This window comes from Dactylosporangium sp. NPDC049140 (assembly GCF_040648435.1).
Map to the genome: position 1 here is coordinate 266,088 of NZ_JBEZDS010000004.1, position 55,251 is coordinate 321,338.

The window sequence follows — 55,251 nt, forward strand, 5'->3', positions numbered from 1 at the left end:
GGGTCGTCACCCAAGCCGACGCCGACCTGCAGCCCATCGACCTGCTCTGGGCGCTGCGCCCGGCCGACGAGGCGGCGATGACCGACCTCGACGACCGGATCCTCGGTGTCGTGGCCCAGCAGGACCAGCCCCGCCCCGACACCGAGCTGACCATCCGGCACACCCAGCGCGTCGCCGGCAAGGTGACGTTCTTCGAGCTGTCCCCGCTCGTCGCCGCGGCCCGCACGCTGCTGACAACGGCCCGGCCGCTGCGCCCGACCGACCTGGTCCCGGCGGCCGGAGCCGACCCGGCCGACCGGACACTGGACACCGCGATCGGCGTGCCGCGGAACCGGCCGGCCGCGGTGCGCACCGCTCTGGCCCAGCTCCGCGACACGGCGACCGGCCTGATCAACGACCTGACGCCGCTGCTGCCGGCGCCGCCGGCCGCGCCGAAGACGGCGCAACTGGTGGCCGGCGTCGACGGGTTCCTGACCCGGCACGCCCAGATGGCCACCACGGCCGGCGGGTTCGGCATGCTGCGCAGCGGCTGGGGCGAGGCGTCCGCGTGGCGGCGGGACGTGTTCCGTGACGTGCTGGCCGAGGTCGCGGCGACCGCGGCCCGGCTGGGCCGATCCCTCGCCTCCGCCGACGCGCTCCTGGCCGCCTACAACCAACTGCCCGCCAACGCACCGGCCGACGACCGGTTCCGCCTGCTGCAGCAGGCCGAGCGGCTGCTCACCACCAAGCCAACGACGCCACGCCCGGCCCAACCGGCCCAGCTCCGCTCGACCGTGCTCGCCCGGCGGGCCGCGTTCAACAACCGCCTGCAGGCCCTGCAGGCCGTGGCCAGGACCGGTCGCAAGACCCTCAGCGGGCTGCTCGCCGACGTCTCCGCCCTGCTCCCGCTGAGCGACTTCGACGCCACCGGGCTCTCCCTCGACCCGGTGTACCAACGGGTCGTCCTGTACTGCGGGGGGCTCCTCACCCGCGCCACGGCGCTGCGGGTCGAGGTCCTGCGCCGCCTCGCCGCCGGCGACGCGGCGCTGGCCGACTACGACAAGGCCCTCACCGGCCCGGACCGGGTGCAAGCCGCGAGGACCGCGCTCACCGAGATGATCGGTCCCGACGTCCTCGTGGTCCCGGAGTTCACCCCGCCGGCCCAGCTCGACAGCGACTGGCGCAAGGCCCGCGGCGACAGCTCCAAGCTGCTGCGGCACCTCACCCAGAGCTTCAACCGCGACTATCCGGTCGACGACTGGCTGCACGGCATCGCCCGGGTCCGCGACAAGCCGCGCCTGTGGGAGCGGGCCGTGCTGCTCAGCGACGCCCTGCGCGACACCGGCGGCCTGCTCGGCGACATCCTGGGCGGTCAGGAGCCCGAGCTGCTGCCGATCCAGCTGCCGTTCCGGACCGACGACCACTGGCTCGGCATGGAGTTCGCCCCCGGCACCGCGATCACCGAGGACAAGGTGCTGTTCACCGCCCATTATGCGGCCGAGCCGCCACTTGTCGGCAACCCGGCGCGCTGCGGCCTACTGCTGGACGAGTGGACCGACGTCATCCCGGCCGCCGAGGAGACCACCTCGATCGCCGTGCACTTCGACCGCCCCGACTCCGAACCGCCGCAGGCGATGCTGCTCGTCGTCCCGCCGGTGAAGACCGGCACGTGGAACCCCGACGACCTGATCGCCGCCATCACCGACACGTTCGACCTGGCCCAGCTGCGCGCCGTGGAGCCGCACCACCTCGACAACACCGCCTACGCGCACCTGCTGCCGGCGACGCTCATCTCGGCCACCCGCCAGCCGGTGACGATCGGCACCGACCTGGCCCTGAACAACCTGAGGAGGGCCGATGACTGAGCCGACCCCCATCGACGACCTCGCCGGCGCGCTGGCCCGGCGCGAACGCCCCACCGTCGGCGTCTGGAACCGCGTCGAGGGCCGCCCGCGCGCCACCGACTTCACCCGCGCATTGCGCGCCGAGGTGCACGACCCGCTGTGGCTGCTGACCCGGCAGTGGCAGCTCGGCGAGTTCCGCGGCGCCGACGCCGGCTCCCCGGTCACCGCCACCTACTCCGTAGCGGCCACCCCGCCGACCCGCTTCCGCCCCGGCGGCGGCACCCCCGGCCCGCTACCGGCCGACCGCCCGCTGGAGGCGATGGCCGAGCGACGCGCCGTGCCGTTCACCCGCGGCACCGAAGCCATCGCCTACGACCTGCGCCTGGCCATCGGCCGCCGCTGGCTCAAGCTGCTGAGCCAGCAGCCGCTGCTGCGCGGCCTGCGCAAGGCCTACGTCGACCGGTACCCGATCGCACTGCCCGACCCGCAGTCCGATGTGGACACCCCGCGAGTCGCCCATCCCGAGGTCTGGTCGACGCTACAGGCCGTCGCCGGTCGCCGGATGGACGGCTATGCGTTGTACCGTCAGATCACCGGCGGCGGGCACGCGTGGGACGGCATCCCGGTGCTGTTTCTCGTGCGCGACCAGCTCGACGCCCTCGGCGCCCGGCTCGTGGCCTGGTTCGACGCCCTCATCGACCAGCCCGGCGCCGAAGCCGCCTGGGACGCCGTCCGGCTGGAGCACCGCTTCTCCGTCGCAGCGGGCCAGCGCACCCTGACCGCCCAGGAGTACCCCGGCGGCCGGCTCGACTGGCATGCGTTCTCCATCGACCTGTCCGGCCCGCTCGGCAGTACCCCCGCAGCACCACCGCCCATCAACCGCACCGTCTTCCCGGCGCCGGTCCGCTACTCCGGCATGCCACTGCCGCGCTGGTGGGCCATCGAGGACGGCCATACCAACTTCGCCGCCGTCCGCCCGGACAGCACCGACCTGGCCCGCCTCATCTTCCTGGAGTTCGCGCTCGTCTACAGCAACGACTGGTTCCACGTCCCGTGCGACCTGCCGACCGGCACCGTGGCCACGATCCGCGGCCTGACAATCACCGACGTCTTCGGCCAGCGCCTGTGGATCACCCCCGCCGGCGCCGGCGACGACGAGGACCGGCTGCGGTGGACCATGTTCACGCTGGACACCATCGGCAACGATCCGGTACCGGCGGACACGGCCCTGTTCCTGCCGCCGAGCGTGCCGAAGGTTGCCGAGGGCCCACCGCTGGAACAGGTCCTGCTGGCCCGCGACGAACTGGCCAACATGGTCTGGGGCGTCGAGCAGACCGTCCGCCTGCCAACCGGCGACAGCCGCCGCGGCGTCGAGGTAGCCGCCGAGATCACCGCCCACCGCCGCCGACTGTTCCCGGAGCCACCGGCCGACGACCCGCGCGCCCCGATTGCGTACCGCGCGATCACGTCGGTTCCGGAACACTGGATCCCGTTCATCCCGGTCCATGTCGGCGAGGACAACCGCGCGGTACGGCTACAGCGAGCGGCAATGCCGAGCGACATCGACGGCCGGCCGGTCCGCCCGCGCACCGCCCTGCTGCGGGAGGGCCTGGACGCGGGACACCGGTACTTCATCAACGAGGAGGAGGTCCCGCAGACCGGCACCCGCCTGACCGTCGCATACAACCGCACCCGCTGGCGCGACGGCCGGGTCTGGGTCTGGCTCGGCACCGAACGCACCACCGGCCGGGGCGAGACCACGGCCCCAATCGCCTTCGACCATCTGGTCACCCAGCCACCCCCAGCCTCCTGACCGACGCCCCCTGCCGAGCGCCATGGCGCGGCGATGACTCGGCGCCACCCGGGCCATCGAACTTGACGCATGCCCGTATGGTGGCCCTGCCGCACCGTGGTTCCGTCGACTCGCTCAGGAAAGTCGCCCGGCCTATGGAGACGCTGTGAACTTCGACGACGTGTTCTGGTACATCGTCATATTCTTGTTTCTCTTTGGCGGCAGTACCGCCGGGTTCGTCCAGCATCTCCAGTCCCGCCGCCACAAGTTCAAATTGGCGATGGCCAGGGAGAAGATCAAGTTGGAGGAGGCGAGGGCGAAGCTGGCTGAGGAGCAGAACCGGCAGACCGCGCTGGAGGTGCGAAAGGCCGAGCTGGAGATCGAACGCTATGACCGGCGGATCCCGGGCATGCTCTCGGTTCCGCTATCCGACAACGGCGCGGAAGAGGCGCCGTAGCCGAATCTCCGGTTCACGAGCGCGCGCTGACATTTGTCCAAGACCGTCGCGGCGCCGGGCGGTCATCCTCGGCGGCATGATGCATGTGGTCCAGGACGGTCCGCGCTCGGCGCCGCCGCTGCTGCTGATCCACGGGTCGGGGGCGTCGGGGTCCACCTGGGCCCCGGTGGTCCCGGCCCTGGCCGCGCGCCACCACGTGGTGCGCGTCGACCTGCCCGGCTGCGGCCGGTCCGGGCCCGCGCCGTCGTTCGACGTGCCCGCGCAGGCCGACCGGGTCGCCGCGGTCCTCGACGACCTCGGCCTGCGCGACGTGGCCGTGGCCGGGCACTCCAGCGGCGGGTACGCCGCCACCGCCCTCGCCGAGCGCCGCCCCGACCTCGTGCGGTCGCTGACCCTCGTCAGCACCGGCCCGGCCCTGGACGCGCTGCGACCCGAGCCGCTGATCCTGCGGCTGCTGCTCGCCCCGCCGTTCGGCCCGCTGCTCTGGCCGGTGCGCACCGACGCCATGCTGCGCCGCGGCATCGCCGCCACGATGGCGCGCCCGGCCGCCATCCCCGACGAGGCCGTCGCCGACGTGCGGGCCACCCGCTACCGCGCGTTCCGGGCGGTGCTGTCGAACAACCGGGCGTACCTTCAGGAGCGGGACGTCCCCGCGCGCCTGGCCGGGCTGGGCAAGCCGGTGCGGGTCCTCTTCGGCGCCGCGGACCCGCGCTGGGACCCGGCGTCGGCCCGGCGCTACGAGGCCGTGCCCGGCGCCCGGATCGAGCTGCTGCCGGGCGTCGGCCACGTCCCGATGCTGGAGGCGCCCGAGCTCACGGGCGAGCACCTGCTGGCCTGCACGGCCTAGACTCGTGTACGTGCCGCCCGACTGGTCCACGGTGGCCATCGCGGTTCCGCACCCCGCCCTCCGGCGGCCGGGCGTGGCGATGGCCGGCTTCCGGCAGCGCCGCCCGGCGACGTGGGACATCGCGATGGTCGCCCACCCGTCGGTCACCGTCCTGCTCAACCTGGCCGCCGACGACGACGGCCTGGTGTGCGGCGCGGGCACCAGCCGCCGCTGCGGCAGCGTCGTGGCCGGCCTGCTCCCCGGCGACCTGCGCGCGACCGGCCGGGTCGTGGACTGCCTGCAGATCCGCCTCGACCCGGTCGCGTCCGCCGCGGCCTTCGGCGGGCCGGACCTGACCGGGGTACTCGTGTCGCTGGACGAGCTCTGGGGCCGCGACGCGACCCGCCTCGAGGACCGCCTGCGCGCGGCCTCCGGCTGGGACGAGCGCTTCGCGATCGCCACCAGCTTCCTGGCCCGCCGCCTGGACGCGCCCCCGGTCGACCCGGAGGTCGCCCACACCTGGCGCCGCACCCACGCGGGCCGGGGCCGGGTGAGCGTCGAGGGCCTGGCCGAGGAGGTGGGCTGGAGCCGCAAGCGCCTGTGGTCGCGCTTCCGCGGCCAGCTGGGCATCTCCCCGAAGCGCGCGGCGCGCCTGGTGCGCTTCGACCACGCGGCCCACCTGCTGGCCGCGGGCCGTCCGGCGGCCGAGGTGGCGGCCGAGAGCGGCTACGTCGACCAGTCCCACCTGCACCGCGAGGTACGCGCCTTCGCGGGCCTGACCCCGTCGGCGGTCGCCGCGGCCCCGTGGCTGGCCATCGACGACACCGCCTGGCCGGCGTCGGTCAACCGAGGCGACCGACGTCCTCATACGCCGGCGACCAACGGCGGCAGCCCGTAGATGCCGGTCGTGGGCACGGCGGCATCGTCGATATTTCAGAGCCGCACGGCGGCCACTCCGAGCGGTACCGATATGGGGTTGCCGCCGGGGCTGTTCCTTGTGACGTTGTCAGCGTGACCCCGGAACCAGACACCGTCCCGGTGCCCGATCGCCGCCCGGTCGGCCCGGGCGTCGTGCGCCGGCTCATCGCCGAGCAGTTCCCGCGCTGGGCCCACCTGCCCGTCCGCCCCGTCGCGGTCAACGGCTGGGACAACCAGACCTTTCACCTCGGTGACCGCATGTCGGTACGGCTGCCCACCGCCCACGAGTACGCGCTCGCCGTCGACAAGGAGCACCGGTGGCCGCCGATGCTCGCGCAGCACGTGCCGGTGTGGCGGTCGGCGTCGACGCGTCGACCTGGCGCCGCGGGCGCGGGTGGGCGCTGTGGAAGGCGCTGATCGGCTACGGCGATCCGGGAGCGAAGCGCGTCGTCGACGAGGTGCTGAAAGATTCGCTCAACCGGGAAGGGGGTCGTGGCGTCGTAGGTTCGTGACGGGGGTGCGGCGAGAGGCGGGCCGGGCGGCGATGCGCGAAGACGTTCGGCGCGACTTCTTCGCGGCCAACTACGCGCGCCTCGCCGGGTGGGTGCGCCGCCAGGTCGACGACGACGAGACCGCGCACGACATCGCCGCCGAGGCGTTCGTGCGGCTGCTGTCGCGGTGGTCCGACTCGCACGACCCGCACGCGTACCTGTACAAGGTCGCCGTGAACCTGCTGCGCGACCACTGGCGGCGCTCGCTGCGGGAGCGTCGCGGGCTGCACCTGGCCGCGGCCGAACAGCGCGACGTCCCGGACGGGCGGCCCGAGCGGGGCGCCGACCTGCGCGCGATGCTCCAGCCGCTGCCGGAGCACCAGCGTACGGCGCTGCTGCTGCACTACCTGGCCGGCTTCTCGGTCCGGGAGGTCTCGGCGATCGTCGGGCGTCCGGAGGGCACGGTGAAGTCGGATCTGTTCCACGCCAGGGCGCGGATCCGAGCGGAACTGGATGGCACCGATGACTGACCCCGACGAGCAGTTCGAGGGCTGGCTGGACCGGCACCGGGTCGAGGCGCTGGGGCCCGTCCCCGGCGCGTACGAGCGGATCGCCCGCACGGTCCGCCGCCGGCGCGCGGCCCGGGTGACTGCCGTCGCCGCCGCGGTGGCGGCGGTGCTCACCGGCGCGACCGGCATCGCCTACCGCATCGCCACCGGCCCGGGGCCGGTGCTCCCGCCGGGTGCGTCGCCGTCGCCGTCCGTGCCGCCGTCGCCGTCTGTGTCGCCGCCCGTGTCGCCGTTCGCGTCGCAAGAGCCCGAACCGGCCGGGACGCAGGACACACCCGCGACGGCCACGTCGTCCCAGTCCGTCCGGTGCCACACGAACGAGCTGAAGGTGGCGGTGCAGACCGCGCCGGGCGGTGGCGCGCAGGGGAGCGAGTACGTGTGGCTGGTGTTCACCAACGTGTCCGGCCGGACGTGCTCGTTGTACGGCTATCCGGGAGTGTCCTGGGTGACGGGGGCATCCGGGTCGCAGGTCAACGACCCGGCGCGGCGGACGGGGGTGGCGCCGGCGCGGGTGGTGCTCGCGCCGGGTGCGGTGGCTCATGCGCAGGTGCGGTACGGGAAGCCGGAGATGTACGGGGAGGAGTGCCAGCTCGCAGCGGTGGCCGGGTTCCGGGTGTATCCGCCCGACGAGACGGCGGCCGTGTTCGTGCCGCTGGCGGGCCGGGCGTGCTCGGCCAAGGGGGTCGGCGTGGCCGAGGTGTGGCCGATCGTGGCCGGGCTCAGCGGGTAGCGCTAGTTCTGCCGCTCCCGCTGCTCGTCGCGCTCGCCCGCCTGCTCCGGTACCGCCGGGGTCCTGTCGTCGGCCAGCAGGGCGTGGCGGGCCGCCCGGGCGCGCAGCAGGTGCGAGATCTCCGCCTCCGGTACGCCCGCCCGGAGGCAGGCCCGGCGCAGCGGTTCGTCCAGTGCGGACGTTCCCGGCGGCAGCGGGGTCAGGCGGCGGCCCGCGAGGTTCAGCACGCCCGCCAGGACGTGCTCGCGGCGGACCGGGGCCGGGGTCTCGCCGGCGCCGGGCAGGGTCGTGTGCCAGCGGCGCAGGCGGTGGGCCAGGAGCAGGGCGGCCGCGGCCAGGCCGGTGAGCACCGCGGCCGTCGCCAGCGCGGGGGTCACGTGGTCGCCGCGCAGGCGGCCGGCGGTGAGCACCAGCAGCGCGGCGGCGATCGCGGCGGCCCCGGCGCCGGGCAGGGCCGAGAACGCGATCGGGGCGGGCGTGGCCGGCGGGTGTACCTGGGCCAGCGTGGTCAGCAGCGGGGCGGTGTGCGACGGCCAGGTCCAGGGGCGGGTCAGCACGTCGTCGAGGAGCCGGCCGTACGCGGTGCCCCGCGTCGTGCGGAACATCTGCCAGCGGCCCGCGGCGAAGGTCGTCGTGTCGTGGTCGCGGCCCGCGAGGAGGGCCGTGGCCACGCCGCGGTCGAGCTGGGCGCGGTGGACCAGGGCCGTCGCCCAGCCCGGGTACGTCTCCCCGCGGCCGAGCAGCATGCGCAGGACGGGCGGCTCGTCGGCCGCGCGGGCCACGGCCTCGAAGTCGTGGGCGTCGCCGGAGGCCTCGGCGGCGGCGACGGCCGCGGCCGGGTCGCGCCGGGCCAGCAGGGTCAGCGCGGCGGACCCGGGGCCACCGGTGGCCGCCATCCGGTGCAGCACCTCCGCCCCGGACGGCGCCGCCTCGCCGGAGGTGTCGCCGGGGTCGCCGGCGTCCAGCAGCGGCAGGAGGCACAGCAGCCGGGAGAGCCAGCGGGCGTCGCGGGCCGCGGGTGCGGTACCGGCCAGCGCCTCCACCTCGATGCGCGCGGCGCGGCGCACGCCGTCGTCGTCGCCCGCGCCGGCGGCCACGGCGGCGCGGAACAGCAGCCGGCGGTCGCTCAGCGCGGCGAGGTCGTCGATGATCCGCCAGCGCTGCTCCTCGCCGGCCGACGTCGCGGCGCCGACGGCCTCGCTCATCAGGCCGGCGGGCCAGGGCCGCCGGCTGCGCAGGCGATCGGCGAGGGTGTCCCAGCCACCCCTCCCGCCGGCTGCGGATTCACCGGCCACGGGAAGTACCACCGCCGGAATGTGGAAACCGGGGACGGGCTCGGCATGCGAGAGGGTGACCACGGTCGAGGTGGGGGCCGTGCGCGCCAGGGGGCCGATCAGCCCGGCGACCGCGGCGCGGACCGCACCGCCGGCGTCGTCGAGGCCGTCGAGCAGCACCAGGTACCCGTGCGCGGTCGCCTCGGTCGCTTCGGCCGCGGTGATCGTGGCGAGGACGACGTCGGCGGTGACCGGCCCGTCGGCGGCGATCCTGGCGAGGTCGACGTACACGGGGCGCTGGGCGGCGGCCGGGTCGGCGGCGGCCCGGCCCCAGGCCGCGCGCAGCAGCCAGGGCAGCGGGCGGGGCCCGGCCGGGCCGGGCGCGGTGAGCAGCCAGAGGCGCTCGCCGCGGCGGTCGAGCAGGGCGGCCGGGTCGGCGCGCTCCCCGCCGGGGCCGAGCAGCGCCGGCGCGTCGGCGCGGTCGCCGGGTCCGGCATCGAGGTGGTGGGCGGCTTGCCAGCGGAGCGCGCGCTGCGCTGCGTGCCGCTGCATCCGGTTCGCGGGCATCGACGTCGAGCTCCGAACGATAAGGGGCGATGGCCCCCTAATCGTGCGGCCGTCGATCACCGGGCGGAGCCGGAACGGCGCGGCATCCATCGAAAGGGGTAATCCGACCGCTCGGCCCCGCACAGCGTGTGCGACGCGCCGTACGCAGTGGGTTCATCGAACGGGGACTCGTCGCACCCCAGGTCGGACGGGGTGTACGACGGGGTCAGGCGAAGTCGGCGGCGATGCGGTTCGCGGCCGCCAGCATCTGCGACCCGACCGGCTCCACGCCGAGCTCGGCCAGCAGCAGCCCCGTCGAGACGCGCTCGGCGTTGCCCCACTCCCAGATCGCCCGCTCGTCGCGGCCGGTGCGCGCGGCGAGGCACCGGGAGCGGGCGCGGGGGTCGGCGGCGGCCAGGAGCTCCTCCGGGTCCTCGCGCATGAGGATTCCGAGGTCGTACTCCGCGTCCGCGCTCAGCCCGTCCGGGTCGACGAGCTTGAAGCGGCCGCCGGGCGCGCGCAGGGCGTTCCACTGGTGCACGTCGCCGTGTACGAGTACGGCCCGTTCGTCGTCGTGGGCGGCGGCGCGCCGTTCGCAGCAGGCGAGGGCGTGCTCGACGGTCCGCTCCGGGCACGGCCGGCCGGTGCGCTCCCAGGTGGCGGCGATGAAGTCGGCGAGCCAGCCGGCCTTCCACCGCCCGGTGGGCAGCCCCGAGCCGGGGGCCGGGCGCCACACCCGCGCGGCCGCGTCGGTCAGGATTTCCAGACGCTGCGGCAGCGGTACCGCCAGATCCGACAACGCCGGCCCCAGCCGCTCCAGCAGCAGGGCCCCGCGCCCCTCGTCGGCGCGCAGCAGCCGGGCGCACCCGTCCCCGCCGGCCAGCCGCAGCACCGTGGCCTCGTGCCGCGCGTGCTCGCCGGCCCGCGGGACCAGCAGTTTGAGCACGGCATCGGTACCGTCGTCGAGACGCGCCGCCACCACGAGGGCCTCGGTCGCGCCGTCGAACACCTTCCCGGCGCGCAGCCCCCAGTCGCGCTCGAGCTCGGCGACGAGCCCCGGCAGGCCGGCGAGCCAGTCGTGCGCCCCGGCCAGCACGGCCTTGCGCCGCACGATCTCGGGGATCACGCGCGCAGGTTCTCGCTGACGCGGTCCAGCAGCCCGATCAGCTGCCGGGACTCCTCGTCGCTGAACCCGCGCAGCGCCCGGGCCCCGATCGCGTCGAGGGCCTCGGGCACCCGCCCGCGCAGCGACTCCCCGAGCGGCGTGAGCACGATGCGCACGACCCGCCGGTCGGTCTCGTCCCGGGCGCGCGCGACCAGCCCGGCCGCCTCCATGCGCTGGGTCATCCGCGTGATCGTGGGCACCTCGACGTCGAGGCGGCGGGCCAGGTCGCCGGTGGTGAGGCCGTCCTCGCGCCAGAGCTGGTCGAGCAGGAAGTTCTGCCCGATGTGCACCCCGAGCTCGCGCAGCGCCTCGGCCGAGGCCGTCTTCATGCCCTTGGACGCGCGCTGGAGCGCGTCGCAGTACTCCCGGTCGACGGCCCTGCCCATGCCGGAACGATAGAGCACTTGACTTAACTTAGCCGACTAAGTAATTCTTTAGCCGACTAAGTTCTTTGTCCCGCGGGCTGATCGAAAAGTCGGGCGCTCCGCGCCGCGACTTTTCGGACTTTTCGCCCGACGGGGGATATGCCGCGATGCCAGGGAGGAAACTCATGGATCTGGGACTGCAGGGCCGCCGGGTGTTCGTGACCGGGGCCTCCGGGCGGATCGGCCGCGCGACCGCGATCGCGTTCGGCCGGGAAGGGGCGCGCGTCGCCGTCGGGTACCACCGCGACGAGGCCGGCGCCAAGGCCGTCGCCGCCGACGCCGAGCGGGCCGGTGGGCACGCCGTCCCCGTGCGGGTCGACCAGGCCGACGAGAATGCCGTGACGGAGGCGGTCGCGACCGTCGAGCGCGAGTTCGGCGGCGTCGACGTGCTGGTGAACAACGCGGTCGCGTGGCCGCCGTACCCGGAGCCCGGCGAGCGGTTCGAGACCGTCCCCGCGCGGCGCATGCGCGAGTCGGTCGAGGCCAACCTGCTCGGCCCGTACCTGCTGGCGCGCGCCGTCGCCGGCGGCATGCGGCAGCGCGGCTGGGGCCGGATCGTGCACGTCTCCACCGGGCTCGCGGTCGACGGCCGGCCCGGCAGCGCCCCGTACACGACCCCGAAGGCGGGCCTGCACGGCCTGGCCCGCACCATGTCCCGCGAGCTCGCCCCCGACGGCGTGCTCACCAACGTGGTCATGGCCGGCTTCGTACCCGGCGAACGGCAGCTGCCGCCCGAGGTGCTGCACAGCGCCGCGGAGGCGGCCGCCACCCGCCGGGTCAGCACCGCGGAGGAGATCGCCGCCGTGATCGTCTTCCTGTGCTCGGCCGCGAACGGCAACGTGACCGGCGAGCTGATCCGGGCCGACGGGCATTTTCTGACCCCGGCCTAGGAACTTTCCGGGGCCGCGCGCCGACTACCCGCGTCAGTGCCGTCGTGGAGGATGGGAGGATCGGTCGCGTGCAGATTCGCCGAGTTCTGGGGTCCGTGTCCGTAGTGCTGGTGGCGAGCGCGGCGGTCCTCGCGCTCACCGCCGCGCCGGCGTCCGCCCACGTGGAAGTCAAGGCCGACAAGGCGCAGGCCGGCGCGACCGACGTGACAATCACGTTCAGCGCCGAGGCCGAGAACTCCAAGGCCGGCATCGCCTCGGTCAAGGTCGCGCTCCCGGCCGGCATCGCGCCCGCCGACGTCAGCTGGGTCTCGGGCCCGACGGGCTGGGCGCTGACGGCCGACGCGGACGGGTACACCGTCGCCGGCCCGGCGCTGGCGACCAAGAAGGACGCCGAGTACGCGGTGAAGGTCGCCAAGCTCCCGGCCGACGCCACCGAGCTGGCGTTCAAGACCCTCGTCAACTACACCGACGGCAAGGTCGACCGCTGGATCGACGCCGCCGGCACCGACAACCCGGCGCCGGTACTGAAACTCGCGCCCGCCGCGACCCCGGCCGCCCCGTCGGTCGCGCCCACCTCTGCGCAGCCGGTCGCCACGACCAACGCCGCGCCGGCCACCACCGGGGCCGACGCCGCCAACGACGAGGCCGACAGCTCCGCGACGCCCTGGGTCGTGCTCGCCGTGGTGGTAGTGGTCGGCCTGGCCGCCGTGCTGTTCTTCCGGTACCGCCGGCGCAACCGGGAGTCATGACATCCGTCATGGGGTTGCGGGTGACGCGATGCAGCCGCATCGCGATCGATCCCCGGCCATGCTGAGGGCATGACGAACGAAGCAGTCCAGCTGGCCGGCCTGAGCAAGCGGTTCGGGCCGGTCACCGCCGTCGACGGGCTGGACCTCACGATCCGCCGCGGCGAGGTGGTCGCGCTGCTCGGCCCGAACGGCGCGGGCAAGTCCACCACGATCGACATGCTGCTCGGGCTGCTGCGGCCGGACGCCGGCGCGGTCCGCCTCTACGGCGAGCCCCCGGCGAAGGCCATCGCCCGCGGCGCGGTCGGCGCGCTCATGCAGTCCGGCGGCCTGCTGCCGGATCTGACGGCCGGGGAGACGGTACGCCTGGCCGCCGCCCTGCAGCGCAACCCGCGCGACGTCGGCGAGGTGCTCGAGCGGGCCGGCGTCGCCGAGTTCGCCAAGCAGCGCGTCGGCGGCCTCTCCGGCGGCCAGCAGCAGCGCATCCGCTTCGCGATGGCGCTGGTGAGCAACCCCGACCTGCTGGTGCTCGACGAGCCGACGACGGGCATGGACGTGGAGACCCGCCGCGCCTTCTGGGCCTCGATGCGCGAGGAGACCGCGCAGGGCCGCACGGTGCTGTTCGCCACCCACTACCTCGAGGAGGCCGACGACTACGCCGACCGGATCGTGCTGCTGCGCTCCGGACGGATCGTCGCCGACGGTACCTCCGCCCAGATCAAGGCGGCCGTGTCCGGGCGCACCATCCGCGCCACGGTCCCCGGCGCCGACCTCGCGGGCCTGGCCGGCCTGCCCGGCGTCGAGCGGGTCGAGACCCGCGGCGAGTCGGTGCTGCTGCACTGCGACGACTCCGACGCCGCCCTGCGGGCCCTGCTCAACGCCACCGCCGCGCACGACATCGAGGTCACCAGCCGCAACCTCGAAGACGCCTTCATCGCCCTTACCGTCGCCGGGAGCGCCAAGTGAACGCCACGTACCTCCGCCTCGAGGCGGTCCGCCTGATCCGCAACAAGCGCGCCGTGATCTTCTCCACCCTGATGCCGGCCCTGCTGGTGCTCATCATCGGCGGCGTGTCGGTCGGCGGGGACCCCGACGCCAAGAAGTACGTGATGGTGAGCATGGCCCTGTTCGGCGCCATGACCGCGGCCATGTTCAGCGGCGGCACCATCGCCGTGGAGCGCGGCCTCGGCTGGAACCGCACGCTGCGGCTCACCCCGCTCTCGCCGGCCGCCTACGTGCTCAACAAGGTGCTCCTGTCCCTGCTCGTCGCCATCCCGCCGGTGATCGTGACGTTCGCGATCGGCGCGAGCGCCCTGCACGTGCGGCTCACCGCGGCGGAGTGGGTGCTGTGCTTCGTCGGCGCGTGGATCTCGTCGCTGCCGTTCGCGGCGCTGGGGGTCGTCGTGGGGTACCTCGCGAAGCCCGACAGCGTGCAGCAGATCTCGGCGCTGCTGAACCTGACCCTCGCCGCCTTCGGTGGCCTGTGGGTCCCCGTAACCCTGATGCCGCACTTCCTGCAGGTCATCGCCAAGCTGACCCCGTCGTACTGGACCGGGCAGGTCGCCCGCAGCCCGCTCGACGGCGGCCACGTCGACGGCCAGGCGGTCGTGGTCCTGGTTGGCTGGACGGTGGCGCTGGGGATCATCGCTCTCCGCCGGTTCCGCGTGGACACCGCCCGCGCGTAGGTTTCGCTACCGTGTTCGACATGCCGAACGCCCGGCCCGCCCGCCGCTCCGCACCCAGGTTCTTCTGGCTGTGGGCGGCGGTCTGGCTGTTCTACATGATCGGCCCGATCCAGGAGGGCTGGCGGCAGCCCGAGCCCTGGGAGCGGATCGTCAGCCTGGCGGCCGCCGTCGGGTTCTGCGCCGTGTACCTCACCGGGTTCATGGCCATCCGCCGGCACTACCGGTCCACCGGCAAGCCCCCGTCCCGCGCCCAGTACGTGGCGCGCCTCGGGGCGATGGTCGTCTTCGCCGCGACCCTGACCGCGATCGTCGGCGAGTCCGGGCTCACGACGCTGGTGTACATCGGCGTCATGGGCATCTTCACGTTCCCCGGCCGCGCCGGATGGAGCGTGGTCTTCGCCTGCGCCATGGTCGCCGGCGTCCTGCCGCGGGTCGTGCCCGGCTGGGACGGCACCTACGACCTGCTCTTCTCGGTCATGGTCGCGGCCCTGGCCGTGTGGGGCGTGACCCGCGTGGTGCAGCGCAACGCCCAGCTCGCCGAGGCCCGCGAGGAGATCACCCGGCTCGCGATCGCGGCCGAGCGCAACCGCTTCGCGCGCGACATGCACGACCTGCTCGGCCACTCGCTCACCGTCGTGTCGGTCAAGAGCGAGCTCGCGGGGCGCCTGGTGCAGCTCGCGCCCGAGCGCGCCGAGGCCGAGCTGGCCGACATCCAGCGGCTCGTGCGCCAGGCGCTCGCCGACGTGCGGGCGGCCGTCGCCGGATACCGCGAGATGTCCCTGGCCACCGAGCTCGCCTCGGCCCGCAGCGCCCTGGACGCGGCCGGCATCGAGGCCGACGTGCCGGTCACCGGGGAGGCGGTCGACCCGGAGCGGCAGGAGCTGTTCGCGTGGGTGGTCCGCGAGGGCGTCACAAACGTCGTGCGGCACAGCGAGGCCAAGCACTGCTGGATCCGCCTCGACCGCAACGCGGTGGAGATCGGCGACGACGGCCGCGGCCCCCAGGGGGTCCCGGAGCAGCTCGCCGCGGACGACGCCGGCTCCGGCGGCCACGGCCTGGGCGGCCTGCGGGAGCGCCTCGACGCCGCCGGCTGCTCGCTGAGCATCGGCCGGCGCGACGGCGGCGGGTTCCTGCTGCGCGCCGCCGCGGCGTGACGGTGCGCGCTAAGGTCCATGGCGTGCCGCCGCGAGACGAACGAGACCGGGCCGGCTCCGCCGCCGCCCGCGATGCGCTGCGCGAGGCGATCCTCGCCGGGCGGTACCTGCCGGGCGAGCGCCTGGTCGAGGCCCAGCTCAGCGACCGCCTCGGCGCGAGCCGCTTCAACGTGCGCGTCGCCCTGCAGGACCTCGCGGCCGAGGGCCTGGTCGAGATCCAGCGCAACCGCGGCGCCCAGGTGCGCAAGGTGTCCATCGACGAGGCGATCGAGATCACCGAGGTACGCATGGTGATCGAGGGTCTCGTCGCCGCCCGCGCCGCCGAGCGCGTCGACGCCGACCAGGCCACCGAGCTCGACGAGATCGGCCTGCTCATGCGGCGGGCGGTGACGGCGGGGGAGTACCGCCGCTACAGCGACCTCAACCAGCGGCTGCACGCCCTGATCCGCACCATCGCGGGCCACCGCACCGCCGACGGCATCATCGAGACCCTGCGCGGGCAGCTGGTCCGCCACCAGTTCATGCTCTCGCTGCTGCCGGGCCGCCCGCAGGTGTCGCTGCCCCAGCACGAGGCCGTGATCGCCGCGATCCGCGGCCGCGACCCGAAGGCGGCCGAGGACGCGATGCGCGAGCACATCGCCAGCGTCGTGGAGGCCCTGCGCTCCATCGACACCCTCGGCAGTCCCGCGACCTAGCCTCTTCGCCCGGCACGCCGCGCCGGACGTTGGCGGAAGCACTGGTGCATCCGCCAACGTCCGGCGACAATGCGGGGCGACCGGCCCGGGCAAGCTGCGGCTTACTTCGACGGCTTGCCCGGAAGCTCCTCGGTGGTGACCCCGGGGCGTTCCACGGTCACCGGGCTGCCGTAGTCGGACAGCTCCAGCGTCTCGTCGACCACACCGGTTTCGGTAGCGGAACGCAGCGTGGCCTCGTAGACCACCTTCGCTACCCGATGATCGGATCCCACCGTCACATCGCCGACCACCTTGCCGTCGATGAGGCCCGTGCGCGGCGGGATGGTTACTTCGAAGTGGTACTTGTCCGGGCCGGTCTGACTGATCTTGGCGCCGGACTGGGCGAGGGCGTCGAGCAGTTGCTCCGGGTCGGCGGACACGGCGAGCACGCCGCCCTTGGGATCGTAGGGCAAGCTGGTGTACTTCTTGCCCGGGACACGACTCCAGTCCACCAGCTGGTCCGGGCTGGGGGCGGGTTTGAAATGATTGGGTGTGGGAGCGGGCCTGGGGTGTCCGAGGTCGGCGGTGTACAGGTCGCCGTCGACAAGCCGCTCCTCCCACCAGGGGGCCTCATCGCCGGCCGCGAAGCGTACGTAGCCGGTCGCCGTGGCCGGGTCGAACACCCCTGTGACGACCATCGACGGGCGGCCCGGTTGGCTCCGTGGGATGATCGTGTTCTTCACCCGGTAGCTGATGCCCCGGCTGGCGGAGATCGCGGCGGCCAGCCGCACCTGGGCTGGCTCGGCTCCGGCCGCCGGTGGCCGTTCGCGGGTGGCTGCCGGCCCAGTGCCCCCGGTGGTGAGCACGCCGGCGGTCAGCGCGCCGGCCAATCCGATCACGCCGACTGCGTATGTGGTCCGCGTCACCATCGTGCGGCGCCGCTGGGCACGCAGCGTCCGGCCGACGAGGTCGGTGGTGACGGCGATGCCGGCGACCTGCTCACGCATTCCCTCGGTCAGCTGTTCCTCGATGAAGTTCGTCATTTCCCAGCTCCGTTCCATGCCTGGACGTCCTCGGCGGCCCAGGCGGCGGTGAGCTCACGCAGGCGGGCAAGCGCGCGCGAGGCGGTGGACTTGACGGTGCCGACCGAACAGCCGAGTACCTCGGCGGCCTCGGCCTCGCTGAGCTGCTCCCAGTAGCGCAGCACCAGCACCGCGCGCTGTCGGGGCGGCAGGGTCGCCAGCGCTTGCACGAGCGCGTGCCGCAGGTGTACCGCGTCGGTGCCGTCCGGCTGCCCGGGCGGTTCCACCTCCGCCAGAACCTCCGGCCGGCGCCGCCGTGAACGCCACTGGTCCACCGCGAGGTGGTACAGGGTTCGGCGCAGGTACCCTTCCTTGTCGCCGCGCACCCGGCTCCAGTGACGCACAAGCCGCTCCAGAGCCGCCTGTAACAGATCCTCGCCGGCTGCCCGACTACCGGCCAGTAGCACCGCCGTGCCGAGCAACGCGCTGCCCCGCTCGGCAACGAGGGCATCCAACCCCTCATAGCTGTTCTTCCAGCGCACGCGGGTTCTCCTTCCGTCGCTGGCAAGGACGACAGCGCCACCCGAAAGGTTGACCGCTGACCATCAGCGGCGGCCCAAGATTGACGACGACCGCTCGCCCCGCCGGTGACCCTTGACCAGCCTGCGTGTTGTAGCAGATCAACCTGGCATGCGCTTATGCCGCCGGTCGCGCGCCGGTTCTCGAGCGTTGATCGTCACGGTTACTGATCGGTCTGGCTGGCCCGAGGCGCCCTGAAATGCTTGATATGCAGGTAACCCTCGTTCACCTTCAGCGTGTTGACGCTGGCAGGTCGGGCAGAGAGGTGCCTGCATGTCCTGTGGTCGTCCGGCGCGGGCGTGGTCGAAGTGCAGTAGGACGAGGGCTGCGGCGACGGTGCTGCCGGTCCGCCATGGGTTCACGCTGACGTTGGGGAGGGATTTGGCTCCGTCGGCACACTGTGCCGACGGAGCCCGCGGTCTTCGTGCATGTGCGTGCGCGGACCTCGCGCGCACGCGGAAACAGCCGGCTTGCCGACGGCTATCGCAGCAGGGTCAGGGCCTTCGCCACACCCGGGTCCCGCCCAGCGGATAGGTCCGCGCCGGTCATCGGCGCCATATGGTCAGGGGCGACGCCGATGGTGTTGACAATTTCTCGGTTCGCGCCGATCTCGCGGAGACTGGGCAGCGTCAGCTCGCTGTTGTCGTCGAGCATGTACGGCAGGGTCGGGCCCGATACGAGGCCCGCGGTGCGGGTACCGACCAGGGTGCCGAGGTGGAGATCCTTGACTGTGCTGGCGAACGAGTCGCAGCTCGAGGCGCAGTTGCGGTCGGTCAGCGCGACCAAGGGGAGGTTCAGCAGCGGTACCGTGTCGTCGGGGTGGTTGGTGGTGCAATGGTCGCGCACGTCGCACCAGTAACTTGTGGTCTTGCCGTGGACGAAGGCGCCCAGCAGCCTTTCTTTCTCCGCCCCGGAACCGCCGCCGTTGCCCCGCAGATCGAGAATGATCCCGCGCAGGGTTGTGTTCTTGCGCAGGTCGGCGATCGCATTGAGCGCCTGGTCGGCAACCCCGGGATAGAAGCCGGGGATCGTGACGTAGGCGATGTCACCGGGCAGCAGCTTCGTCTCGACCTTCGGTCCTTGTTGCGGAAACGTGACCGGTGTGACCGTCGTGGTGAAGGTCTTGCCGGTGACTGGCCGTCGCAGCGTGAACTGCAGCGGGTGCTCCGGCGACGCTGTCGTGAGCCACTCAACGACACCGTCCGACACGATCCCATTGAGAATCAGCGGTACCCCGTTGACCGCGACCACCTCGTCGCCCGGCTTGATCCCGGCGCTCTCCGCGCCGCTGCCCGGGGCGACCGCGGTGACGAAGATCGGCGCTGCGATGGCCGGATCGGTGCCATCGAGACGCAGGCCGGAGAACTTCAGGCCGAGCAGACTTCGCTGCTGTGGCAGGCGGCTCCAGTTGGCGTGGTTGTCGCCGAGAGCGGCCACCATGCCCTGCAACGTCGCCTCCGCGACAGCCTGCTGGAGTGCGGAGTCCTCCGGCAGTTTCGCGGCGATCTTCTGGTAAGCGCGGCTGAACGCGGCCCAGTCGGCGTCCTTTCTACCGGTCAAGGCTGGCGTCGTGGCCTGCGACTGATCCAGCCCGCGGCGTTGCAGCTCCTGGGCGAGCGCGGCGAAGGCCGGCACCAGCAGGGTGCGGTCGTCCAGTACCGACCCGCTGTAGTAATTGTCGAAGATGCAGTAGTACGCCTGCTCGATGGTGGTGATGGTGGTCGGCTGCACCGGGACGGACCCGCCGGACGGCGGCGTGGACGGCTGCCCGATCGGCCGGGCGGCGCAGGCCGGTGGGCGGCTGGACGTTTCAGCGGAACTGGCAGGGGCGTTCATGAACGTCGTGGCGTAGCCGATGAGCGCGGCCGACGCCACCATGCCGGCTGCGATCCATAGCTTGTTCTTCATGCCGCCCACCATCGTGGTCATGCCGTTGCAGGGGCGTGAACGCAACCGTTAACGGCAACGTAGCGGGGCCTCTGATATAGAGGCGGTATGCGAATCCTGGTAGCCGAGGACGAGCGGATGCTCGCCGATCTGGTGGCCGAGGGGCTGCGCAAGCAGGCCATGGCGGTGGACGTGGCCTACGACGGTACGTCAGCATCGCAGCGGCTCGCCGTCCACGACTACGACGTCCTCGTCCTCGATCGCGACCTTCCAGGCGTGCACGGCGACGTGATCTGCCGCGACCTGGCGCAGAGCGGCGCACGGACCCGGATCCTGATGCTGACCGCCGCCACCTCGGTGCCCGAGCGGGTCGCCGGGCTCGGCCTCGGTGCCGACGACTACCTTCCCAAACCGTTCGACTACAGCGAACTCGTGGCACGGGTACAGGCGCTGGGACGGCGCAGCCAGGCGCCCGTTCCGCCGATCCTGCAACGGGCCGGGATCGTGCTCGACACGCCCCGGCGACAGGCCACCCGCGACGGCCGCCACCTGCCGTTGTCGGTCAAGGAGTACGCCGTACTTGAGGTACTCATGCGGGCCAACGGCGCCCTGGTCAGTGCCGAAACACTGCTCGAGCTGGCCTGGGATGAGAATGTCGACCCGTTCACCACGGTGGTCCGGGTCATCATCAGCAGGCTCCGATCCAAGCTCGGGAACCCACCGTGCATTCACACCGTCCCGGGCGTCGGGTACCACCTGTGAAACGCCGCACCGTGCGGGTGCGGCTCACCGCCGTCTACAGTGGCCTGTTCCTGCTTACCTCGGCAGCCGTACTCGTCACCACCAACCTGCTACTGAAACGCAACCTGGACAAGCGGATCACCGACGTCCGGATCGACCTGCTCAACCCGGCGCTCGACCCGCCACCGGTGGCCCAGTCGCCACCCGGCAGCACGGACCTCAGACATCTGCCCGATGCCGTGCTCACTTACCAGTGGAGCATCGCGGGCATCACTGTCGCCGTACTGACGATCGTGTCGATCGTCATCGGATGGTGGCTGGCCGGCCGCCTGCTGCGCCCCGTGCACCAGATCACCGCAACCGCCAGGCGGCTTTCGCTGTCCAACCTGAACGAACGCATCGCGCTCGCCGGACCGCGCGACGAGCTCACCGAACTGGCCGACACCTTCGACAGCATGCTGGAACGCATTCAACGATCCGTGGACAGCCAGCGCCGGTTCATCGCCAACGCCTCGCACGAACTGCGAACCCCGCTGGCCATTCAACGGGCCGCGATCGAGATCGGCCTGGACGATCCGTCCCCGCAAAGGCTTGCCCGGGTGCGCGACGAACTGCTCGAGGTCAACCGGCGCAACGAGCGGTTGATCGACAGCCTGCTCATCCTCGCCCAAAGCGAGAACGGGTTGGAGTCCACAGAGCCGGTGGACCTCGATGTCCTGACACGCCAGGCGGTCAGCGAAACATCGGCCAGCGGCATCCTGATAAGACAGCAGACCGAACCGGCCACAGTCATCGGCGACCCGGTCCTGTTGCACAGGCTGGTAGCCAACCTGGTGCACAACGCGATCCGGTACAACCACCCCGGCGGCGTGGTGGACATACGGGTCACACCCACCGCCGGCCTGACCGTCCGCAATACCGGACCTGAGATACCCGAAAGCCGCATTGGCGAGCTCTTCGAACCATTCCGCAGGCTGCACACGGCGCGAACGGGGTCAGCCGACAGCGCCGGTCTGGGCCTGTCGATCGTCGCGGCAATCGCGCGCGCCCATGCCGCCGAGATCACCGCTCGCCCCAATCCCGGTGGCGGCCTGCAGTTGGCGGTGCAATTCCCCGCGCCAGCGAGCTGAGCCCAGACCGGCGTGCTGCGGAGCGGTTGCGGATTCGGGCATTGCAAACTCGCCGAGCCGGCTACGGGCCGGACGCGATCCAGCCGATGATGTCGGACTTGGGGGTCACACCGTCCGGGCCCATGCTGTGATCGTATCGAGCCGGGTCGCCAGCGCGGCCGCGCCGGCCAGGGCGGCCGCGGCCACGGTCTGCACGCGGTAGTCGAGCGTCGAGACGGCCAGGCCGCCGAGCAGCAGCGCGGGCCCCGTCGGCACGAACATCACCGAGTTCGCGGTCGCCGCGGCCCGGCCCAGCGCTTGCTGCGGGATCAGCCGCTGCACCGCCGTGATCGCCGCGATCAGCGGCGCCGGCAGGCCCAGCCCGATCAGCACGCATCCTACGAGCACTGACCAGGTCCACGGGGTCGCGCGCAGCAGGGCGCCGACGGCGAAGAGGGTCAGGCCCAGCGTCGCGTACCCGCGCTCGCCCCAGCGCCGCATCAGCGTCCCCGCGAGCAGTCCGCCCGCGACGGAGCCGAGCCCCTGTGCCGGGGTCAGCACGCCCGCGTACGCCGGGGGCCGGTGCAGCGCGTCGAGCAGGGCGAACGTGGCGCTGCTGGACAGGCTGGAGGCCACCATCGCGGCCGCGCCGGCCAGGATCAGGGCCCGCAGCTCACGGTTGCGCAGCACCGCCACGCGAGCGGGCGACGGCGCGGTGACCGAAGCGACCGGTGCGGGCTCGGGTGCCCGCACCCGCAGCAGGCCGAAGGCGAGCGCCGCGGCGACGAAGGTGGCGGCGTTGAGCAGGGCCACCGGCGGGCCGCCGAGCCAGGCGAACAGGGCCGCCCCGGCCGCCGGCGCGAACAGCTTCATCCCCTCCGTGACCGTGCGGGTCAGGCCGTTGAAGTCGCCGCGCAGGCCGGCCGGCAGCGCCGACGGCAGCAGCGCCGCCTCCGCCGCCTCGATCAGCACCGCGCCCACCCCGACCAGGGTCAGGCCGGCGAAGACGAGCCAGACGTGCCCGGCCGCGACCACCACCATCACCGCCCCCAGCGCCAGGTTCACCGCGACGAGCAGCCGCCGCCGGTTCACCCGGTCCGCCACCCCGCCCAGCACCGGGCCCAGCAGCAGGGCCAGCCACAGGCCCACGTTCACGACCCCGGCCAGGGCGTCCGAGCCGGTCGTGGTCTTCACCCAGACGCCCGCGGCCAGGGCCATCGCCGAGTCGCCGAAGCCGGCGACGAAGACGCCGCTGAGGTACAGCCGCGCGTTGCGGTCGCCGAGGACCCGAGCCGTCGCCCATGCCATACCCCCAAGCATATACTTGGGGGTATGGCCGACGATGTCCTGCGCGCGCTCGCCCACCCGCTGCGGCTGCGCATGCTCAACCTCATGTGGCCGGGGCCGATGTCGGCCGCCGAGCTGGCCCGGGAGCTGGCCGTCTCGCACGCCCTGGCCAGCCAGCACCTGCGGAAGCTCGCGAGCGCGGGGCTCGTCGAGCTGGCCGAGGAGCGCACCCGGCGGGGCGGGCACGAGCGGCGGTACCGCACCGTCGCCGGCTCCCCGCTGTCCGACCAGCGCGAGGGCACCGCGTTCCTGGCCGGGACCCTGGCGCATGGGCTGCGCGAACGGGCCGCCCGCCGCGACCCGGAGCACCCGGGCGTGACGACGGACGGCGAGCTCTGGGTGGCGCCGGAGGACTGGGAACGGTACCGCCGCGGAATCCAGGCCCTCGGAGACGCGCTGCACGCCCGGGCCCGCCCCGCGCACAGCCCCGGCACCGTCCCGGTCGCGGTGACCGTGCACGCGTTCAGGACACTGGATCAGGCCGGAGCGACACCACCGCCAGCCACGTGAAGATGATCACGACCCCGGCGATGAAGCCGATCGTGAAGCCCGGCGCGCTGTTGCCCGAGGCGATGCCGGCGAACGCCAGCAGGAACGCCGTGCCGGACACCCGCGAGTAGAGCGCCGGGCCCGGGGGCTGGTGGCGGGCCAGCACCCAGGCGGCCGCGACGACGCACAGGAAGCCGATCGCGCCGGCCACGAGGTGCCCGATGCCGTGCCAGCTGACGGTGCCGGGGCCGTCGGGGGTGCCGGCCGGGAAGCCCAGCGCCGGGTCCGCGCGCAGGCACCCGGCGGCGATCATGCTCAGGCCGAAGACGCCGACGAGCCGGCCCGCCCAGCGGCTCTGCGGCACGGACCGGGCGATGCCGGCGCCCGCGGCGAGCACGAGCAGGCCGGTGAGGACGAAGTTGGCGAACTGCAGCCAGCCGAGGGAGCCGTTGCTGAGCAGGCTCCAGGCGTGCCGGGTGACGTCGAAGCCCTCGCGGGTCAGGGCCTGGGCGAGGCTGACGCCGATGAACAGCGGCCCGGCGAGTACGCCGGCGATGCGGATGTCTCTCATACCCCCTCCTCGAACGGGAGGGGGCCGGTCCGACATCGCCCTACCAGAAATCTCCGGACCGGTAGTCGCAGGCCAGGACGCCGCCGGCCGGGGGACCGGCGATCGGCAGGACGTAGGTGCTGCCGTCCTCGTCCGGGGTCGCCACCAGCCCGCCGGGGGTCAGCACGGCGGTGGTACCCGGCCAGAGCATCCAGCCGCGGCGCACGTAGAGCCCGGCGGCGCGCTCCGAGGCCGAGAGGGCGCCGATGTCGTACCCCGCGCGCACGATCCGCTCCGCCTCGTCGAGCACGGCGGCGGCGTACCCGAGCCGCTGGTGGCCGGGGTGCACGGCGACCGCCTCGAGGTACCCGGCCCGCAGCGGCACCCCGTCGGCCAGCAGCGAGCGCTGCACGACCGAGGCGTGCGCGACGATCCGCCCGCCGGACTCGAACAGCACGTGCAGGCCGCCGAGCGCGTGCGCCCAGTCGGTGTCGGTGAACCGCTCGCCGAACGCGGCGTCGAGCATCACGCGCAGCTGAGCGCGCTCGCCGGCGGTCAGGTCGGCGGTGTGGACGGTCCTCATCGCATCCTCGCCTTGCCGCGGTTCTCCCGCACGATCCAGGCCACGTCGGGGTCGTCGCTGCCGGCCCGCCGCTCGAAAACGGGAAGGCCCGCGGCCTTGTCGGCGGCGACGGCCACGCTCCAGCAGTACCCCAGCGCCTTGCGCAGCGTGCGGACGTCCTCGTCGCGGCGCTGCGCCGCGGGCCGGGCGGCGAGGGCGGCGGTGACCGCGTCGCAGAGCGCGACCGCGCGCGCCGCGGCCGCCGGGGACCTCAGCAGCCGCGGCTCGCAGACGCCGGCGACCGCCGCCCGTTGCACGAGCGGGTGCGCGTCGCCGGCCCAGTCGTCGGCGAGGTCGAGCAGGCGGGGCAGGTCGGCGTCGCCGAGGCGCTGCAGGGCCATCGCGACGCCCTCCCGCACCCGCCACCGCCCGTCGGTCGCGTGGGCGCGCAGGCGGCCGGGGTCGGTGAGGGCGGCGACGCCGCACAGGACGAGGTACTCCTCGCCGGTGCCGATCAGCGCGTCGACCGTGTCCGGCCCGGCGACGTCCGCGACGGCCAGCACGAGCTCGAGGTTGGCCCGCGGGCCGGGCAGGCCGCCGTGCTCGCGGAGGTACCCGGGCCAGTCGCCGAGGGTCCGCAGCCGCGCCGCGTGCTCCTGACGACGGCCCATGCGCGAACCTTAGCCGTACATCTTCGGCTCGACCATCACCAGCCAGTTGCCGCTGTCGTCGCGGAAGACGGCCTCGACGCCGTACGGGCGGTCCTCCGGCTCCTGCACGAACTCGACGCCCTTGGCCTGCAGCTCGGCGGCGGTCTTGCGGCAGTCGTCGACGCGCAGCCCGAGCCCGCCCATGCCGCCCTTCTCCAGCTGGCGGCGCACGAACGCGGCCGCGTCGTCGTCCAGCGGCGGGCCGGGCGTCATCAGGGTGACCTCGGGCTCGGGGTGGTTCGGGTGCTTCACGGTGACCCAGCGGAACTCACCCATGGTGACGTCCATGCTCGCCTCGAAGCCGAGCACGTTCACGTAGAAGTCGCGGGCCCTGTCCTGGTCGAGGCAGTACACGGTGACCAGGGAGATGTTGGTAATCATGGCCGGGACGTTACCGGGGGTGATCCTGCGGGCCTTCTCGAAAATTGCGAATCACTCCGGCCATGAACAGCCAGCAGCCGGGCACGTGGGGCGCGCCCGCCTTCGCCCAGCGGTTCCGGTACGCCGCCGGGCTCTCCCCGACCAGCCGCGTGAACTTCGCCGAGAACGAGCCGAGGCTGGTGAACCCGACCGCCATGCAGATCTCGGTGACGGTCAGGTTGGCGTTGCGCAGCAGGTCCTGGGCGCGCTCGATGCGGCGGCGGGTGAGGTACCGCATCGGCGTCTCGCCGTAGGTCCGCTCGAAGCAGCGCACGAAGTGGTACTTCGAGACGCCGGCGACGGCCGCGACCCCGTCCAGGTCCAGCGGCTCCTGGTAGTGCCGGTCGACGTGGTCGCGCGCGCGGCGCAGATGGGGCAGCAGTCCGACCGGCACCGTCACCTCCGTCACGGTACGCGGGGGTGCGCAACCTGTCCGTCGTCCGCTAGCGTGGCCGGGTGCCCGGCAACCAGAAGTCTCGATACGTCCTCCCGGCCGCGGCCGCGGTGGTGCTGCTCGGAGTGCTGGTCGGCGCCGTTGCGTGCGGGCGGCACCAGCCCGCGAGCAGCGCCCAGCCGGGCCTCCCCGCGGGCAGCCACAGCAGCGTCGGCCCGGTGTTGTCGGCGGAGCCCCCGGTCGTACCGACGTCGGCTGCCCCGCCGCCCCCGTCGCCCACGACCGCGAAGCCGACCCCGAGCCGGACGCCGTCGAAGACCGCCGAGGGTGCCTTCACCGTGCGTGCGCCCGGCACCGGCCACGGCCCGGCCAGCTCGCTGTCGCGCACCGAGGGCACCGCGGTCGCGCTGACCTTCGACGACGGCCCCGACCCGACCAACACGCCGGCGATCCTGCAGGTCCTGCGCGAGAACGGCGTCAAGGCGACGTTCTGCCTGGTCGGCTTCCGCGTCCGCGACCATCCCGAGCTGGTCCGGCAGATCTACGCCGACGGCCACACGCTGTGCAACCACTCCTGGCAGCACCTCACCGACCTGGCCAAGCGCGACCCGTCGTACATCGACTGGGACCTGACCAAGACCAACGAGGCGATCCACGCCGCTGTGGGTGCGGACGCGCCGATCAAGTACTTCCGCGCGCCCGGCGGCAACTTCACCCCGGACCTGGTCGCGAAGGCCAAGTCCATGGGCATGTCCTCGATCTACTGGGACGTCGACCCGCAGGACTGGAACCACAAGCCGGACAAGAACGACCAGGCCCACATCGACCGCGTGATCGCGCAGATCAAGGGCAACGTGCGCCAGGGCTCGATCATCCTGTCGCACGACAACGCGCAGCCGGACACCATCGTGGCGTACCGCCAGCTGATCCCCTGGATGAAGCGCTACTTCACCCTGGAGCGCCTGCCGGTGTGATCCGGTGCAGCACCACCTGCCGCACCTCGCCGGCCTCCAGCGTCGCGGTCATGTAGGTGCGGTGCGGCTGCCGGCGGCGGTCGGTCGGCGAGCCGGGGTTGAGCAGCCGCAGGCCGCCGGGCGCGACGGTGTCCCACGGGATGTGGGAGTGGCCGAAGACGAGCAGGTCGCGGCCGGGGTACCGCTCGGCGCAGCGCCGCTCGCGGCCCGTCGCGGGGCCGGTCTCGTGCACGACCGCGACGCGCACGCCGGCCAGCTCGGCGTCGGCCACCTCGGGCAGCCGGGCGCGCAGGGCCGGGCCGTCGTTGTTGCCGTAGACGCCGATGAGCCGCGCGGCCCGGGCCTCCAGGGCGTCCAGCAGCGAGACGTCGACCCAGTCGCCGGCGTGGATCACGACGTCGGCGGCGTCGACGGCGGCCCAGAGCGCGGCGGGCAGGTCGCGGGCGCGCTGCGGCACGTGGGTGTCGGCGAGCAGCAGGATCTCCACGGTCACCCGGCGAATCCGCGCAGGAGCGCGGCCAGGCCGGCCTCGCCCCAGGCGTCGTAGTACGGGGCCGGGGTGTGGCGGTACAGCGACATCGCCGTCACCCCCAGGGCCGCCCCCATCCGGCGCATGGTCAGCGCCTCGAGCCCCTCCGCGTCGATCACCCCGACCGCGGCCACCGGGATGTCCTCGCGGTGCAGCTGGCGGGGGCGGCCGGGGCGGCGCGCGGCTTCGGTCACCGGCCTCACATTACGGTCGCCCGGACGGTTGTCGCGAGCATCGCCGCGGTCAGCGCGCCGAGCACCGGATGGGCCATTCTTTCCGGCGCGCAAGGGGGCCCGCTTTGGCCTAGAGTCGGTGCCATGGAATGGCTGCGGAGATGGCCGGTGTACCGGCAGCTCACCGGGCCCGATCCCACGGGCCGCGGCGAGGCCGTGCGCTCACCCCGGACCGACGCCATCACCGCCCGCACCACCCAGGCCGACTCGGTCGTGCGGTCCGTCTGCCCCTACTGCGCCGTCGGCTGCGGCCAGAAGGTGTTCGTCAAGGACGGCAAGGTCACCCAGATCGAGGGCGACCCCGACAGCCCGATCTCCCGCGGCCGGCTCTGCCCCAAGGGCTCGGCCAGCAAGAGCCTCGTCACCAGCCCGCTGCGGGCGACCAAGGTGAAGTACCGGCGGCCCTACGGCACCGGGTGGGAGGAGCTCGACCTCGACACGGCGCTGGAGATGATCGCCGACCGGGTCGTCGCCGCCCGCGCGGAGACCTGGCAGGACGAGGACGAGGAGGGCCGGCCGCTCAACCGCACGCTGGGCATCGCCAGCCTGGGCGGCGCGACGCTCGACAACGAAGAGAACTACCTCATCAAGAAGCTGTTCACCGCGATCGGCGCACTGCAGATCGAGAACCAGGCGCGGATTTGACACTCCGCCACCGTCCCCGGTCTGGGGACCAGCTTCGGTCGCGGCGGCGCCACGGGATTCCAGCAGGACCTGGCGAACGCTGACTGCATCGTGATCCAGGGCTCGAACATGGCCGAGGCCCACCCGGTCGGCTTCCAGTGGGTGATGGAGGCCAAGGCCCGCGGGGCGAAGGTCATCCACATCGACCCCCGGTTCACGCGCACCAGCGCCGTCGCCGATCAGTTCGTGCCGATCCGGGCCGGGTCGGACATCGCGTTCCTCGGGGGTGTCGTCAACTACATCCTGAGCAACGAGCTGGAATTCCGGGAGTACGTCGTCGCGTACACCAACGCGGCCACGATCGTGCGCGCGGAGTTCCGCGACACCGAGGACCTCGACGGGCTGTTCTCCGGCTTCGACGACAGGACGCAGGCCTACGACCCGTCGTCGTGGCAGTACGAGGGGCACCAGGACAGGGAGCACGGCCACGAGACGCCGGAGACCGCGGACGGGCTGCAGTACGAGTCCCACGGACCGCCGGTGCCGGCCGCGACGCAACGGGACGAGACGCTGCAGCATCCGCGGTGCGTCTACCAGATCCTGAAGCGGCACTTCGCGCGCTACACGCCCGAGGTCGTCGAGCAGGTGTGCGGCGTCGCGCCCGCGGACTTCGCGGCCGTCTGCGAGGCGTGGACGCGCAACTCCGGGCGGGAGCGCACGACCGCGCTGGTGTACTCGGTCGGCTGGACGCAGCACTCGGTGGGGGTGCAGTACATCCGCACCGGCGCGATCATCCAGCTGCTGCTGGGCAACATGGGCCGGCCCGGCGGCGGCATCATGGCGCTGCGCGGACACGCCAGCATCCAGGGCTCGACCGACATCCCGACGCTGTTCAACCTGCTGCCGGGCTACCTGCCGATGCCGACGGCGGGCAAGCACGACACGTTCGACGAGTGGGTCGACGCGATCCGCCACCCGGGGCAGAAGGGCTACTGGGGCAACGCACGCGCGTTCGCGGTCAGCCTGCTCAAGGCATACTACGGCGACGCCGCGACCGTGGAGAACGACTTCTGCTACGGGCACCTGCCGCGCCTGACCGGCGACCACGGCACCTACCAGCAGGTGCTGTCCATGCTCGACGGGAAGATCAAGGGGTACTTCCTGCTCGGCCAGAACCCAGCGGTCGGCTCCGCGCACGGGCGGGCCCAGCGGCTCGGCCTGGCCCAGCTCGACTGGCTGGTGGTCCGCGACCTGTACGAGATCGAGAGCGCCACGTTCTGGCGCGACGCCCCCGAGATCGAGTCCGGCGAGATCGTCACCGAGGAGTGCAAGACCGAGGTGTTCCTGCTGCCCGCCGCCTCCCACGTGGAGAAGGAGGGCACGTTCACCCAGACCCAGCGGCTGCTGCAGTGGCGCCACAAGGCCGTCGACCCGCCGGGCGACTGCCGCTCCGAGCTGTGGTTCTTCTACCACCTCGGCCGGCTGATCCGGGCCCGCCTGGCCGGCTCGACGCTGGACCGCGACCGGGCCGTGCACGACCTGACCTGGGACTACCCCACGCACGGGGTGCACGGCGAGCCCTCGGCGGAGGCGGTGCTGCGGGAGATCAACGGATACCGCGTCGCCGACCGCGAGGTGGTTTCGGGCTTCTTCGAGCTCAAGGACGACGGCTCGACGGCCTGCGGCTGCTGGATCTACTCCGGGGTCTTCGCGGGCGGGGTCAACGGCGCCGCGCGGCGCACGCCCGCGTCCGGGGACGACCCGATCGGCCTCGAGTGGGGCTGGGCGTGGCCGATGAACCGCCGGATGCTGTACAACCGTGCCTCCGCCGACCCCGAGGGCCGGCCCTGGAGCGCCCGGAAGTCCTATGTGTACTGGGACGCGGCGAAGGGCGAGTGGACCGGGCCGGACGTGCCCGACTTCGAGAAGACCAAGCCGCCGTCGTACCGTCCGGAGCCGGGCACGGCCGGGTCCGCCGGGATCGCCGGCGACGACCCGTTCGTCATGCAGGGCGACGGGAAGGGCTGGCTCTTCGTGCCCTCCGGCCTCGTCGACGGGCCGATGCCCACGCACTACGAGCCGGCCGAGTCGCCGGTGGAGAACCCGCTGTACAAGCAGCAGGCCAACCCGACGCGCAAGCGGTACCAGCGCTCCGAGAACCCGATGAACCCGGCCCGCAGCGACGTCTTCCCGTTCGTGTTCACCATCAGCCGGCTGACCGAGCACCACACCGCCGGCGGGATGAGCCGCACCCTCGACTACCTCTCCGAGCTGCAGCCGGCGATGTTCGTCGAGGTCTCGCCCGCCCTCGCGGCCGAGCGGGGGCTGACCCACCTGGGCTGGGCGCACGTCGTCACCAGCCGCTCGGCGATCGAGGCCCGGGTCATGGTGACCGCGCGCATGCGTCCGCTGCGCATCGACGGGCGGCCGGTGCACCAGATCTGGCTGCCGTACCACTGGGGCGGCTCCGGCCTCACGACCGGCGACTCCGCGAACGACCTCGTGGGCATCGTGCTCGACCCGAACGTGCTCATCCAGGAGAGCAAGGTCGGCACCTGCGACGTGCGGCCCGGGCGCCGCCCGCGCGGGTCCGCCCTGCGCGCCCTCGTCGACGACTACAACCGGAGGGCCGGGCTGTGACAACCGAGCAGACACCGCAGCGGATGGGCTTCTTCACCGACACCAGCGTCTGCATCGGCTGCAAGGCCTGCGAGGTCGCGTGCAAGGAGTGGAACGCGATCCCCGCCGACGGCCTCGACCTGCTCGGCATGTCGTTCGACAACACCGGGCAGCTCGACGCGAACTCCTGGCGGCACGTCGCCTTCATCGAGCAGCCTGTGCCTTCCCGGTCGGCCCACGACGACTCGGGGGACATGCGCTGGCTGATGATGTCCGACGTGTGCAAGCACTGCACGCACGCGGCCTGCCTCGACGTGTGCCCGACCGGGGCGCTCATGCAGACCGAGTTCGAGACCGTCATCGTGCAGGCCGACATCTGCAACGGGTGCGGGTACTGCGTGACCGCCTGCCCCTACGGCGTGATCGACCGCCGCGAGGGCGACGGGCGGGCCTGGAAGTGCACCCTGTGCTACGACCGCATCGGCGACGGGCTCATGCCGGCCTGCGCGACCGCGTGCCCGACGCAGTCGATCCAGTACGGGCCGCTCGACGAGCTGCGCGAGCGCGCCGCGGCCCGGCTCGAGGAGCTGGACCGGCCGGAGGCGCGGCTCTACGGGCACGACCCGGACGACGGCGTCGGCGGGCAGGGCGCGTTCTTCCTGCTGCTGGACGAGCCGGAGGTGTACGGGCTGCCGCCGGCCCCGGTCGTCACGACGCGTAACCTGCCTCGCATGTGGAAGCGGGCGGGACTGGCCGCACTCGCGATGGCGGCGGCGACGGCCGTGTCGTTCCTGGGACGGCGCCCGTGACCCAGCGCTCCGACTCCGACCCCGGCGCCAACGACGGCGCCTGGCGGTCGTCCGGCGAGCGGCGGCCTTCGAACGATCCGGTACCGAGGGGCGGCGCCGGACGTTCCCGCGCGCGCGACGCCGACGGCTCGGGTGTCCAGGGGCGCGACGGTGGCGGCTCGGGGGCCCGGTCGCGTGACGGCGGGGAGGCCGGGTCACGTTCCGGGGAGCGGCGGCCGCGGCGGGAGCACGGCGGCGAGGACGTGCAGGTGCCGCAGGCGGACTTCCGCTCGTACTACGGCCGGCCCATCGTCAAGACCCCGGTGTGGCGGCACGACGTTCCCGCCTACCTGTTCACCGGCGGGCTCGCGGCCGGCAGCGCCCTGCTCGCGGCCGGCGCCGACCTGACCGGGCGGCCGCGGACCCGCCGCGCGGCCCGGCTCGCGGCGCTCGGCGCCCTCGGGGCGAGCACGTACTTCCTCATCAACGACCTCGGCCGGCCCGAGCGCTTCCACCACATGCTGCGCGTGGCCAAGCCGACCTCGCCGATGTCGATGGGAACGTGGATCCTCAGCGCGTTCGGCGGCGCCGCGGGGCTCGCGGCCACCACCGAGGCGCGGCCGCGCGGGTTCATCGGCGGCGCCGGCCGGGCCGCGGGTCTAGGCGCGGCCGCCCTGGCCCCGGCGCTGGCCACCTACACGGGCGTACTCCTCGCCGACACCGCCGCCCCGTCGTGGCACGCCGCGCGCGACGACCTGCCGTTCGCGTTCGCGGGCAGCGCCCTGGCCAGCGGCGCGGCCGTCGGGCTCATCGCCGCCCCGACCGGCGAGGGCGGGCCGGCCCGCACGCTCGCGGTCGCCGGGGTCGCCCTGGAGCTGGCCGCGACGCACCGCATCGAGCACGGGCTGGGGCTGCTCAGCGAGCCGTACCGCACGGGCAAGGCCGGCCGCCTCCTGCGCGCCGCGCGGCAGCTCAACCTCGCCGGCGCCGCGGGCGCGCTGCTGGGCCGCCGCAGCCGGCTGCTGTCGGCGCTGTCGGGGGCGGCGCTGCTGGCCGGCTCCCTCGCCACCCGCTTCGGCGTCTTCGAGGCGGGCGTGGCCTCGACCAAGGACCCCAAGTACGTGGTGGAGCCGCAGCGCGCGACCCCCTGAAGGGCTGTTCAGGGGGTCGCGGCGAAGACCGCGAAATGCCGGGAAACCGGTCAGCGGACGCGGATCGTGGGGCCCTCCGACGGTACGAGCTCGCCGATCACCGGGAAGCCCGGGATCTCGCCGGCCACGAGCAGGCCGCCCGAGGTCTGGGCGTCGGCGAGCAGGAGCAGCTCGTCCTCGCTCGCCGCGCCCGCGTCGAGGTGCGGGCGCACCCAGTCGAGGTTGCGCCGCGTGCCGCCGCTGACGAACCCGTCGGCCAGGGCGCGGCGGGCGCCGTCGAGGTACGGTACCGCCGTCGCATCCACGAGCGCCGTCACGCCGCTGGCCCGGGCGAGCTTGTGCAGGTGGCCGAGGAGGCCGAACCCGGTCACGTCGGTGGCGCACTCGGCGCCCGCGGCCAGCGCGGCCTCGGACGCGTCGCGGTTGAGGGCGGTCATCGCCGCGACCGCGTGCGGGAACGGCTCGCCGGTGGCCTTGTGCCGGCTGTTGAGCACGCCGATGCCGAGCGGCTTGGTGAGCGTCAGGGGCAGGCCCGGGCGGCCGCGGTCGTTGCGCAGCAGGCGCTCGGGGTCGGCGAGGCCGGTGACCGCCATGCCGTACTTGGGCTCCGGGTCGTCGACGGAGTGCCCGCCCGCGACGTGGCACGCGGCCTCGCGGGCGACGTCGAGGCCGCCGCGCAGCACCTCGGCCGCCAGCTCCAGCGGCAGCACCTCGCGGGGCCAGGCGAGCAGGTTCACCGCCACGACCGGCCGGCCGCCCATCGCGTAGACGTCGGAGAGGGCGTTCGCGGCGGCGATGCGCCCCCAGTCGTACGCGTCGTCGACCACCGGCGTGAAGAAGTCCGCGGTCGCCACGACGGCCAGGCCGTTCGCGATCGACACGACCGCGGCGTCGTCGCCGTCGTCGAGGCCCACGAGCAGTTCGCCCGGGCCGGCCGGGGCGCGGCCGCCGACGAGCCCGGCGACCACGGCCTCGAGCTCGCCGGGCGGGATCTTGCAGGCACAGCCGCCGCCGTGGGCGTAGCCGGTGAGCCGGATCATCTGCTGCGTCACGCCGCCACTTTATGCGCATCGCCGCCGACTTGGATTGTCAACGATCCGGCTCCGACCATCAGCAGCTCATCCGGTCCCCGGGCGGCATATTGTTGACAATGCCGTCGGCTGGTTGCGACACTTCGGCCGTGTCCGCGCAGACGTCAACCGGCTCGCCCGCGGCGCTGGCCCGCGAGGCGCTGCGGACGGCGATCCTGCGCGGGGAGTACCTGCCCGGCGAGCGGCTCGTCGAGGCCCACCTGTGCGAGCGGCTCGGCGCCAGCCGGTTCAACGTGCGCGCCGCGCTGCAGGAGCTCGCCGCCGACGGGCTGGTCGAGGTGCAGCGCAACCGGGGCGCCCACGTGCGCAAGGTCTCCGTCGAGGAGGCGATCGAGATCAGCGAGGTGCGGATGGTGGTCGAGGGGCTCATCGCCGCCCGCGCCGCCGCCCGGGTCAGCGGGGAGCAGGCCAGCGAGCTCGACGAGGTGGCGCTGCTGATGCGCCGGGCGGTCGCGGCCGGGGAGTTCCACCGGTACAGCGACCTCAACCAGCGCCTCCACGCGCTCATCCGGTCGATCGCCGCGCACCGCACCGCCGACGGCATCGTCGAGACGCTGCGCGGGCAGCTGGTGCGCCACCAGTTCATGCTGTCGCTGCACCCGGGCCGGCCGGCGGTGTCGCTGCCGCAGCACGAGCGGATCATCGAGGCGATCCGCCGGCGCGACCCGAAGGCGGCCGAGGCCGCCATGCGCGAACACATCGCCAGCGTGATCGAGCACCTGCGCGGCCTCGACGAGGTCATGGCGTGAGCCCGGTCATCGCGGTGCTCGGGCTGGGCGAGGCCGGGGGGCGGTTCGCGACCGATCTCGTCGCGGCGGGGGCGACGGTGCGCGGGTACGACCCGCGGGTCGACGCGCCTCCGGGGGTACACCAGGGGAAAAATGCGGCGGAGGCCTGCACCGGGGCCGGGGTCGTGCTCAGCGTCAACAGCGCCGCCGACGCGCTCGCCGCGCTCGAGCAGGGGCGGCCCGGCTGCGCGCCCGGGACCGTCTGGGGCGAGCTCAACACCGCGGCGCCCGCCGTGAAGGAGGCCGTCCTGCGCGCCGCGGGGGAGCGGGTCGTGGTCGCCGACGTGGCGATCATGGCGCCGGTGCCGCCGCGGGGCCTGGCCACCCCCATGACCGCCAGCGGGCCGGGGGCGCGAGCGTTCGCCGCCGTGCTCGGGCCGCTCGGCACGCCGGTCGAGGTGCTCGACGGGCCGGTCGGGCTCGCCGCCACCCGCAAGCTGCTGCGCAGCGTGTTCTACAAGGGCCTGGCGGCCGCCGCCGTCGAGGCGCTCGCCGCGGCCGAGGCGGCCGGGCTGGCCGACTGGCTCGCCGGGAACATCGCCGACGAGCTCGTCAAGGCCGATGCGGCCACCCTCGACCGGCTCGTCACCGGCTCCCGCACCCACGCCGTGCGGCGCCGCCACGAGATGCAGGCCGCGGCCGAGCTCCTGGACGGGCTCGGCGTCCCCGCCCGCGTCGCCCGCGCGAGCCGCGACTGGCTCGACGACCTGGCCGCCGGCTGAACTACCGCTGGCCGGAAGGATTCCGGCGAAATCGTCGACGATCCTGTGGACGAGCCTAGCGTTCCGCCCAGGATTGCCTTCGAAAGGCGGATGTCGATGCATCGCGGTCGCCTCCTTCCGGCCCTCGCCGCGCTGACCCTCCTGGCCGCCTGCGGCTCGAACGCCACCCCGGCCAAGCCCGGCGAGCCCGACAAGGTCAAGGTCGGCGTCATCCCGATCGTCGACGTCGCGCCGATCTACCTCGGCAAGGCGCAGGGCTTCTTCTCGAAGCGCAACATCGACCTGACCACGGAGCAGGCCCAGGGCGGCGCCGCGATCGTCCCCGGCGTGGTCTCCGGGCAGTACCAGTTCGGCTTCAGCAACATCGTGAGCCTGCTCGTCGCCGGCCAGCAGAAGGTGCCGATCAAGGTTGTCGCCAACGGGGTCAACTCCACCGGCGATGCGGCCAAGGACTTCGGCCAGCTCATCGTCAAGGACCCGGCCATCAAGACGGCCAAGGACCTCGAGGGCAAGACGGTCGCCACCAACACCGTCAAGAACATCGTCGACACCACGGTCAAGGAGATCGTGCGCAAGGCCGGCGGCGACCCGGCCAAGGTGAGCTTCGTCGAGCTCGCGTTCCCCGACATGGGCGCCGCGCTGGACGCCGGGCGCGTGCAGGGCATGTTCGTCGTCGAGCCGTTCCTCGCCCCGGCCCTGGCCAAGGGCGGGCGGGCGCTGGGCTCCTACGCCGACGTCGACCCGAAGCTGTGCGTGGCCGCGTACTTCACCTCCAGCCAGCTCATCGCCCAGAACCCGGACCTCGTCAAGCGGTTCACCGACGCCATGCAGGAGTCGCTCGCCTACGCCGACGGCCACCCCGACGCGGTGCGGCAGGCGGTCACGACGTACACCCAGATCAAGGCCGACGCCGCGGGCGCCATGACGCTGCCGAAGTGGGCGAGCACCGTGGACACCGCGTCCGTGGCCAAGATGAACCAGCTGCTGGCGACCAACGGCGTGCTGAGCGCCCCCGTCGACACGTCGAAGCTCCTGCCGTGATCAAGGGCGCGCTGGGCCTGGCCGGGTTCGCGCTGCTGCTCGAGGCGCTGCCCCGGCTGGGCGTGCTGCCCCGCGCGCACTTCCCACCGTTCAGCGCCGTCTGCGTGAGCCTCGCCGAGCAGGCCGGCCGCCGCGCCTTCTGGGCGGCGGTCGGCGGCACCCTCGCCACCTGGCTCATCGGGCTGGCCATCGCGGTGGCGGCCGGGATCGTGCTGGGCGTCGTCATCGGCACGGTCCCGCTGCTGCGCGCCGCGACCGCCTCCACCATCGAGTTCCTGCGCCCGATCCCGTCGGTCGCGCTGCTGCCCCTGGCCGTCGTCCTGTTCAGCACGCCGATGCGCTCGATCCTGCTGCTGGTCGTGTACGCGTCCTTCTGGCAGGTCCTGATCCAGGTGCTGCACGGCGTCGCCGACGTGGACCCGGTCGCCCGCGACACCACGGACTCGTACCGGCTCGGCCGCTGGCACCGCGCCCGGTACCTGGTGTGGCCGACGACCCTGCCCTACGCGATGACCGGCATCCGCCTCGCCGCCTCCGTCGCGCTCGTGCTCACCGTCACCGGCGAGCTGTTCATCGGCGGCACCGACGGACTCGGCGAGCAGCTGTCCCTGGCCCGCAACAGCGGCGACGACGGGGTGCCGGCGATGTACGCCCTCGTCGTCGTGGCCGGCGTGCTCGGCCTGGCCGCGAACCTCGTGACCCGCCGCGCCGAGCGGGTCGTGCTGGCGTGGCACCCGTCGGTCCGGCGGGAGCTGCCGCTGTGAGCCGGGTGCTCAAGGCGGTCGCGCTGCCGGTCGCCCTGCTCGTCGTGTGGTGGTTCGCGAGCCGGAACAGCCTCGACTTCTACCGGCCGCCGCTGGAGACGATCCTCCGCGCGTTCCCGGGCACGTGGACCCCGCACCGGCTGCGCGCCGACGTGCTGCCGAGCCTGCTGCGCCTCTTCGCCGGCTACGGCATCGCGCTCGCGGCCGGCGTCGGGCTCGGGGTGGCGATCGGCGCGAACCGTACCCTGCGGGCGGTGTGCGAGCCGGTGCTGGAGTTCCTGCGTGCGGTACCGCCGCCGATGCTCGTGCCCGTGCTCATCCTGCTGTCCGGGTTCACCGACCGCACCAAGATCCTCGTGATCGTCCTCGGCGCCGTCTGGCCCGTGCTGCTCAACACCGTCGAGGGCGTGCGCGGGGCCGACGAGGTGCTCGTCGACACCTGCCGGACGTACCGGATCCGGGGCGGGCTGCGCCTGCGGACCTTCGTGCTGCGCGCCGCCAGCCCGCACATCGTGGTCGGCGCGCGCCAGGCGCTGTCGATCAGCATCATCATGATGGTCATCGGCGAGCTGCTCGGGACCACGAACGGGCTGGGGTACGTCATCATCGACTTCCAGCGCACGTACCAGATCCCGCAGATGTGGAGCGGCGTGTTCGTCCTGGGCCTGCTCGGCGTCGCGCTGTCGGCGCTGTTCCGGCTGGCCGAGCGCAGGGTCCTGCACTGGTACCACGGAGCGTCCGATGCTCGACGTTGAGGCGCTCACCAAGACCTACGACGGGCACGGCCGGCGGATCGAGGCCCTGGCCGGCATCACGCTGCACGTCCGGGCCGGCGAGTTCGTGTGCGTCGTCGGCCCGTCCGGCTGCGGCAAGACGACGCTGCTGCGCTGCCTGGGCGGCCTGCTGCCCCCCACCACCGGCACCGTGAGCGTGGCCGGCACCGAGGTCACCGGCCCGCCGGACGGGCTCGCGATCGTCTTCCAGGAGTACGGCCGCAGCCTCATGCCGTGGCTGCGCGTCGCCGACAACGTCGAGCTGCCGCTGCGGGCCAAGCGCCTCCCTCGCCCGCAGCGACGGCAGCTCGTGGCGGACGCCCTCGCCGCCGTGGGCCTGGCCGACGCGGGCCGCGCGTACCCGTGGCAGCTCTCCGGCGGCATGCAGCAGCGGGTGGCGATCGCGCGCGCGATCGCCTTCGAGCCGCGGGTGCTGCTGATGGACGAGCCGTTCGCGGCGGTCGACGCCCAGACCCGGGCCGACCTGGAGGACCTGGTCCGCGAGGTCTGGCGCACGACGGGCGTGACCCTGCTGTTCGTCACCCACGACATCGACGAGGCCGTGTACCTGTCCGAACGCGTCGTCATCCTGTCGTCCTCGCCGACGCACGTGCTGGAGGAGCTGCCGATCCCGCTACCGCCGGCCCGCGACCAGCTCACAACCCGCGCGGACCCGCTGTTCGTAGAGCTGCGCTCGCACGTGTACGCACGAATCCAACGGGCGGCTTCGCCAACGGCGCCTTCCTGACGGCCGTCGGGCTCCATAGCCACGGGGACCGCAAACGGCTGGACGCGAGCCGGTCCTACCGGACGCCGGCGGAGCTGGAGGAGGCCGCCCAGCGGCAGCGCGAGGCCTACCGGGAAACCGGCACGGACACCTTCTAGCCGCAACCGGGCCGGCGGACGGCAACTCCGCGGCCCGCTCCTCAGGGCGCGCAGGCCTTCGTGAGCGCGGCGGCCGTCGCAGGGTCCGCGGAGGTGCTGATCGCCAGGCGCGTCGGCAGGCTCAGGGCCGGGTCGCGGAAGGGTACGAAGGCCACGCGCGGGTTGTGGACGGTGCGGGCGTGGGCGGCGTAGGCGACGGTCCACAGGTCGGTGCCCGCGCCGATCGCGGCCATGGTGTCCTGCAGGGTGCCCGTCGCCGGGCCCGGGGTGGGCTCGAAGCCCGCGGCCGCGCACGCCGCGGTGACGAGGTCCACGAGGGCCGGGTGGTTGCGCCGCGCGGTGAGCATCAGGCGCAGGCCCGCGAGGCCGGCCAGGTCGATCGCGGGGGCGGCGGCGCTCGGGTGCGCCGCGGGGAGGACGGCGACGAGCGCGTCGCGCCACGCGTCGTGCGCGCGGATGCCCGGTTTGGTGACGGTACCGCGGACGAACGCCGCATCCAGGCGGCCCTCCGCGACCTGGGTGAGGCGCTCGCCGACCGGGGCCGACACGAGCTCCACGGCGAAGCCGGCGCGGGCCAGGCGCTCCAGCACGCGGTCGAGGTGGTCGCCGAGGCCGGTGCTCGTGCCCAGCCGCAGCGTCGGGCGGCCCGGGTCGGCGGCGCGTGCGGCCACGGCCCGGGCGGCGTCGGCGGCGGCGAGCACCGCCCGCGCGGCCGGGAGGAACTCGCGCCCGAAGGCGGTGAGCACCACCCGGCGCGGCGAGCGGTCGAACAGGTCGGCCCCGAGATCCCGCTCCAGGCGCCGGACCTGCTGGCTGACCGCCGGCTGCACGATGTGCAGCAGCTCGGCGGCCCGCCCGAAGTGCAGCGTCTCGGCGACGGTCACGAAGTACCGCAGCTGGCGCAGTTCCATGGGCTCTTTTCTACTGGTCGGCCACCAGCCTGCCCGCGGCCGCCCAGCTCTGCGGCGGCGTCTCCTGGATCCAGACCTGGACGGTCTCGGCGGGAATCTTGTACGCGTCCACGAACGCGTCGGTGATGCGGCGGACGAGGTCACGCTTGAGCTCGACGTCGCGGGGGCCCTGCAGCACGGTCACGATTGGCATGCATCCATTGCAGTGCAACGGCTGCGCGCGACCAAGACGCAGCCCGTTCGCGCAGCGATCACGAATCGCTCTTGGTCCGGGTACTCGCGTTCAGGCGTCGCCGGACACGTCGTTCTTGGTCGGGAACAGGATCGGGCTGAGCAGGTGCTGCGCGCGGCCCGGGCCCGGCTCGTTCGCGATGTGCGGCACGATCGCCGCGCGCATGCCCGCGATGAGCTGTTCGCGCTCGGCGGCGGTCAGCCAGATCGCGTGCTGGCGGTAGCCGATCTGGTCCGCGGCCGGGTCGGCGGCGGGGTCGTCGAGGTAGGCCTGGTACTCGGCCAGCAGCACCGCCATCGACGCGGCGAACGCGCGCCGGTGGTCCTCCACGCTCGCCGCGGCCGCGCGCTCGGCGCTCACCGCGGCGCGGGCCGGCTGGAGGCGGTAGTGGCGCTCCACGAACCCGCGCACCCGCTGCTGCCCGGCCTCCTCGAGGATGCCGGCCTCGGCGAGGAGGGCGACGTGGCGGTACACCGTCGCCTTCGACGCATCGGCGATCCGCTCGCACAGCTGCTGCGTGGTCAGGCTGCGCCCGCCGGACAGGGCGTGCACGATCCGCAGCCGCACCGGGTGCAGCAGGAGCTCGACGGGGTCCATTGGCATATGTTCGCACACCTGATACTGTTCGCATCCATGAGAACAATGCGGGTCGAGGCGGGCGGACGGCAGATCGCCCTCTACCGGGCCGGCGCGGGTGGACCGCCGGTCGTGTTCATCCCCGGGGCCGGGCTCGTGGGGCTGGAGTACGACAACCTCGTGCGCGCCGCGGCGGAGCTGACCACGGCGGTGACCTACGACCGGGCCGGCACCGGCTGGAGCGACGACGCCGACCTGCCCCGCAGCGCCGCCGCCGTCGCCGCCGAGCTGCGCGAGGTCCTGCGGGCGGCCGGGATTCCGGGCCCGTACGTGCTCGCCGGGCACTCCGTGGGTGCCGTGTACGCCCGCCGCTTCGCCCAGCTGTACCCGTCCGACGTCGCCGGCCTGCTCTTCCTGGACCCCGGCCACGAGGACATCCTGCGCTTCCTGCCGGCCGAGGTGGTCGAGCTCAACGAGCGGATGAAGCCCGCCTTCGAGGACCTGCCGGACCTGACCCCCGAGCAGCTGACCGCCTCGCGGGCCGCACTGCAGCAGTTGTACGCGCAGTGGCCCGACGACATCCGCGACCCCCTCGTGGAGCACCGCCTGGAGCACTGGCGCACCGGCCTGCGGGAGAGCCGCAACCTCGAGTCGGAGGTGTACGCGGAGCTGTCCGCCGGCGGCCCCCTGCCCGACGTGCCGCTCATCGTCCTGACGGCCGCCGACAAGAACCCGTTCTGGGTGCAGCACATGCCCCCGGAGCTGCTCGAGGCCGCCCACGACGGGGTGCGCGCCCTGCACGCGGCGATCGCGGCGTCGGTGCCCGGGGGCGAGCAGCGCTTCGTGAGCGGGGCGTCGCATCAGTACCTGCATGTCCAGCAGCCCGAGCCGGTCCTCGCCGCCCTCCGCGACCTGCTGGCGGCGTTGTGATCGATTGGGAACTATGGCGTTCCTGAAACCCGGTTAAACCGGTGTTGGGGTTAGGGTGTCCAGATGGGTGACCTCTTCCGCCAGGGCGCCGGCCGGCTCTGCCTCGACTTCACCCGCACGCTGCGCCAGCGCGGCACCGGCGGCGCCGTCGAGGAGCTGGCCGACGGGCCGTCGCTGGCGGCCTGGGTCGCGCAGTGCGGCCCGGTGGCGCCCGTGCCCGGCAGCGTGGTGCCCGCCCCGATCGTGCGCGACGCGCAGCAGCTGCGCGAGGCCGTGTACGAGCTCGTCGCCGCCGCCCGCACCCCCGTCGGCGCCGCGGCGGCCGGCGAGGAGGCGCGCGAACGGGTGAACCAGGCCGCGGCGCGCTCGGTGCCGATCCCGGCGCTGGGGGAGGACGGGGAGCTGCGGTGGTACGTCAACGACCCGCTCACCGGCACCCTCGCGCTCATTGCCCGGGACGCGCTCGACCTCGTCAGCTCGCCGGCGGCGCGGCGCATCCGGGAGTGCGCCGACCCCGAGTGCCGAGAGCTGTTCCTCGACACGTCGCGGCCCGGCAGCCGGCGCTGGTGCTCGATGGACAGCTGCGGCAACCGCGCCAAGAAGCAGCGCCGGCGCACCGAGGCGGTCGCTATCCGGTAGTGGCCGGAACCGCTCGGTGGCGGGACGCCGTCGCCACGAGCAGCAGGAAGCCGAGCAGGCACAGGACGGCTGCGGCGACGTACGCGTAGCGGTACCCGAGGTCCGCCGACAGTCCCATCACCGGCCCGGCCAGCAGCGACGCCACCGGGAACGCGTTGCCGGCCAGGGTCGCGGCCCGGCCGGGCTCGCCGGGCAGGAGCTCCTGCACGTACGAGATGCCCAGGCCCTGCACGGCCGCGATGAATGACGCGTTGAGCACCTGCAGCGCCGCGATCTGCCAGCTGTGCGAGACCAGGGCCACGAGCGTGTAGTACACGACGCCGACCCCGGCCCCGAGGACGATCAGGCGCCGCAGCGGGTAGCGGGTCGACAGCGCGCCGAAGCCCAGCATGAGCGGGATCTCCAGCGCGGCGCACAGGCCCAGGATCAGGCCCGCGTCGCGCACCTGGGCGTGCAGCACGTGGCCGAGGTACAGCGACATCGCCTGCACGTTGAGCACGCCCGCGGCCTGCATGACGGCGAACGCGCCGACGGTGCACCAGACGACCGCGCCGGCCCGGCGCGCGGGCGGCCGCTCGTGGTGGGCGGGCGGCGACACCTCGTCGAGGCGCCGGAGGATCACGGCGGCCGCGAGCGCGTACATGGCGGCGGCGGTGAGGTACAACACCCGGAAGCCGCCGGCCTGCAGCAGGAGCGCGGCCACGGGAGGGCCGGCCACCCAGGCGACCGAGAACACCATCCGCAGGGTGCTTATCGACATCGCCGCGCGGGTCGAGCCGCGCTGGGAGAGCACCTCGCGGGCGTAGGCGAACGACTGGGGGAACAGCGCGCCGCTGAGCGCCGTGAGGGTCATGGTCAGGGCCAGGAGGATCCAGTACTCCCGGACGAACGCGGTCGCGACCGCCCCCGTGAACCCGGCCAGGGCCGCGGTGAGCAGCAGCCGGCGCCGGATCGGCCGCCGGTCCGAGAGCCGGCCGAGCAGCGACGAGGACACCATCGAGGCCAGCGGCCCGGCGACCAGGAACGCGGCGACCATGGCCGGGGCGGCCTTCACCTCGGTGCTCAGGAACAGCGACAGGAACGGGCCGACGACGGCGACCGACATCCCGACGAAGAAGAAGATGATGCCGAGCGGTACGAGGGTGCGCTGGGCACTGGTACTGCTGGACGGTGCCTTGACGCTAACCCCTGAAACCACCTCCGCACCTTACGCCGAGGTCGGGGGAGCGCTCTCCCAATATCGGCTACGTCACGCTTCGGCCTGACGCTTGGCCCGGGCGCGGCGCTTGCCCTCGTGCATCGCCTGGACACGCGGCACGGGGATGGTGTGGCCCTCGGCGACCAGGTCGGCCGGGATCGTCTGGGGCGCCGGCATGTGCACGGCCCACGGGTCGGCGGCGCCGAGCAGCGCGGGCGCGGTGTGCACGGTGAAGTCGCGGGGCGTGACGCCGCCGAGGTCGGACCAGTCCAGCGGGTACGACACCGGGCACCCGGGCCGCAGTCGCGGGCTGTAGGCGGACACGACTGTCGCGCCGCCGACCCGCGTCGGGTCGAGGAACACCTTGCCGTGCCGGTCGTCACGGATGAACGCGGTCGTGGCCAGGGCCGGGTCGAGCCGCTCGGCGCGGGCCGCGATCGCCCGGGTCGCCGCGGCCACGTCCTCCATCGGCGTCGGCTCGATCGGCACGAAGATGTGCAGGCCCTTCGCGCCGCTGGTCTTCACCGCGCCGGCGAGCCCGGCCGCGGCCAGGGTCTCGCGCACGAGCCCGGCGGCCCGCACCACGAGCCCGAAGTCGTCGCCCTCCGGCGGGTCGAGGTCGAGCACCAGGTGTGTGGTGTGCGCCCAGTCGCCGGCGCGGACCAGCGTCGGGTGGTACTCCACCGCCCGCTGGTTGGCGAACCACAGCAGCGTGCGGCGGTCGTCGCACAGCGCGTAGGCCACGTCCCGCTTGGAGGTCTCGGCCCACATGTGCACGGTCTTGACCCACTCCGGCGTGTACTTGGGCACGTTCTTCTGCATGAACGAGTCCTGCCCGCGCATGATCCGCACGACCGACAGCGGCCGGTCGCGCAGCACCGGGATGATCCGGTCGCGCACGGCGTCGAGGTACTCGACGAGGTCGCGCTTGGTCGCGCCGGCCCCCTCGAAGATGGGCTGGTCGAGGTTGGTCAGCGCGACCCCGGCACGTTCCTCGGCGGTGCTCACCGTCACACCGTATCGGCTCGCCGCTATGACAGCAGCAGGTCCATGTTCAGCGCGGCGCCCGCCTTCATCCCGCCCGCGGCCGCGCCGATGACCTGGCCCATCGGGTCGGCGAGGTTCCCGGCGACCCAGACCCCGGGCACGTCGGTCCTGCCCATGGCGTCGGCGGCGACGTAGGTCGCGACCGGCAGCCCCTGCATCTCCAGGACGGTGGTCCCGAGCCCGAGCTCGCCGAGGAACCCGGCCCGCGCGGCCAGGGTGGTCTGCACCACGAGGGCCTCCCGCGCCACGAATTCCCCGTCCGCCAGGTGTACCCCCTGAGCCTCGACCTTCGCGACGGGGCCCTCCACGATCTTGACCGCGGCCGGGACGTCCGGGACCTCGTGGCCGTTGGTGAACAGGACCAGGTCGCCGGTCCACTGGGTCCACAGCAGCGCGGCGTGCGCGGCGAGGGGGCTCGTGGCGATGATGCCGACGGGCCGGTCGCGGACCTCCCAGCCGTGGCAGTACGGGCAGTGGATCACCCAGTGCCCCCAGCCCTCGGCCAGCCCCGGGATGTCCGGCAGCGCGTCGACGACCCCGGTGGTGACCAGCAGCCGGCGCGCGCCGAAGCCCGTCCCGTCCGCGAGGCCGACGCGAAGGTCGTCGCCGTCGCGGTATGCGCGCACGACCTCGCCCTCGATGATCTCCGCGCCGTACCCCCGCGCCTCCTCACGCCCGATCCGCAGCAGCTCGCCGGGTGGGGTGTTCTCCCGGCCGAGGTAGTTGTGCACGCCGTCGGCGGGGGCGTTGCGGGGCTGCCCGCCGTCGACGACCAGGACTCGGCGGCGCGCCCGGGCCAGGGTCAGGGCCCCGCTCAGGCCGGCCGCACCGCCGCCGATGACGATTACGTCGTACCGATCGCTCATGTCCCCGACCATGCCCGGTCCGCGCGATTGTGGCAAAGAACTTTGCCGGAATGGCAAACTGCTGGCATGACTGAAGACGTCGGGCCCCGGCTGCGGCGGCTGCGCGAACAGCGGGGCGTGACCCTGACCGCACTGTCGGCCGACACCGGCATCTCGGTGAGCACCCTGTCCCGGCTGGAGTCGGGCGGACGGCGGCCGACCCTCGAACTGCTGGTGCCGCTGGCCCGCGCGCACGGCGTGACCCTCGACTATCTCGCGGGGGCCGCGCCGACCGCCGACCCGCGGGTGCACACGCAGCCGGTGGTACGCCACGGCGTGACGCACATCCCGCTGACCCGCCGCCCGGGCGCCCCGCTGGCGTTCAAGCTCATCTTCCCGCCGCACACGCCGGCCGACGACACCCCGAGGCCGCAGACGCACGAGGGGTACGAGTGGCTGTATGTGCTCTCGGGGCGCCTCCGCTTCGTCCTCGGGGAGCACGACATGGTGCTGCAGACCGGGGAGGCGGTCGAGTTCGACACCCGGGTGCCGCACTGGTTCGGCAACCCGAGCCCGTACGCGGCCGAGGTGCTGAGCCTCTTCGGCCCCCAGGGCGAGCGGGTCCACCTGCGCGCGCGGTCCCGCTGACGTTTCACAGGGTGCGTACAGCTTCCTGGCAAGCTCGCGACAGCCGCGGACCCGAGAGTCGGGACCATGACCACGACGACGCTGCCCAGCCCGGCCCGGCCCGCCGCCGCGCACCGGACCAGATCCGAGGCCGCCGCCCGCCCGGTGTGGCAACGGCCGGCGCTTGCCGCCCTGCTGCTGCTCACCGGCGTGCTGTACCTGTGGCGCCTGGGCGACTCGGGCTACGCCAACAGCTTCTACGCCGCCGCCGTCCAGGCCGGCACCCAGAGCTGGAAGGCGCTGCTGTTCGGCTCCCTGGACCCGGGCAACGTCATCACGGTCGACAAGCCGCCGGCCGCCCTGTGGATCATGGGCCTGTCCGGGCGCATCTTCGGCTTCAACAGCTGGAGCCTCCTGGCGCCGCAGGCCCTCGAGGGCGTGGCCGCGGTCGCCCTGCTCTACGCCACCGTGAAGCGCCACCTCGGCCCCGCGGCCGGCCTGCTCGCCGGCGCCGCGCTGGCCCTCACCCCGGTCGCCGTGCTCATGTTCCGCTTCGACAACCCCGACGCGCTGCTCACCCTGCTGCTCGTGGCCGGCGCGTACTGCACGACCCGCGCCGTGGAGAAGGCCGCCCCCGGCTGGCTGGCCCTGGCCGCCACCGCGCTGGGCTTCGCGTTCCTGACCAAGATGCTGCAGGGCCTGCTGGTGCTGCCGGGCTTCGCCCTGGCCTATCTCATCGCCGCCCCGACGACCCTCGGCCGGCGCCTGCTGCACCTGCTCACCGCGGGCGCCACGCTGGTGGTCGCGGCCGGCTGGTTCGTGGCGCTTGTCGCGCTGTGGCCCGCCTCGTCGCGCCCGTACATCGGCGGCTCGACGAACGACAGCCTCCTCGAGCTCGCGCTCGGGTACAACGGCCTGGGCCGCATCCTCGGCGGCGACGGCAACCGCGGCGGCGGGGGCGGTGGCGGCGGCATGCAGAACGTCGGCTTCGGCGGCGCCACGGGCCTCACGCGCCTCTTCGGCGACAGCATGGGCACCGAGATCAGCTGGCTGCTGCCGGCCGCCCTCATCGGGCTCGTCGCCGGCCTCTGGTTCACGCGCCGCGCCCCGCGCACCGACACGACCCGCGCGGCGCTCATCGTCTGGGGCGGCTGGATGCTCGTCACCGGCGTGGTCTTCAGCTACATGTCGGGCACGATCCACCCGTACTACACGGTCGCCCTGGCCCCGTCGATCGCCGCGCTGGTCGCCATCGCGGGCCGCGAGCTGTGGCGGGCGCGCGCCGCCCTGGCCGCGCGCCTGGTCCTGGCGGCCATGGTCTTCGCGACGGCCGCGTGGTCCTTCATGCTCCTGTCGCGGGACACGTCCTGGACCCCGTGGCTGCGCTGGGCCCTCCTCCTGGCCGGCGGCGCGGCGGCGGTGGCCGTCGCCGCGCTGGGCGGCGCCGCTGCCGCTGCTGGTAGCGCCCGCGGTGCCGGCTTCGGCAAGCGGCTCGCCGTGGTACTGGCGCTGGCGGCCGTCCTGACCGGCTTCGGGGGTACGACGGCGTGGGCGCTGGCGACCGCGAAGCAGCCGCACTCCGGCTCCATCCCCACCTCCGGCCCGGCCTCGTCGGGCATGGGTGGATTCGGCGGCGGCCGGACCGGCGGCGGGATGTTCGGCGAGGGCGACAGCAGCGGCGAGCTCGACACGCTGCTGAAGTCCACGACGACGACGTGGGCGGCCGCCACCACGGGCGACCAGACAGCGGCGGAGCTGGAGCTGGCGACGGGGAAGTCGGTCATCGCGATCGGCGGCTGGGACGGCAGCGACCCGGCCCCGACCCTGGCCGAGTTCCGGGCCATGGTCGCGAAAGGCCAGGTCGCGTACTACGTCGCCGGCGGCCGGGGCGGCGGCATGGGCGGCGGCAACAGCGACATCGCGACCTGGGTGGCCGCGAACTACACCGCCCAGACGGTCGGCAGCAGCACGGTCTACAAGCTCACGTCCTGACCGTGCACCGCCGACGCCCGGTCGCCGCTCCAGGGGCTGTATCGAAGTGGATGGCCGGGCTGCGGCGGACTCAGGCGTCGCCTCGCTCCGACCCCCTTCGACACAGCCCCTAGTGGGCCGTTGCCTGCAGGGCGGCCCGGACGTCCTGCGGCTGACGGCCGAGGAGCTCGCCGAGCAGCGGGTCGACGCCGGCGAAGAAGCCGCCCCGCGCGGCCTGGTAGAAGCCCAGCAGGAAGCGCGTCATGGGCTCCGGCCGCCCGGCCGCGGCCTGCGCGGCGACCCAGTCCGACTCGTCCATCGCCTGGAACCGGATGGTCCGCCCCGACAGCTCGGACGCCACCTCGGCGAGCTCGGCGAACGTCGGGGCCGCGGGCGCGGTGAGGGTGACCGGCCCGTCGTACGCGCCGCCGGAAACCAGGATCACCGCGGCCGCCTCGGCGGCGTCCTCGCGGGCCGTCCACGACACCGGTCCGTCGCCGGGCACGGCGATCACGCCCGTCTCGCGCCACGGGCCGGCGAGCCACTGGAGGCTGTGGGCGTAGAAGCCGTTGCGCAGCGAGGTCCACGCGACCCCGGACCCGGCCAGGAGTTGCTCGGTGGCGAAGTGGTCCCGCCCGGGGGCGAACGGGTTGCCGGGGGCGGCGGCCTGGTGGCTGGTGTAGAGGATCCGCTTCACGCCGGCCGTGACCGCGGCGTCGACGGCCGTGCGGTGCAGGCCGACCGCGTCCGCGGCCGGGTCGTTGGAGGAGACGAGCAGCAGCTGGTCGGCGCCGGCGAACGCGGCCGGCAGGGTGGCCGGGTCGGCGTAGTCGCCGCGCCGGACCTCGACGCCCCGCCGCGCGAAGTGCTCGGCCTTCGCGGTGTCGCGCACGGCGACCGCGATCTCGCCCGCGGGTAGGCGCTCGAGCAGGTGATCGACGGTCGCGCCGTTGAGGGCCCCGGTCGCTCCGGTCACGATGATCATGGTTTGCCCTTCGTGTTATCGATGGAAACAATCCGAGCGTAACGCTGGTAACCGCTGATAGCAAGGCGGTGTTATCGTTGGTTCGTGAGCGACGGGGTCAAGAGCCGGGCGGACACGCGGGCGGCGATCGTCGACGCCGCGGCGTCGCTGTTGCGCGAGAGCGGCCCCGGCGCGGTGACGACCCGCGGCGTAGCCGACCGCGCCGGCGTCCAGGCGCCGACCATCTACCGCCTGTTCGGCGACAAGGACGGCCTGCTGGAGGCGGTGGCCGAGCACGTCATGGCCGAGTTCGTCGCGGACAAGGCGGCGGGCGTGGCCGCGGCCGCAGCGGCCGACGTCGACCCGCTCGACGACCTGCGCACGAGCTGGCGCAAGCAGATCGAGTTCGGCCTCGCCAACCCGGCCGTGTTCCGCCTGCTGAGCGACCCGGAGCGCGTGTCCGGCTCGCCGGCCGCGCGCATGGGCCGCCAGATCCTGCAGGCGCGCGTCCATCGCCTGGCCGCGGCCGGCCGGCTCCGGGTCCCCGAGGCGCACGCGGTCGACCTGATCCAGGCCGCGGGCATCGGAACGATTCAGACGCTCCTGGCCACGCCGCGCGAGCGCCGCGATCCGGCCCTGGGCGACGCGATGATGGACGCCGTCCTGGCGCGCATCCTGACCGACGCGACGGCCGAGGCCCCGGACGGCCCCGTGGCGACGGCCGTCGCCCTGCGGGCCCTGGCCCCACAGCTGGGCGCCCTGAGCGAGGGCGAGCGCCGCCTGCTGGTCGAGTGGCTGGACCGCATCACGCAGACCCCGCCGGCGACGTCAGCCGGCCGGTAGGACCTCGGTCCCGTAGCTCAGGTCGGCGAGGAGCTCCGAGGCCGCGGCCGCGTCCAGCGCCGAGAACGGGATCGTGCGCGCGGAGGACTCCGGGTGCTCGCCGGCGGGGCAGATCCACACGTCGCGGAGATGCTGGTCCGGATGGTGGTCGGGGCGCCGGCCGAGCGTGATGCCCGGGTCGAGCTCGACGACGAGCCGGCGGCCGTCCGGCAGGTCGCGCTCCAGGCGGGACTGGTGCGAGCCCGCCGTGCCCGCGCGCCGCCAGCCGCGGTCCTCGAGGGCGAGCAGCTTCGCGGTCGGGGCGCGGCGGTCGTCGAAGCGGGCCAGGCGGGCGGCGGCGGACTCGTCGGGGCTCAGGCGGTACACCGGGCGGTGCAGCTGCGGGAAGGGCTGCAGGATGCCGTAGTCGGCGAACACCACCAGCCAGGCGGGGACATCCAGGTCGGCCGGGTGCGCGACGCCCACGACGGTGCCGGGCGGCAGGTCGGCCGGGTCGTCGGCGAGGTCGGCGAAGGTGCGGTCCTCGGCCAGGCGCAGGGCGGTGCCGGGCGATCCGGGCCGGGCCGTGAGCCAGATCAGGCGGCGGGCGAGCGGCCACAGCAGCGGATGGTCCAGGATCGCGGTCCGGAACTCGGCGGCCTCCCACCGCCGGCCGCTCGACATCGCGGCCTCCAGGCGGCGCGCCTGCTCGGTCGCCACCTTGCGCACGCCGCGCCGGGTGGCCGTGAAGCCCGCGCGGGCGGCGGCGGGCAGGTCCTTGCGGCGGGTGCCGTGCTCGTCGGTGACGCACGGCCGGAGCTGCTCGTCGAACCCGGCGACGAACCGCTGCGAGCCGTGGTCGACGACCATCGTCGCGCCGGGGGAGAGGCCGAAGCGCGGCACGAGGCGGTCGGCGAGCGCGTCGGCGGTCAGGCCGAGGCCCCGGGCGACCTCCTCGAGGTTGCCGGCGGCGCGGGCCCGGACCGCCTTGGACCTCGCCGTGGTGGCGAGCTCGTGCAGGTGGCGCAGCGCCGCCTCGGTGCCGAGGTGCCGCAGCGCGTCGAGGGCGGCCGCGGCGCGGCGGTGGGCGCCCTCGGACGCCCACCGCCCGGCCGCCTCCGCCAGCCCCGCCGCGGTCAGGTCGTCGCCGAGGAGCGCCTGCGCGCGCAGGGCCCAGGCGCCCGCGGGCGGGGCGCCGGCCGACTCCCAGCGGCAGAACAGTTCCCAGCCCAGGCGGGCCAGGTCGTACGGCTCGCAGGCGGCCCGCACGGCCCCGATCTCACCGTCGGCCATGAGCACCCGCACCAGGTGCCGGACCGTGTCGGCGGGCAGCGCGCCGCCGCCGCAGAGGGCGACCGCCGGCAGCGTGCCCGGCTCGGCCCAGCCCGGCACCCTCGGACCCTCGGCCGGCAGCTGCGGCAGCGCCGGAAGGGCGGCGGCCGCGCCCGTAACCTGAGACCGGGGCGGCGGGTGTTTCGCGGTGTGACGGCGCAGGAGGTCGGCGACCTTCGGGCGGGCCGCGTTCGCCTGCAGCAGGCGTAGGGCCAGGGCCGGGAACCGGTCCGCGGCCTTCATCACCGCCGCCGCCCCGCCCCGCTCGCCCGCCTGGTCGAGCAGGGCCAGGAAGGCCCGCTCGGTCGGGATCGAGGGCAGCGCCTCGAGCATGGCCGCCAGGTACTCCGGGACGCCCGCCATCGTGTACCCGATCGAGCGCCCGGTCCACAGCCGGGCGTACACGTCGAGGATGCCGTCGCCGATGCCCTCGGCCAGGGTGTGCAACAGCTCCGGCTCCCGCAGCTGCTCGGCCTGCGTCGGGGCCAGCCGGTCGAGCAGGAGCCGGGCATGGTCCACTGTGGACACCGAGGCGGCCAGCAGCGGGGCGAGCGGGTGGCGGTCGGGCAGGTCGGCCAGGTCGCGCTCGACCCACCCGGCCTCGGTCGGGGCCAGGAACGCGGCGGCCAGGCGGTGCTCCAGCGACTCGGTGCGGGCCCGGCGGAGCTCGTCGAGCGCCTCGGAGTACACCGGAGGGGCAGCGGCGGCGAGGGCGATCCGCACCCGGGCGAGCAGTGGGCGCCCTGACGTGCCCGGTCGCGGTCCGCGCGGCGCGGGCCGGGCCGTCGGTGGCGATCCAGTGCTCGGCGACCGCGCGCTCGTCGATCCCGCGGCCCGCGGGGGTGCCGAAGAGGTCCGGCCAGCCGGTCGGCAGCGGGGTGCCGATCGGCTTGTACGGCAGCGGCGCGCCCCCGCGGCGCGGATAGAACGTCTGGTGCCAGGACGGCGGGAGCACGAACTCCACGCCGGAGACGGTAGCCCTACGGCAGCTGCGAGATCTTGCGCGGGATCAGCAGGATCACCGCGACGCTGCACACCCCCACGACGGCGAGGGCCACGAACACGTTGTGCGAGGCGGTGTAGAGGGCGGCGCGCACGTACTCGACCACGTCCGCCGGCGCGCGGCCGCCCTTGAGCACGATGCTCGTCGCGTCGGCGCCCGCGCCCAGGGACGGCTTCACGTCCGGCGGCGCGTCGGCGAAGCGGTGGTCCAGGGTCGTGTTCGCGATGGCGCCGAAGACGGCGGCGCCGATCGCGCTGCCGATGGAGCGCGAGAACATGTTGGTGCCGGTGACCACGCCGCGGCGGTCCCAGCCGACGACCGACTGCACGGCGACGAGCGTCGGCGCGGACGCCAGGCCCAGGCCCACGCCGATCACGAAGCAGGCGATCGACGTCATCGCGACCGTGGTGTCCTCGGTGAGGAGGGCGCACATGACGGTACCGCCGATGACGACCAGCCCCCCGATCAGCGCCGTGTTGCGGAAGCCGATGCGCAGGTACACCCGCCCCGACAGCGTCGCCGCGATCGGCCAGCCCAGCGTCATCGCCGCGACCACGAACCCGGCGACGAGCGCGCTGGTGCCCAGTACCCCCTGCGAGAAGTTCGGCACGTAGGAGCTCAGGCCGATCACGAGCGCGCCGATCGCCAGCGCGACGAGGTTGCCGCCGACGAGCGTGCGGTACCGGAACACCCACAGCGGCAGCACCGGCTCGGCCGCGCGCCGCTCGACGAACACGAACGCCGTCACCATGACCGCGCCGAGCGCGAAGATGACGATGCTGGGCAGGCTGACCCAGGCCCACATGATGCCGCCCTCGAGGGTGGCGAGGATGAGCAGCGTGCAGCCGCCGATGAGCAGGCCGGCGCCGAGGTAGTCGATGCGGTGCGGGCGCCGCTCGACGTTCTCCTTGAGGTGCCGGGCGAACATCCACGCGGCGAACAGGCCGAGCGGCAGGTTGACGAAGAAGATCCAGCGCCACGACAGGTAGTCGGCGAAGACGCCGCCGAGGGTCGGGCCGACGACCGAGGACACGCCCCAGACGCCGGCCACGTACCCCTGCACGCGGGCGCGCTCCTCCACGGAGTACAGGTCACCGATGATCGTCATGCTGATCGGCTGGATCGCGCCGGCGCCGATGCCCTGCACCGCCCGGAACACGATGAGCGAGAGCATGCTCCACGCCGCCCCGCACAGCACCGAGCCGGCCAGGAAGACCGCGATGCCGAAGAACATGACGGGCCTGCGGCCGAGCACGTCGGCGAGCTTGCCGTAGAGCGGCGTGGTGACGGCCGCGGTGAGCAGGTAGATCGAGAACAGCCACGGGAAGTGCGCGAACCCGCCCAGGTCACGCACCACCGACGGTACCGCGGTGGCGATGATCGTGCTGTCCAGCGCGACCAGTCCGGTGGTCAGCATGACCGAGCCGAGCACCGGCCCGCGCTCCGAGCGCAGCCCCACGCCGGCGCGCTTGGTGAAAGTGGCCTCTTGCACTGACACACCTTACGTCAGGGCCGACATGTTCTCCTCCAGGTGGCGCATCGACGACGTGCCGGGGATCGGCAGCATCACCGGCGAGCGGCCCAGCAGCCAGGCCAGGGCCGCGGCCTTGTCGGCCAGCGGGGCGACCGGGCGCCACGGGATGAAGGCGATGCCGCGGCGCTCGCAGTAGTCGAGCACGTCCTCGGAGGCGCGGTCGTCGCGGTTGTACCGGTTCTGCACGCTCGCGATCGGCGTGATCTCCTCCGCCTGGCGCAGCTGCTCGACGGTCACCTCGGACAGCCCGACCAGGCGCACCTTCCCCTCCTCGCGCAGCCGCCGCAGCGCCCCGACCTGGTCGGCGAGCGGCACGGTGGCGTCGATGCGGTGCAGCTGGTACAGCTCGATGCATTCGACCCGCAGCCGCCGCAGCGAGAGCTCGGCCTGCTGGCGCAGGTACTCCGGCCGCCCGCAGTCGAACCACTCGCCGCCGACGCAGATCCGCCCGCCCTTCGTCGCCACGATGACGCCCTCCGGGTAGGGGTGCAGCGCGTCGGCGAGCAGCTCCTCGTTGGCGCCGAAGTCGTACGAGTCGGCGGTGTCGAAGAACTGCACCCCGAGCTCGAGCGCCCGCCGGGCGATGGCGACCCCGTCGGCGTGCGGCAGCCCGCCGGTGAGCCGCATGGCGCCCAGCCCGATCCGGTTCACGTTCAGCATTTTGCAAAATCCTTCCGCTTCGGTACCCGCAATGCTTCCGCCAGCAACCATCAAGCACAATCGACACTTTCTGACCCTGATCGCGTAGCATCACTTCGCAATGAGCCTGAATCTGGAGCGGCTGAGGGTCCTGGACGCGGTCGCGGCGACCGGCTCGGTCGCCGGGGCGGCCGCGGCGCTGCACGTCACCACGTCGGCGGTGTCGCAGCAGCTGGCGCGCCTGGAGCGGGAGACGGGCCAGGAGCTCACCGAGCGGCACGGCCGCGTGCTGCGGCTCACGCCGGCCGGCGCGCTCCTGGCCGGGCACGCCGCCGAGCTGCTCGCCCACGCCGAACGCGTCGAGGCGTCCCTCGCCGAGCACCGCGGCGCGGTGGCCGGCCCGCTGCGGGTGGCCGCGTTCGCGACGGCCGCACGGGGCCTGCTGCCGCCGGTGCTGCGGGAGCTGCGCGGGCGGCACCCGGCCCTGGAGCCGGCCCTGGCCGAGATGGAGCCGCACGAGGCGCTGCCGCTGCTGCGCCGGGGCGAGCTCGACGTCGCCGTGGTGCAGGACTGGGCGGCCGACCCGCTCGCGGTCGGCGACGGCCTGGCGCGGCGCGACCTGCTCGACGACCGCTTCGACGTGGCCGTGCCGGCGGAGCACTGGGCGGCCGCCCGCGCCGACATCGCCGTGGCCGAGCTGGCCGGCGAGGCGTGGATAGGCTGGAGCCGCGGCCAGATCTGCCACGACTGGCTGCTCGGCACGCTGCGCGGCATCGGCGCCGAGCCGCGGGTCGCGCACACCGCGTCGGAGCACTCGACCCAGCTCGCGCTCGTCGCCGCGGGCCTGGGCATCGCGGTCCTGCCGCGCCTCGGCTGCGACGTGGTACCGCCGGGCGTCCGCCTGGTGCCGATCGCCCCGGCCGCGGTCCGGCGCGTGTTCGCGGTCTGGCGCGCGACGACGTCGTCGCGCCCGGCGATCAGGGCGGCTTTGACCGCGCTGGAACAGGCGGCCGCCCAACTCCGA

General features: G+C 73.7%; 57 protein-coding genes and 1 pseudogene (2 of these 58 running past the window's edge). 33 read left to right on the plus strand and 25 right to left on the minus strand.

Annotated features, from left to right (window positions below; genetic code table 11):
• The 8 genes from AB0B76_RS10125 to AB0B76_RS10160 form a co-directional block, all read left to right on the plus strand.
• Positions 1-1,844, plus strand: the end of a protein-coding gene (locus AB0B76_RS10125; protein ID WP_360372459.1) for a hypothetical protein. It extends 3,355 nt beyond the left edge of the window; the window shows 1,844 of its 5,199 coding nt (coding positions 3,356-5,199); the start codon falls outside the window, past its left edge; it ends in the stop codon at positions 1,842-1,844.
• Positions 1,837-3,636, plus strand: a complete 1,800-nt coding sequence (locus AB0B76_RS10130) for a hypothetical protein (RefSeq protein ID WP_360372462.1) — start codon at positions 1,837-1,839, stop codon at positions 3,634-3,636. Before AB0B76_RS10125 ends, AB0B76_RS10130 begins: the two co-directional genes overlap by 8 nt.
• 145 nt (positions 3,637-3,781) lie before the next feature.
• On the plus strand, positions 3,782-4,072 hold the full coding sequence (locus AB0B76_RS10135) for a hypothetical protein (RefSeq protein WP_360372465.1): 291 nt from the start codon (positions 3,782-3,784) through the stop codon (positions 4,070-4,072).
• A gap of 76 nt (positions 4,073-4,148) precedes the next feature.
• On the plus strand, positions 4,149-4,919 hold the full coding sequence (locus tag AB0B76_RS10140) for an alpha/beta fold hydrolase (RefSeq protein ID WP_360372468.1): 771 nt from the start codon (positions 4,149-4,151) through the stop codon (positions 4,917-4,919).
• Between the two features lie 10 nt (positions 4,920-4,929).
• Complete coding sequence (locus AB0B76_RS10145; RefSeq protein ID WP_360372471.1) at positions 4,930-5,796, plus strand: helix-turn-helix domain-containing protein; 867 nt, start codon at positions 4,930-4,932, stop codon at positions 5,794-5,796.
• A gap of 113 nt (positions 5,797-5,909) precedes the next feature.
• Positions 5,910-6,233: a phosphotransferase gene (locus tag AB0B76_RS10150; RefSeq protein WP_360372474.1), complete on the plus strand. Its 324-nt coding sequence runs from the start codon at positions 5,910-5,912 to the stop codon at positions 6,231-6,233.
• A 127-nt stretch (positions 6,234-6,360) separates the two neighbouring features.
• The gene (locus tag AB0B76_RS10155) at positions 6,361-6,837 is read left to right on the plus strand and encodes an RNA polymerase sigma factor (RefSeq protein WP_360372477.1); all 477 of its coding nucleotides are present in this window, start codon (positions 6,361-6,363) and stop codon (positions 6,835-6,837) included.
• Positions 6,830-7,606 (plus strand): DUF4232 domain-containing protein, encoded by a 777-nt coding sequence (locus AB0B76_RS10160; RefSeq protein ID WP_360372481.1) that lies wholly within the window; start codon positions 6,830-6,832, stop codon positions 7,604-7,606. The genes AB0B76_RS10155 and AB0B76_RS10160 overlap by 8 nt, the downstream gene beginning before the upstream one ends.
• Before the next feature lie 2 nt (positions 7,607-7,608).
• Here the strand turns inward: AB0B76_RS10160 and AB0B76_RS10165 are convergent, their stop codons facing one another.
• From AB0B76_RS10165 to AB0B76_RS10175, 3 genes are all read right to left on the minus strand, one after another.
• On the minus strand, positions 7,609-9,447 hold the full coding sequence (locus AB0B76_RS10165) for a hypothetical protein (RefSeq protein ID WP_360372484.1): 1,839 nt from the start codon (positions 9,445-9,447) through the stop codon (positions 7,609-7,611).
• 205 nt (positions 9,448-9,652) lie between these two features.
• Positions 9,653-10,552, minus strand: a complete 900-nt coding sequence (locus AB0B76_RS10170) for an aminoglycoside phosphotransferase family protein (RefSeq protein WP_360372487.1) — start codon at positions 10,550-10,552, stop codon at positions 9,653-9,655.
• Entirely contained in the window at positions 10,549-10,977 is a 429-nt protein-coding gene (locus AB0B76_RS10175; RefSeq protein ID WP_360372490.1) for a MarR family transcriptional regulator, read from the minus strand. The genes AB0B76_RS10170 and AB0B76_RS10175 overlap by 4 nt, the downstream gene beginning before the upstream one ends.
• 164 nt (positions 10,978-11,141) lie before the next feature.
• Between AB0B76_RS10175 and AB0B76_RS10180 the strand changes: the two genes are divergently transcribed.
• The 6 genes from AB0B76_RS10180 to AB0B76_RS10205 all read left to right on the plus strand — a co-directional run bounded on the left by AB0B76_RS10180 (position 11,142) and on the right by AB0B76_RS10205 (position 16,186).
• The gene (locus tag AB0B76_RS10180) at positions 11,142-11,906 is read left to right on the plus strand and encodes an SDR family oxidoreductase (RefSeq protein WP_360372493.1); all 765 of its coding nucleotides are present in this window, start codon (positions 11,142-11,144) and stop codon (positions 11,904-11,906) included.
• A gap of 95 nt (positions 11,907-12,001) precedes the next feature.
• Positions 12,002-12,655 (plus strand): DUF1775 domain-containing protein, encoded by a 654-nt coding sequence (locus tag AB0B76_RS10185; RefSeq protein WP_360372496.1) that lies wholly within the window; start codon positions 12,002-12,004, stop codon positions 12,653-12,655.
• Positions 12,656-12,724: 69 nt separating this feature from the next.
• Positions 12,725-13,618 carry an ABC transporter ATP-binding protein gene (locus AB0B76_RS10190; RefSeq protein WP_360372499.1) on the plus strand — a complete coding sequence of 298 codons (894 nt, stop codon included), beginning with the start codon at positions 12,725-12,727 and terminating at the stop codon, positions 13,616-13,618.
• Positions 13,615-14,337, plus strand: coding sequence for an ABC transporter permease (locus AB0B76_RS10195; RefSeq protein WP_360372502.1), 723 nt, complete (start codon positions 13,615-13,617; stop codon positions 14,335-14,337). The genes AB0B76_RS10190 and AB0B76_RS10195 overlap by 4 nt, the downstream gene beginning before the upstream one ends.
• Before the next feature lie 20 nt (positions 14,338-14,357).
• Entirely contained in the window at positions 14,358-15,491 is a 1,134-nt protein-coding gene (locus AB0B76_RS10200) for a histidine kinase (protein WP_360372505.1), read from the plus strand.
• Positions 15,492-15,514: 23 nt separating this feature from the next.
• Positions 15,515-16,186 (plus strand): GntR family transcriptional regulator, encoded by a 672-nt coding sequence (locus AB0B76_RS10205; RefSeq protein ID WP_360372508.1) that lies wholly within the window; start codon positions 15,515-15,517, stop codon positions 16,184-16,186.
• Positions 16,187-16,287: 101 nt separating this feature from the next.
• Here AB0B76_RS10205 and AB0B76_RS10210 read toward each other — a convergent pair whose 3' ends face one another.
• From AB0B76_RS10210 to AB0B76_RS10220, 3 genes are all read right to left on the minus strand, one after another.
• The gene (locus AB0B76_RS10210) at positions 16,288-17,208 is read right to left on the minus strand and encodes a hypothetical protein (protein ID WP_360372511.1); all 921 of its coding nucleotides are present in this window, start codon (positions 17,206-17,208) and stop codon (positions 16,288-16,290) included.
• A complete protein-coding gene (locus AB0B76_RS10215) occupies positions 17,205-17,729 on the minus strand; it encodes a SigE family RNA polymerase sigma factor (protein WP_360372514.1) in 525 nt (174 codons plus the stop codon). Before AB0B76_RS10215 ends, AB0B76_RS10210 begins: the two co-directional genes overlap by 4 nt.
• Positions 17,730-18,246: 517 nt before the next feature.
• Complete coding sequence (locus tag AB0B76_RS10220; protein ID WP_360372517.1) at positions 18,247-19,695, minus strand: S41 family peptidase; 1,449 nt, start codon at positions 19,693-19,695, stop codon at positions 18,247-18,249.
• 66 nt (positions 19,696-19,761) lie between these two features.
• Between AB0B76_RS10220 and AB0B76_RS10225 the strand changes: the two genes are divergently transcribed.
• On the plus strand, positions 19,762-20,415 hold the full coding sequence (locus tag AB0B76_RS10225; RefSeq protein ID WP_360372520.1) for a response regulator transcription factor: 654 nt from the start codon (positions 19,762-19,764) through the stop codon (positions 20,413-20,415).
• Positions 20,412-21,524, plus strand: a complete 1,113-nt coding sequence (locus tag AB0B76_RS10230) for an ATP-binding protein (protein ID WP_360372523.1) — start codon at positions 20,412-20,414, stop codon at positions 21,522-21,524. Before AB0B76_RS10225 ends, AB0B76_RS10230 begins: the two co-directional genes overlap by 4 nt.
• A gap of 105 nt (positions 21,525-21,629) precedes the next feature.
• Here the strand turns inward: AB0B76_RS10230 and AB0B76_RS10235 are convergent, their stop codons facing one another.
• Positions 21,630-22,811: an MFS transporter gene (locus AB0B76_RS10235; protein WP_360372526.1), complete on the minus strand. Its 1,182-nt coding sequence runs from the start codon at positions 22,809-22,811 to the stop codon at positions 21,630-21,632.
• A 24-nt stretch (positions 22,812-22,835) separates the two neighbouring features.
• Here AB0B76_RS10235 and AB0B76_RS10240 point away from each other — a divergent pair, with 24 nt between their 5' ends.
• On the plus strand, positions 22,836-23,360 hold the full coding sequence (locus tag AB0B76_RS10240; protein WP_360372529.1) for a metalloregulator ArsR/SmtB family transcription factor: 525 nt from the start codon (positions 22,836-22,838) through the stop codon (positions 23,358-23,360).
• Here the strand turns inward: AB0B76_RS10240 and AB0B76_RS10245 are convergent.
• The 5 genes from AB0B76_RS10245 to AB0B76_RS10265 are packed head-to-tail and all read right to left on the minus strand — an operon-like array spanning position 23,314 to position 25,981.
• Positions 23,314-23,910, minus strand: coding sequence for a DUF998 domain-containing protein (locus AB0B76_RS10245; protein ID WP_360372532.1), 597 nt, complete (start codon positions 23,908-23,910; stop codon positions 23,314-23,316). The two genes, AB0B76_RS10240 and AB0B76_RS10245, sit on opposite strands and share 47 nt — an antisense overlap.
• 40 nt (positions 23,911-23,950) lie before the next feature.
• Complete coding sequence (locus tag AB0B76_RS10250; protein ID WP_360372535.1) at positions 23,951-24,472, minus strand: GNAT family N-acetyltransferase; 522 nt, start codon at positions 24,470-24,472, stop codon at positions 23,951-23,953.
• Entirely contained in the window at positions 24,469-25,122 is a 654-nt protein-coding gene (locus AB0B76_RS10255; protein WP_360372538.1) for a hypothetical protein, read from the minus strand. The genes AB0B76_RS10250 and AB0B76_RS10255 overlap by 4 nt, the downstream gene beginning before the upstream one ends.
• Before the next feature lie 9 nt (positions 25,123-25,131).
• Positions 25,132-25,542: a VOC family protein gene (locus AB0B76_RS10260; protein ID WP_360372541.1), complete on the minus strand. Its 411-nt coding sequence runs from the start codon at positions 25,540-25,542 to the stop codon at positions 25,132-25,134.
• A gap of 10 nt (positions 25,543-25,552) precedes the next feature.
• The gene (locus AB0B76_RS10265) at positions 25,553-25,981 is read right to left on the minus strand and encodes an AraC family transcriptional regulator (RefSeq protein WP_360372544.1); all 429 of its coding nucleotides are present in this window, start codon (positions 25,979-25,981) and stop codon (positions 25,553-25,555) included.
• Positions 25,982-26,037: 56 nt separating this feature from the next.
• Between AB0B76_RS10265 and AB0B76_RS10270 the strand changes: the two genes are divergently transcribed.
• A complete protein-coding gene (locus tag AB0B76_RS10270) occupies positions 26,038-26,949 on the plus strand; it encodes a polysaccharide deacetylase family protein (RefSeq protein ID WP_360372547.1) in 912 nt (303 codons plus the stop codon).
• Here AB0B76_RS10270 and AB0B76_RS10275 read toward each other — a convergent pair.
• Together AB0B76_RS10275 and AB0B76_RS10280 are read right to left on the minus strand one after the other, a co-directional pair.
• Positions 26,924-27,436, minus strand: coding sequence for a metallophosphoesterase (locus AB0B76_RS10275; protein WP_360372739.1), 513 nt, complete (start codon positions 27,434-27,436; stop codon positions 26,924-26,926). The two genes, AB0B76_RS10270 and AB0B76_RS10275, sit on opposite strands and share 26 nt — an antisense overlap.
• Positions 27,437-27,504: 68 nt before the next feature.
• Positions 27,505-27,633: pseudogene (locus AB0B76_RS10280) on the minus strand (TetR family transcriptional regulator); the annotation flags it as partial.
• Between the two features lie 162 nt (positions 27,634-27,795).
• Between AB0B76_RS10280 and fdh the strand changes: the two are divergent.
• The 3 genes from fdh (at position 27,796) to nrfD (ending at position 32,893) form a co-directional block, all read left to right on the plus strand.
• Positions 27,796-30,975 (plus strand): formate dehydrogenase, encoded by a 3,180-nt coding sequence (fdh, locus tag AB0B76_RS10285; protein ID WP_360372550.1) that lies wholly within the window; start codon positions 27,796-27,798, stop codon positions 30,973-30,975.
• Positions 30,976-30,998: 23 nt separating this feature from the next.
• Positions 30,999-31,763: a 4Fe-4S dicluster domain-containing protein gene (locus AB0B76_RS10290; RefSeq protein ID WP_360372742.1), complete on the plus strand. Its 765-nt coding sequence runs from the start codon at positions 30,999-31,001 to the stop codon at positions 31,761-31,763.
• A 242-nt stretch (positions 31,764-32,005) separates the two neighbouring features.
• On the plus strand, positions 32,006-32,893 hold the full coding sequence (nrfD, locus tag AB0B76_RS10295; RefSeq protein ID WP_360372745.1) for an NrfD/PsrC family molybdoenzyme membrane anchor subunit: 888 nt from the start codon (positions 32,006-32,008) through the stop codon (positions 32,891-32,893).
• Between the two features lie 50 nt (positions 32,894-32,943).
• On the opposite strand, the gene selD is transcribed toward nrfD, so the two are convergent.
• Positions 32,944-33,933, minus strand: a complete 990-nt coding sequence (gene selD / locus AB0B76_RS10300) for a selenide, water dikinase SelD (protein ID WP_360372748.1) — start codon at positions 33,931-33,933, stop codon at positions 32,944-32,946.
• Between the two features lie 140 nt (positions 33,934-34,073).
• Between selD and AB0B76_RS10305 the strand changes: the two genes are divergently transcribed.
• The 6 genes from AB0B76_RS10305 (at position 34,074) to AB0B76_RS10330 (ending at position 38,820) form a co-directional block, all read left to right on the plus strand.
• Positions 34,074-34,733 (plus strand): GntR family transcriptional regulator, encoded by a 660-nt coding sequence (locus AB0B76_RS10305; protein ID WP_360372553.1) that lies wholly within the window; start codon positions 34,074-34,076, stop codon positions 34,731-34,733.
• Positions 34,730-35,494, plus strand: coding sequence for a DUF1932 domain-containing protein (locus AB0B76_RS10310; RefSeq protein WP_360372556.1), 765 nt, complete (start codon positions 34,730-34,732; stop codon positions 35,492-35,494). Before AB0B76_RS10305 ends, AB0B76_RS10310 begins: the two co-directional genes overlap by 4 nt.
• A gap of 96 nt (positions 35,495-35,590) precedes the next feature.
• The gene (locus tag AB0B76_RS10315; protein WP_360372559.1) at positions 35,591-36,535 is read left to right on the plus strand and encodes an ABC transporter substrate-binding protein; all 945 of its coding nucleotides are present in this window, start codon (positions 35,591-35,593) and stop codon (positions 36,533-36,535) included.
• The gene (locus AB0B76_RS10320) at positions 36,532-37,299 is read left to right on the plus strand and encodes an ABC transporter permease (RefSeq protein WP_360372562.1); all 768 of its coding nucleotides are present in this window, start codon (positions 36,532-36,534) and stop codon (positions 37,297-37,299) included. The genes AB0B76_RS10315 and AB0B76_RS10320 overlap by 4 nt, the downstream gene beginning before the upstream one ends.
• Positions 37,296-38,054 (plus strand): ABC transporter permease, encoded by a 759-nt coding sequence (locus AB0B76_RS10325; RefSeq protein ID WP_360372565.1) that lies wholly within the window; start codon positions 37,296-37,298, stop codon positions 38,052-38,054. The genes AB0B76_RS10320 and AB0B76_RS10325 overlap by 4 nt, the downstream gene beginning before the upstream one ends.
• Positions 38,041-38,820, plus strand: coding sequence for an ABC transporter ATP-binding protein (locus tag AB0B76_RS10330; protein ID WP_360372568.1), 780 nt, complete (start codon positions 38,041-38,043; stop codon positions 38,818-38,820). Before AB0B76_RS10325 ends, AB0B76_RS10330 begins: the two co-directional genes overlap by 14 nt.
• A gap of 178 nt (positions 38,821-38,998) precedes the next feature.
• Here the strand turns inward: AB0B76_RS10330 and AB0B76_RS10335 are convergent, their stop codons facing one another.
• The 3 genes from AB0B76_RS10335 to AB0B76_RS10345 form a co-directional block, all read right to left on the minus strand.
• Positions 38,999-39,868, minus strand: a complete 870-nt coding sequence (locus tag AB0B76_RS10335; RefSeq protein WP_360372571.1) for a LysR family transcriptional regulator — start codon at positions 39,866-39,868, stop codon at positions 38,999-39,001.
• Positions 39,869-39,878: 10 nt separating this feature from the next.
• Positions 39,879-40,061, minus strand: a complete 183-nt coding sequence (gene dmpI, locus AB0B76_RS10340) for a 4-oxalocrotonate tautomerase DmpI (RefSeq protein WP_360372574.1) — start codon at positions 40,059-40,061, stop codon at positions 39,879-39,881.
• 90 nt (positions 40,062-40,151) lie between these two features.
• Positions 40,152-40,697 (minus strand): helix-turn-helix domain-containing protein, encoded by a 546-nt coding sequence (locus AB0B76_RS10345; RefSeq protein ID WP_360372576.1) that lies wholly within the window; start codon positions 40,695-40,697, stop codon positions 40,152-40,154.
• Positions 40,698-40,733: 36 nt separating this feature from the next.
• Between AB0B76_RS10345 and AB0B76_RS10350 the strand changes: the two genes are divergently transcribed.
• Both AB0B76_RS10350 and AB0B76_RS10355 read left to right on the plus strand, forming a co-directional pair.
• On the plus strand, positions 40,734-41,606 hold the full coding sequence (locus AB0B76_RS10350; RefSeq protein WP_360372579.1) for an alpha/beta hydrolase: 873 nt from the start codon (positions 40,734-40,736) through the stop codon (positions 41,604-41,606).
• Between the two features lie 63 nt (positions 41,607-41,669).
• A complete protein-coding gene (locus tag AB0B76_RS10355; protein ID WP_360372582.1) occupies positions 41,670-42,245 on the plus strand; it encodes a CGNR zinc finger domain-containing protein in 576 nt (191 codons plus the stop codon).
• Here AB0B76_RS10355 and AB0B76_RS10360 read toward each other — a convergent pair.
• Genes AB0B76_RS10360 through AB0B76_RS10370 form a run of 3 tightly spaced genes read right to left on the minus strand, consistent with a single transcriptional unit; the run spans position 42,235 to position 45,356 of the window.
• On the minus strand, positions 42,235-43,443 hold the full coding sequence (locus tag AB0B76_RS10360; protein WP_360372584.1) for a sugar efflux transporter: 1,209 nt from the start codon (positions 43,441-43,443) through the stop codon (positions 42,235-42,237). The genes AB0B76_RS10355 and AB0B76_RS10360 overlap by 11 nt on opposite strands.
• 51 nt (positions 43,444-43,494) lie before the next feature.
• Positions 43,495-44,451 (minus strand): ATP-dependent DNA ligase, encoded by a 957-nt coding sequence (locus AB0B76_RS10365; RefSeq protein ID WP_360372587.1) that lies wholly within the window; start codon positions 44,449-44,451, stop codon positions 43,495-43,497.
• A 23-nt stretch (positions 44,452-44,474) separates the two neighbouring features.
• Positions 44,475-45,356 carry an NAD(P)/FAD-dependent oxidoreductase gene (locus AB0B76_RS10370; RefSeq protein WP_360372590.1) on the minus strand — a complete coding sequence of 294 codons (882 nt, stop codon included), beginning with the start codon at positions 45,354-45,356 and terminating at the stop codon, positions 44,475-44,477.
• Between the two features lie 66 nt (positions 45,357-45,422).
• Between AB0B76_RS10370 and AB0B76_RS10375 the strand changes: the two genes are divergently transcribed.
• Together AB0B76_RS10375 and AB0B76_RS10380 are read left to right on the plus strand one after the other, a co-directional pair.
• Complete coding sequence (locus AB0B76_RS10375; protein ID WP_360372593.1) at positions 45,423-45,983, plus strand: XRE family transcriptional regulator; 561 nt, start codon at positions 45,423-45,425, stop codon at positions 45,981-45,983.
• A 66-nt stretch (positions 45,984-46,049) separates the two neighbouring features.
• Entirely contained in the window at positions 46,050-47,954 is a 1,905-nt protein-coding gene (locus AB0B76_RS10380; protein ID WP_360372596.1) for a glycosyltransferase family 39 protein, read from the plus strand.
• A gap of 109 nt (positions 47,955-48,063) precedes the next feature.
• Here the strand turns inward: AB0B76_RS10380 and AB0B76_RS10385 are convergent, their stop codons facing one another.
• The gene (locus AB0B76_RS10385) at positions 48,064-48,918 is read right to left on the minus strand and encodes an NAD(P)H-binding protein (RefSeq protein WP_360372599.1); all 855 of its coding nucleotides are present in this window, start codon (positions 48,916-48,918) and stop codon (positions 48,064-48,066) included.
• Positions 48,919-49,002: 84 nt separating this feature from the next.
• On the opposite strand from AB0B76_RS10385, the gene AB0B76_RS10390 reads away from it, so the two are divergent.
• Positions 49,003-49,740 (plus strand): TetR/AcrR family transcriptional regulator, encoded by a 738-nt coding sequence (locus AB0B76_RS10390; RefSeq protein ID WP_360372602.1) that lies wholly within the window; start codon positions 49,003-49,005, stop codon positions 49,738-49,740.
• Here the strand turns inward: AB0B76_RS10390 and AB0B76_RS10395 are convergent.
• From AB0B76_RS10395 to AB0B76_RS10405, 3 genes are all read right to left on the minus strand, one after another.
• Positions 49,726-51,774 carry a DUF4132 domain-containing protein gene (locus AB0B76_RS10395; RefSeq protein WP_360372605.1) on the minus strand — a complete coding sequence of 683 codons (2,049 nt, stop codon included), beginning with the start codon at positions 51,772-51,774 and terminating at the stop codon, positions 49,726-49,728. The two genes, AB0B76_RS10390 and AB0B76_RS10395, sit on opposite strands and share 15 nt — an antisense overlap.
• A 257-nt stretch (positions 51,775-52,031) precedes the next feature.
• Complete coding sequence (locus AB0B76_RS10400) at positions 52,032-53,546, minus strand: MDR family MFS transporter (protein ID WP_360372608.1); 1,515 nt, start codon at positions 53,544-53,546, stop codon at positions 52,032-52,034.
• A gap of 9 nt (positions 53,547-53,555) precedes the next feature.
• Positions 53,556-54,248 (minus strand): aldo/keto reductase, encoded by a 693-nt coding sequence (locus AB0B76_RS10405; RefSeq protein WP_360372611.1) that lies wholly within the window; start codon positions 54,246-54,248, stop codon positions 53,556-53,558.
• A 100-nt stretch (positions 54,249-54,348) separates the two neighbouring features.
• On the opposite strand from AB0B76_RS10405, the gene AB0B76_RS10410 reads away from it, so the two are divergent.
• Positions 54,349-55,251, plus strand: partial view of a LysR substrate-binding domain-containing protein gene (locus AB0B76_RS10410; protein WP_360372613.1) — the 5' portion only. It continues 66 nt past the right edge of the window; 903 of the gene's 969 nt are visible here — the first part of the coding sequence; the start codon lies at positions 54,349-54,351; the stop codon falls past the right edge of the window.

Coding starts and splice junctions, on each gene's coding strand:
- AB0B76_RS10240 (WP_360372529.1), top strand. CDS start 22,836: ATGGCCGACGATGTCCTGCGCGCGCTCGCCCACCCGCTGCGGCTGCGC.
- AB0B76_RS10225 (WP_360372520.1), top strand. CDS start 19,762: ATGCGAATCCTGGTAGCCGAGGACGAGCGGATGCTCGCCGATCTGGTG.
- AB0B76_RS10245 (WP_360372532.1), bottom strand. CDS start 23,910: ATGAGAGACATCCGCATCGCCGGCGTACTCGCCGGGCCGCTGTTCATC.
- AB0B76_RS10165 (WP_360372484.1), bottom strand. CDS start 9,447: ATGCCCGCGAACCGGATGCAGCGGCACGCAGCGCAGCGCGCGCTCCGC.
- AB0B76_RS10250 (WP_360372535.1), bottom strand. CDS start 24,472: ATGAGGACCGTCCACACCGCCGACCTGACCGCCGGCGAGCGCGCTCAG.
- AB0B76_RS10370 (WP_360372590.1), bottom strand. CDS start 45,356: ATGAGCGATCGGTACGACGTAATCGTCATCGGCGGCGGTGCGGCCGGC.
- AB0B76_RS10385 (WP_360372599.1), bottom strand. CDS start 48,918: ATGATCATCGTGACCGGAGCGACCGGGGCCCTCAACGGCGCGACCGTC.
- AB0B76_RS10190 (WP_360372499.1), top strand. CDS start 12,725: ATGACGAACGAAGCAGTCCAGCTGGCCGGCCTGAGCAAGCGGTTCGGG.
- AB0B76_RS10210 (WP_360372511.1), bottom strand. CDS start 17,208: ATGACGAACTTCATCGAGGAACAGCTGACCGAGGGAATGCGTGAGCAG.
- AB0B76_RS10220 (WP_360372517.1), bottom strand. CDS start 19,695: ATGACCACGATGGTGGGCGGCATGAAGAACAAGCTATGGATCGCAGCC.
- AB0B76_RS10140 (WP_360372468.1), top strand. CDS start 4,149: ATGATGCATGTGGTCCAGGACGGTCCGCGCTCGGCGCCGCCGCTGCTG.
- AB0B76_RS10200 (WP_360372505.1), top strand. CDS start 14,358: ATGCCGAACGCCCGGCCCGCCCGCCGCTCCGCACCCAGGTTCTTCTGG.
- dmpI (WP_360372574.1), bottom strand. CDS start 40,061: ATGCCAATCGTGACCGTGCTGCAGGGCCCCCGCGACGTCGAGCTCAAG.
- AB0B76_RS10330 (WP_360372568.1), top strand. CDS start 38,041: ATGCTCGACGTTGAGGCGCTCACCAAGACCTACGACGGGCACGGCCGG.
- AB0B76_RS10290 (WP_360372742.1), top strand. CDS start 30,999: ATGGGCTTCTTCACCGACACCAGCGTCTGCATCGGCTGCAAGGCCTGC.
- AB0B76_RS10180 (WP_360372493.1), top strand. CDS start 11,142: ATGGATCTGGGACTGCAGGGCCGCCGGGTGTTCGTGACCGGGGCCTCC.
- AB0B76_RS10405 (WP_360372611.1), bottom strand. CDS start 54,248: ATGCTGAACGTGAACCGGATCGGGCTGGGCGCCATGCGGCTCACCGGC.
- AB0B76_RS10130 (WP_360372462.1), top strand. CDS start 1,837: ATGACTGAGCCGACCCCCATCGACGACCTCGCCGGCGCGCTGGCCCGG.
- selD (WP_360372748.1), bottom strand. CDS start 33,933: ATGATCCGGCTCACCGGCTACGCCCACGGCGGCGGCTGTGCCTGCAAG.
- AB0B76_RS10345 (WP_360372576.1), bottom strand. CDS start 40,697: ATGGACCCCGTCGAGCTCCTGCTGCACCCGGTGCGGCTGCGGATCGTG.
- AB0B76_RS10260 (WP_360372541.1), bottom strand. CDS start 25,542: ATGATTACCAACATCTCCCTGGTCACCGTGTACTGCCTCGACCAGGAC.
- AB0B76_RS10355 (WP_360372582.1), top strand. CDS start 41,670: ATGGGTGACCTCTTCCGCCAGGGCGCCGGCCGGCTCTGCCTCGACTTC.
- AB0B76_RS10155 (WP_360372477.1), top strand. CDS start 6,361: ATGCGCGAAGACGTTCGGCGCGACTTCTTCGCGGCCAACTACGCGCGC.
- AB0B76_RS10375 (WP_360372593.1), top strand. CDS start 45,423: ATGACTGAAGACGTCGGGCCCCGGCTGCGGCGGCTGCGCGAACAGCGG.
- AB0B76_RS10380 (WP_360372596.1), top strand. CDS start 46,050: ATGACCACGACGACGCTGCCCAGCCCGGCCCGGCCCGCCGCCGCGCAC.
- AB0B76_RS10315 (WP_360372559.1), top strand. CDS start 35,591: ATGCATCGCGGTCGCCTCCTTCCGGCCCTCGCCGCGCTGACCCTCCTG.
- AB0B76_RS10335 (WP_360372571.1), bottom strand. CDS start 39,868: ATGGAACTGCGCCAGCTGCGGTACTTCGTGACCGTCGCCGAGACGCTG.
- AB0B76_RS10160 (WP_360372481.1), top strand. CDS start 6,830: ATGACTGACCCCGACGAGCAGTTCGAGGGCTGGCTGGACCGGCACCGG.
- AB0B76_RS10255 (WP_360372538.1), bottom strand. CDS start 25,122: ATGGGCCGTCGTCAGGAGCACGCGGCGCGGCTGCGGACCCTCGGCGAC.
- AB0B76_RS10175 (WP_360372490.1), bottom strand. CDS start 10,977: ATGGGCAGGGCCGTCGACCGGGAGTACTGCGACGCGCTCCAGCGCGCG.
- AB0B76_RS10235 (WP_360372526.1), bottom strand. CDS start 22,811: ATGGCATGGGCGACGGCTCGGGTCCTCGGCGACCGCAACGCGCGGCTG.
- AB0B76_RS10350 (WP_360372579.1), top strand. CDS start 40,734: ATGAGAACAATGCGGGTCGAGGCGGGCGGACGGCAGATCGCCCTCTAC.